The sequence below is a fragment of the Robiginitalea marina genome, assembly GCF_024006985.1.
In the GTDB taxonomy this organism is placed as follows: domain Bacteria; phylum Bacteroidota; class Bacteroidia; order Flavobacteriales; family Flavobacteriaceae; genus Robiginitalea; species Robiginitalea marina.
This window is the reverse complement of sequence record NZ_JAMXIB010000001.1, coordinates 402,483-458,076: the sequence shown is the minus strand read 5'-3', so window position 1 is coordinate 458,076 and position 55,594 is coordinate 402,483. Positions and strand designations below refer to the sequence as shown.

Annotated in this window: 57 protein-coding genes (2 of these 57 only partly in view); 37 read left to right on the top strand and 20 right to left on the bottom strand. The window is 53.3% G+C overall.

Annotation, left to right across the window (positions count from 1 at the left end; genetic code table 11):
* Positions 1-789: the 3' portion of an ABC transporter permease gene (locus NG653_RS01980; RefSeq protein ID WP_252739978.1), read on the top strand. 42 nt of this gene lie to the left of the window's left edge; 789 of the gene's 831 nt are visible here — the last part of the coding sequence; the start codon falls outside the window, past its left edge; its stop codon occupies positions 787-789.
* Positions 786-1,442, top strand: coding sequence for a hypothetical protein (locus tag NG653_RS01975; RefSeq protein ID WP_252739977.1), 657 nt, complete (start codon positions 786-788; stop codon positions 1,440-1,442). Before NG653_RS01980 ends, NG653_RS01975 begins: the two co-directional genes overlap by 4 nt.
* Before the next feature lie 29 nt (positions 1,443-1,471).
* Here NG653_RS01975 and NG653_RS01970 read toward each other — a convergent pair whose 3' ends face one another.
* The 3 genes from NG653_RS01970 to NG653_RS01960 are packed head-to-tail and all read right to left on the bottom strand — an operon-like array spanning position 1,472 to position 4,655.
* The gene (locus NG653_RS01970) at positions 1,472-2,422 is read right to left on the bottom strand and encodes a D-2-hydroxyacid dehydrogenase (RefSeq protein ID WP_252739976.1); all 951 of its coding nucleotides are present in this window, start codon (positions 2,420-2,422) and stop codon (positions 1,472-1,474) included.
* 37 nt (positions 2,423-2,459) lie between these two features.
* Positions 2,460-3,524: a 3-phosphoserine/phosphohydroxythreonine transaminase gene (gene serC / locus NG653_RS01965; protein WP_252739975.1), complete on the bottom strand. Its 1,065-nt coding sequence runs from the start codon at positions 3,522-3,524 to the stop codon at positions 2,460-2,462.
* Positions 3,525-3,572: 48 nt separating this feature from the next.
* Positions 3,573-4,655 carry an aldehyde dehydrogenase family protein gene (locus tag NG653_RS01960; protein ID WP_252739974.1) on the bottom strand — a complete coding sequence of 361 codons (1,083 nt, stop codon included), beginning with the start codon at positions 4,653-4,655 and terminating at the stop codon, positions 3,573-3,575.
* A 108-nt stretch (positions 4,656-4,763) separates the two neighbouring features.
* Here NG653_RS01960 and NG653_RS01955 point away from each other — a divergent pair, with 108 nt between their 5' ends.
* The gene (locus tag NG653_RS01955; RefSeq protein ID WP_252740145.1) at positions 4,764-5,117 is read left to right on the top strand and encodes a 4Fe-4S dicluster domain-containing protein; all 354 of its coding nucleotides are present in this window, start codon (positions 4,764-4,766) and stop codon (positions 5,115-5,117) included.
* Position 5,118: 1 nt separating this feature from the next.
* Here NG653_RS01955 and NG653_RS01950 read toward each other — a convergent pair whose 3' ends face one another.
* Entirely contained in the window at positions 5,119-6,585 is a 1,467-nt protein-coding gene (locus NG653_RS01950; RefSeq protein ID WP_252739973.1) for a carboxypeptidase-like regulatory domain-containing protein, read from the bottom strand.
* A 143-nt stretch (positions 6,586-6,728) separates the two neighbouring features.
* On the opposite strand from NG653_RS01950, the gene ychF reads away from it, so the two are divergent.
* The 3 genes from ychF (at position 6,729) to NG653_RS01935 (ending at position 12,496) form a co-directional block, all read left to right on the top strand.
* Positions 6,729-7,823, top strand: coding sequence for a redox-regulated ATPase YchF (gene ychF / locus NG653_RS01945; RefSeq protein ID WP_252739972.1), 1,095 nt, complete (start codon positions 6,729-6,731; stop codon positions 7,821-7,823).
* A 134-nt stretch (positions 7,824-7,957) separates the two neighbouring features.
* Positions 7,958-9,817: a DNA topoisomerase IV subunit B gene (locus NG653_RS01940; protein ID WP_252739971.1), complete on the top strand. Its 1,860-nt coding sequence runs from the start codon at positions 7,958-7,960 to the stop codon at positions 9,815-9,817.
* 21 nt (positions 9,818-9,838) lie between these two features.
* Positions 9,839-12,496, top strand: coding sequence for a DNA gyrase/topoisomerase IV subunit A (locus NG653_RS01935; protein ID WP_252739970.1), 2,658 nt, complete (start codon positions 9,839-9,841; stop codon positions 12,494-12,496).
* 177 nt (positions 12,497-12,673) lie between these two features.
* Here the strand turns inward: NG653_RS01935 and NG653_RS01930 are convergent, their stop codons facing one another.
* The gene (locus NG653_RS01930; protein WP_252739969.1) at positions 12,674-13,048 is read right to left on the bottom strand and encodes a DNA topoisomerase IV; all 375 of its coding nucleotides are present in this window, start codon (positions 13,046-13,048) and stop codon (positions 12,674-12,676) included.
* 24 nt (positions 13,049-13,072) lie between these two features.
* Positions 13,073-13,456 carry a helix-turn-helix domain-containing protein gene (locus NG653_RS01925; protein WP_252739968.1) on the bottom strand — a complete coding sequence of 128 codons (384 nt, stop codon included), beginning with the start codon at positions 13,454-13,456 and terminating at the stop codon, positions 13,073-13,075.
* A 246-nt stretch (positions 13,457-13,702) separates the two neighbouring features.
* On the opposite strand from NG653_RS01925, the gene NG653_RS01920 reads away from it, so the two are divergent.
* The 3 genes from NG653_RS01920 (at position 13,703) to NG653_RS01910 (ending at position 15,933) form a co-directional block, all read left to right on the top strand.
* Complete coding sequence (locus NG653_RS01920; RefSeq protein WP_252739967.1) at positions 13,703-14,809, top strand: M14 family zinc carboxypeptidase; 1,107 nt, start codon at positions 13,703-13,705, stop codon at positions 14,807-14,809.
* Positions 14,810-14,894: 85 nt separating this feature from the next.
* Positions 14,895-15,374, top strand: coding sequence for an Lrp/AsnC family transcriptional regulator (locus NG653_RS01915; protein WP_252739966.1), 480 nt, complete (start codon positions 14,895-14,897; stop codon positions 15,372-15,374).
* Positions 15,375-15,399: 25 nt separating this feature from the next.
* Complete coding sequence (locus NG653_RS01910; protein WP_252739965.1) at positions 15,400-15,933, top strand: DinB family protein; 534 nt, start codon at positions 15,400-15,402, stop codon at positions 15,931-15,933.
* Here NG653_RS01910 and NG653_RS01905 read toward each other — a convergent pair.
* On the bottom strand, positions 15,930-16,250 hold the full coding sequence (locus NG653_RS01905) for a hypothetical protein (RefSeq protein WP_252739964.1): 321 nt from the start codon (positions 16,248-16,250) through the stop codon (positions 15,930-15,932). The two genes, NG653_RS01910 and NG653_RS01905, sit on opposite strands and share 4 nt — an antisense overlap.
* Positions 16,251-16,364: 114 nt before the next feature.
* On the bottom strand, positions 16,365-17,426 hold the full coding sequence (gene aroB, locus NG653_RS01900) for a 3-dehydroquinate synthase (protein ID WP_252739963.1): 1,062 nt from the start codon (positions 17,424-17,426) through the stop codon (positions 16,365-16,367).
* Positions 17,427-17,519: 93 nt separating this feature from the next.
* Here aroB and NG653_RS01895 point away from each other — a divergent pair, with 93 nt between their 5' ends.
* Positions 17,520-18,686, top strand: a complete 1,167-nt coding sequence (locus tag NG653_RS01895; RefSeq protein ID WP_252739962.1) for a proline dehydrogenase family protein — start codon at positions 17,520-17,522, stop codon at positions 18,684-18,686.
* Between the two features lie 9 nt (positions 18,687-18,695).
* On the opposite strand, the gene NG653_RS01890 is transcribed toward NG653_RS01895, so the two are convergent.
* From NG653_RS01890 to tsaE, 5 genes are all read right to left on the bottom strand, one after another.
* Positions 18,696-19,070, bottom strand: coding sequence for a DUF4258 domain-containing protein (locus NG653_RS01890; RefSeq protein WP_252739961.1), 375 nt, complete (start codon positions 19,068-19,070; stop codon positions 18,696-18,698).
* Positions 19,071-19,072: 2 nt separating this feature from the next.
* Positions 19,073-20,269 carry an alanine dehydrogenase gene (locus NG653_RS01885; protein WP_252739960.1) on the bottom strand — a complete coding sequence of 399 codons (1,197 nt, stop codon included), beginning with the start codon at positions 20,267-20,269 and terminating at the stop codon, positions 19,073-19,075.
* Between the two features lie 97 nt (positions 20,270-20,366).
* Positions 20,367-20,717 (bottom strand): hypothetical protein, encoded by a 351-nt coding sequence (locus tag NG653_RS01880; RefSeq protein ID WP_252739959.1) that lies wholly within the window; start codon positions 20,715-20,717, stop codon positions 20,367-20,369.
* 406 nt (positions 20,718-21,123) lie between these two features.
* Entirely contained in the window at positions 21,124-21,381 is a 258-nt protein-coding gene (locus NG653_RS01875; RefSeq protein ID WP_252739958.1) for a hypothetical protein, read from the bottom strand.
* Positions 21,382-21,567: 186 nt separating this feature from the next.
* Positions 21,568-21,993 (bottom strand): tRNA (adenosine(37)-N6)-threonylcarbamoyltransferase complex ATPase subunit type 1 TsaE, encoded by a 426-nt coding sequence (gene tsaE / locus NG653_RS01870; RefSeq protein ID WP_252739957.1) that lies wholly within the window; start codon positions 21,991-21,993, stop codon positions 21,568-21,570.
* A gap of 87 nt (positions 21,994-22,080) precedes the next feature.
* Between tsaE and NG653_RS01865 the strand changes: the two genes are divergently transcribed.
* Entirely contained in the window at positions 22,081-23,223 is a 1,143-nt protein-coding gene (locus NG653_RS01865; RefSeq protein WP_252739956.1) for a hypothetical protein, read from the top strand.
* A 71-nt stretch (positions 23,224-23,294) separates the two neighbouring features.
* On the opposite strand, the gene NG653_RS01860 is transcribed toward NG653_RS01865, so the two are convergent.
* Positions 23,295-23,651: a hypothetical protein gene (locus tag NG653_RS01860; RefSeq protein ID WP_252739955.1), complete on the bottom strand. Its 357-nt coding sequence runs from the start codon at positions 23,649-23,651 to the stop codon at positions 23,295-23,297.
* A gap of 210 nt (positions 23,652-23,861) precedes the next feature.
* Here NG653_RS01860 and NG653_RS01855 point away from each other — a divergent pair, with 210 nt between their 5' ends.
* Positions 23,862-24,182 carry a DNA-binding protein gene (locus NG653_RS01855; protein WP_252739954.1) on the top strand — a complete coding sequence of 107 codons (321 nt, stop codon included), beginning with the start codon at positions 23,862-23,864 and terminating at the stop codon, positions 24,180-24,182.
* Between the two features lie 12 nt (positions 24,183-24,194).
* Here NG653_RS01855 and porX read toward each other — a convergent pair whose 3' ends face one another.
* Positions 24,195-25,739 (bottom strand): T9SS response regulator signal transducer PorX, encoded by a 1,545-nt coding sequence (gene porX / locus NG653_RS01850; protein ID WP_252739953.1) that lies wholly within the window; start codon positions 25,737-25,739, stop codon positions 24,195-24,197.
* Between the two features lie 106 nt (positions 25,740-25,845).
* Between porX and NG653_RS01845 the strand changes: the two genes are divergently transcribed.
* The 21 genes from NG653_RS01845 (at position 25,846) to NG653_RS01745 (ending at position 47,193) form a co-directional block, all read left to right on the top strand.
* On the top strand, positions 25,846-27,075 hold the full coding sequence (locus NG653_RS01845; protein ID WP_252739952.1) for an HD domain-containing protein: 1,230 nt from the start codon (positions 25,846-25,848) through the stop codon (positions 27,073-27,075).
* 48 nt (positions 27,076-27,123) lie between these two features.
* Positions 27,124-28,146 carry a UDP-3-O-(3-hydroxymyristoyl)glucosamine N-acyltransferase gene (lpxD, locus tag NG653_RS01840; protein ID WP_252739951.1) on the top strand — a complete coding sequence of 341 codons (1,023 nt, stop codon included), beginning with the start codon at positions 27,124-27,126 and terminating at the stop codon, positions 28,144-28,146.
* A gap of 6 nt (positions 28,147-28,152) precedes the next feature.
* Positions 28,153-29,547 carry a bifunctional UDP-3-O-[3-hydroxymyristoyl] N-acetylglucosamine deacetylase/3-hydroxyacyl-ACP dehydratase gene (locus NG653_RS01835; protein WP_252739950.1) on the top strand — a complete coding sequence of 465 codons (1,395 nt, stop codon included), beginning with the start codon at positions 28,153-28,155 and terminating at the stop codon, positions 29,545-29,547.
* Between the two features lies 1 nt (position 29,548).
* The gene (lpxA, locus tag NG653_RS01830) at positions 29,549-30,334 is read left to right on the top strand and encodes an acyl-ACP--UDP-N-acetylglucosamine O-acyltransferase (protein ID WP_252739949.1); all 786 of its coding nucleotides are present in this window, start codon (positions 29,549-29,551) and stop codon (positions 30,332-30,334) included.
* Positions 30,335-30,337: 3 nt separating this feature from the next.
* Positions 30,338-30,904 carry an elongation factor P gene (efp, locus tag NG653_RS01825; RefSeq protein ID WP_252739948.1) on the top strand — a complete coding sequence of 189 codons (567 nt, stop codon included), beginning with the start codon at positions 30,338-30,340 and terminating at the stop codon, positions 30,902-30,904.
* Between the two features lie 9 nt (positions 30,905-30,913).
* A complete protein-coding gene (locus NG653_RS01820; RefSeq protein ID WP_252739947.1) occupies positions 30,914-31,849 on the top strand; it encodes a UDP-3-O-(3-hydroxymyristoyl)glucosamine N-acyltransferase in 936 nt (311 codons plus the stop codon).
* 60 nt (positions 31,850-31,909) lie between these two features.
* Positions 31,910-32,782 carry a succinate--CoA ligase subunit alpha gene (gene sucD / locus NG653_RS01815; protein WP_252739946.1) on the top strand — a complete coding sequence of 291 codons (873 nt, stop codon included), beginning with the start codon at positions 31,910-31,912 and terminating at the stop codon, positions 32,780-32,782.
* Between the two features lie 105 nt (positions 32,783-32,887).
* Positions 32,888-33,634 carry a 3-oxoacyl-[acyl-carrier-protein] reductase gene (gene fabG / locus NG653_RS01810; RefSeq protein ID WP_252739945.1) on the top strand — a complete coding sequence of 249 codons (747 nt, stop codon included), beginning with the start codon at positions 32,888-32,890 and terminating at the stop codon, positions 33,632-33,634.
* A 156-nt stretch (positions 33,635-33,790) separates the two neighbouring features.
* Positions 33,791-35,818, top strand: coding sequence for a vWA domain-containing protein (locus NG653_RS01805; protein ID WP_252739944.1), 2,028 nt, complete (start codon positions 33,791-33,793; stop codon positions 35,816-35,818).
* Between the two features lie 14 nt (positions 35,819-35,832).
* Positions 35,833-36,648: a prohibitin family protein gene (locus NG653_RS01800; protein WP_252739943.1), complete on the top strand. Its 816-nt coding sequence runs from the start codon at positions 35,833-35,835 to the stop codon at positions 36,646-36,648.
* 193 nt (positions 36,649-36,841) lie between these two features.
* Positions 36,842-37,699, top strand: a complete 858-nt coding sequence (gene hisG / locus NG653_RS01795; protein WP_252739942.1) for an ATP phosphoribosyltransferase — start codon at positions 36,842-36,844, stop codon at positions 37,697-37,699.
* Positions 37,700-37,716: 17 nt separating this feature from the next.
* Positions 37,717-39,030, top strand: coding sequence for a histidinol dehydrogenase (hisD, locus tag NG653_RS01790; RefSeq protein WP_252740144.1), 1,314 nt, complete (start codon positions 37,717-37,719; stop codon positions 39,028-39,030).
* Positions 39,027-40,091 carry a histidinol-phosphate transaminase gene (gene hisC / locus NG653_RS01785; RefSeq protein ID WP_252739941.1) on the top strand — a complete coding sequence of 355 codons (1,065 nt, stop codon included), beginning with the start codon at positions 39,027-39,029 and terminating at the stop codon, positions 40,089-40,091. The genes hisD and hisC overlap by 4 nt, the downstream gene beginning before the upstream one ends.
* A complete protein-coding gene (gene hisB, locus NG653_RS01780; protein WP_252739940.1) occupies positions 40,088-41,227 on the top strand; it encodes a bifunctional histidinol-phosphatase/imidazoleglycerol-phosphate dehydratase HisB in 1,140 nt (379 codons plus the stop codon). Before hisC ends, hisB begins: the two co-directional genes overlap by 4 nt.
* Positions 41,228-41,239: 12 nt before the next feature.
* The gene (gene hisH, locus NG653_RS01775) at positions 41,240-41,821 is read left to right on the top strand and encodes an imidazole glycerol phosphate synthase subunit HisH (protein ID WP_252739939.1); all 582 of its coding nucleotides are present in this window, start codon (positions 41,240-41,242) and stop codon (positions 41,819-41,821) included.
* An 8-nt stretch (positions 41,822-41,829) separates the two neighbouring features.
* On the top strand, positions 41,830-42,606 hold the full coding sequence (locus NG653_RS01770) for a 1-(5-phosphoribosyl)-5-[(5-phosphoribosylamino)methylideneamino]imidazole-4-carboxamide isomerase (RefSeq protein ID WP_252739938.1): 777 nt from the start codon (positions 41,830-41,832) through the stop codon (positions 42,604-42,606).
* 17 nt (positions 42,607-42,623) lie between these two features.
* Positions 42,624-43,121: a DinB family protein gene (locus tag NG653_RS01765; protein WP_252739937.1), complete on the top strand. Its 498-nt coding sequence runs from the start codon at positions 42,624-42,626 to the stop codon at positions 43,119-43,121.
* Between the two features lie 3 nt (positions 43,122-43,124).
* On the top strand, positions 43,125-43,880 hold the full coding sequence (gene hisF / locus NG653_RS01760) for an imidazole glycerol phosphate synthase subunit HisF (RefSeq protein ID WP_252739936.1): 756 nt from the start codon (positions 43,125-43,127) through the stop codon (positions 43,878-43,880).
* A 12-nt stretch (positions 43,881-43,892) separates the two neighbouring features.
* Positions 43,893-44,510, top strand: coding sequence for a bifunctional phosphoribosyl-AMP cyclohydrolase/phosphoribosyl-ATP diphosphatase HisIE (gene hisIE / locus NG653_RS01755; RefSeq protein ID WP_252739935.1), 618 nt, complete (start codon positions 43,893-43,895; stop codon positions 44,508-44,510).
* Between the two features lie 52 nt (positions 44,511-44,562).
* Positions 44,563-45,699, top strand: a complete 1,137-nt coding sequence (locus NG653_RS01750; protein ID WP_252739934.1) for a vWA domain-containing protein — start codon at positions 44,563-44,565, stop codon at positions 45,697-45,699.
* Between the two features lie 15 nt (positions 45,700-45,714).
* Complete coding sequence (locus NG653_RS01745) at positions 45,715-47,193, top strand: AAA family ATPase (protein ID WP_252739933.1); 1,479 nt, start codon at positions 45,715-45,717, stop codon at positions 47,191-47,193.
* A 79-nt stretch (positions 47,194-47,272) separates the two neighbouring features.
* On the opposite strand, the gene NG653_RS01740 is transcribed toward NG653_RS01745, so the two are convergent.
* Together NG653_RS01740 and NG653_RS01735 are read right to left on the bottom strand one after the other, a co-directional pair.
* Entirely contained in the window at positions 47,273-47,773 is a 501-nt protein-coding gene (locus tag NG653_RS01740; protein ID WP_252739932.1) for a hypothetical protein, read from the bottom strand.
* Between the two features lie 138 nt (positions 47,774-47,911).
* A complete protein-coding gene (locus NG653_RS01735; protein WP_252739931.1) occupies positions 47,912-49,126 on the bottom strand; it encodes a DUF418 domain-containing protein in 1,215 nt (404 codons plus the stop codon).
* 97 nt (positions 49,127-49,223) lie between these two features.
* Between NG653_RS01735 and NG653_RS14805 the strand changes: the two genes are divergently transcribed.
* Both NG653_RS14805 and corA read left to right on the top strand, forming a co-directional pair.
* Entirely contained in the window at positions 49,224-50,033 is an 810-nt protein-coding gene (locus NG653_RS14805; protein ID WP_252739930.1) for a tRNA pseudouridine synthase A, read from the top strand.
* A gap of 1 nt (position 50,034) precedes the next feature.
* Positions 50,035-51,141: a magnesium/cobalt transporter CorA gene (gene corA, locus NG653_RS01725; RefSeq protein ID WP_252739929.1), complete on the top strand. Its 1,107-nt coding sequence runs from the start codon at positions 50,035-50,037 to the stop codon at positions 51,139-51,141.
* Between the two features lie 53 nt (positions 51,142-51,194).
* On the opposite strand, the gene cysM is transcribed toward corA, so the two are convergent.
* The 3 genes from cysM to NG653_RS01710 form a co-directional block, all read right to left on the bottom strand.
* Positions 51,195-52,079: a cysteine synthase CysM gene (gene cysM, locus NG653_RS01720; RefSeq protein ID WP_252739928.1), complete on the bottom strand. Its 885-nt coding sequence runs from the start codon at positions 52,077-52,079 to the stop codon at positions 51,195-51,197.
* Positions 52,069-52,863: a serine O-acetyltransferase EpsC gene (gene epsC, locus NG653_RS01715; protein WP_252740143.1), complete on the bottom strand. Its 795-nt coding sequence runs from the start codon at positions 52,861-52,863 to the stop codon at positions 52,069-52,071. The genes cysM and epsC overlap by 11 nt, the downstream gene beginning before the upstream one ends.
* A gap of 189 nt (positions 52,864-53,052) precedes the next feature.
* A complete protein-coding gene (locus NG653_RS01710) occupies positions 53,053-53,475 on the bottom strand; it encodes a glyoxalase (RefSeq protein ID WP_252739927.1) in 423 nt (140 codons plus the stop codon).
* A gap of 175 nt (positions 53,476-53,650) precedes the next feature.
* Here NG653_RS01710 and NG653_RS01705 point away from each other — a divergent pair, with 175 nt between their 5' ends.
* Together NG653_RS01705 and NG653_RS01700 are read left to right on the top strand one after the other, a co-directional pair.
* A complete protein-coding gene (locus NG653_RS01705; RefSeq protein WP_252739926.1) occupies positions 53,651-55,003 on the top strand; it encodes an NAD-dependent succinate-semialdehyde dehydrogenase in 1,353 nt (450 codons plus the stop codon).
* Between the two features lie 300 nt (positions 55,004-55,303).
* Positions 55,304-55,594: the 5' portion of an acyl-CoA thioesterase gene (locus NG653_RS01700; protein WP_252739925.1), read on the top strand. 111 nt of this gene lie beyond the right edge of the window; 291 of the gene's 402 nt are visible here — the first part of the coding sequence; the start codon lies at positions 55,304-55,306; its stop codon lies off the right edge, out of view.

Sequence of the window (55,594 nt, the reverse complement as noted above, 5' to 3'; positions counted from 1 at the left end):
CAGCGCCAAACCTATTATGCGGTGGGGGCAGTCCTGGTGCTGGAAGGGTTTATCCTGATGAGTGCCTTCTATCAGGGGCGCGAAATTTTGGAAGTGCTGCTTGAAAACCTCCGGGAGTCTTTCGAATTCCAGGGGGACCTTATGAATGGAAACCTGGTGATTTACCTGGTCCTTAACTCCTTTTGGTTCCATATGCCCCTTATCCTGATGATCGTTGTCTCCGGGTTCCTCACGGTGGAATACAAGGATCGTACCGTGGAAGCGACCCTGTTGCAGCCGGTTTCAAGGGGTGGGCTGATCGTCAGCAAATACCTGGCGGCCCTGGTCTTTACCGGGGCCATCCTTGTCCTGCTGGCCGGAAGCACCTTCGGGGTCAGCTATGCGTTTTTCGGCAGGGGCGACCTGGTTGTCTTTCTGGACGGGCTCAGTTTCTTTGAGCACCCCGAGGCGATTCGCCGCCTGCTGTATGCCTTTATCACAGGCAGCAATACCATGATGTTTTACGCCGTTACCAGCCTTACCCTTGCCGTCATATTCAAAGAGGCGACCGTCACCTGGATCGTGGCAGCCATTTTCCTGATCATCAATACGCTTTTGCTTCGCCTCGATATGGACTCGGTTTTTTATGACTACTTTTTCCTCCCGAAATTGACCGACAGCTGGCAATATCTTTTTTATTCGGAGATCCCCTGGGGGGTGATCCTTAAAAAAAACCTGGTCCTTTGGGGTTACACCCTTGGCACAGCTGCCCTTGGCGCCATGATTTTTGTAAAACGAGATGTAAAATGAAGCGGTTACCTGCGATTCTGGCCTTCCTGTTCATGGCCTCCGGGCTCCCTGCCCAGGAGGTCGACCCCCTTCTGGACCGGCTCAAAACCCGCCTCGATTCGGTTGAGCGGTTCGAAGCCAGGGTGCGCATGGAGGTGGATGTCAGTTTTGTAAACATGCCGGTGAAGTACGCCGATATCCGCTACGAACGCGGAAAACCCCTCACCATTGCTTCGGAAGATTTTACGATGATCCCCAAGCGCGGACTAGATTTCACCCTGGGGGAGCTCTATGAATACCCCTTCATGACCCTCAGCCTTGGGCGGGTTATGCTCGAAGGAAAGGCCTGCGAGCTGATCAAGGTTATTCCCACCACCGACCAGTCGGACTATTCCATTGCCACCCTCTGGCTCGACCCCCTTGGGCTGCAGCTCCTTAAATCTGAAATCCACACCAGGAAAAACGGGGTTTACGACATAACCTATACCTATGGGGCGGCCGGGGATGTGCTTCCCCGCCAGATCAGGGTGGGGTTCGAGGTTTCCGGCATCCGGATCCCCCTCAGGTTCCTGGGGAAGGACACCCAGGTGGACCGGGAAAAACTAAAAGCCGAGCCGGAACAGAAAGGAGCCATTTACCTGCAGTTCGACCAGTGGAAAATAACCCGAAAGTAGTCCTTACCCGGTCGGGGTGCGATGGAATGCTATTTCAAAAGGGCAATTACCTGGGCAGCCAGCTCTTTTCCAATGCGCTCCTGGGCTTCAAGGGTTGAGGCCCCTATGTGCGGGGTAAGGGAAAGCCTGGGGTGCATCAGGAGCTGTACTTCCGGACGGGGTTCAGAAGCGAACACATCGAGTCCGGCAAAACGGATCTTCCCGGCATCGAGGGCTTCCACAAGGGCCACCTCATCGATTACCCCGCCCCTGGAGGTGTTGACCAGGGCCGCCCCTTCCTTCATCATGCGCAATTCCTTTTGCCCGATGACCGGATCCTCCTGGGAGGGGACATGGAGCGTCACAAAATCGGATGTTGAAAGGAGCTGCTCCATGGAGGAGGGGTGGAGGGTAAATTCAACGGACTGCCCGTCATAGAACTCCAGGCGGATACGCTCTTCTGAGGCATTGCGGTCCGCAAAAACGACTTTCATGCCTGCCCCCAACGCGATTCGGGCCACTGCCTTCCCAATACGGCCAAAACCGATGATTCCGAGGGTTTTGCCCCTGAGCTCCGTCCCTCCCTGAAACGATTTCTTCAGGGCGTTAAAGTGCAGGTCGCCCTCCAGGGGCATATTCCGGTTGGCCTCATGCAGGAAACGGGCCCCCCCATAGAGGTGTGCGAAAACCAGTTCGGCCACCGAATCGGAGGAGGCCTCAGGGGTATTGACTACGTGGAGGCCCTTCTTGCGCGCATACCCCACATCAATATTGTCGACCCCCACCCCGGCCCGGCCAATCAGCTTCAGGCCCGGGCAGGCATCGATTACGTCCCGTCCCACCTGGGTGGCGGAGCGCACCAGCAGGGCTGATACCTCGTGCTCCTGTATAAAGGGGATTAACTGTTGTTGGGCCACACGGGTATTGATAACCCGGAAGCCTTCATTTTCAAGGGCCTCCAGGGCAGCCGTAGAAATGCCATCGTTTGCTAGTATAACCATAGGGGTGCAAATATAGGGAAGTCGACCCTTTCCGGGGTTACCCCTTTCTTTCCAGGTCGCTCATGACATCCACAAGCACCCCGACGCTTTCCATGGGGAGGGCGTTGTACAGGGAGGCGCGGTAACCGCCTACGGAACGGTGCCCGTTCAGGCCACTGATGCCGGCTTCCTTCCACATCCGGTCAAACGCCTCCTTCAGAGAGGGTTCGGTAAGGTTGAAGGTAACGTTCATCTGGGAACGGTCTTCCTCCGCAGCATAGCCCTGGAACAGGGGGTTCAGGTCGATTTCGGAATAAAGGAGCCGCGCCTTTTTCTCATTTATGGCTTCCATGGCGGAAATCCCGCCCTGGGATTTAAGCCATTCCAGGGTCAGCAGGGAAACATAGACGGCAAAAACCGCCGGGGTATTGTACATGCTTTCCTTGGCGATATGTACCTGGTAATCGAGCATGGATGGAATTTTTCGGCTTACGCCCCCCAGCAAGTCTTCCCTGACCACTACTAGGGTGGTTCCCGCCGGCCCCATGTTTTTCTGGGCCCCGGCATAAATCAGGTCAAAGCGCGAAAAATCGAGCTTCCTTGAGAAGATGTCGGAACTCATATCGGCCACCAGGGGTACGCGGGTATTGGGGAATTCCCGGAACTGGGTCCCGAAAATCGTGTTGTTGGTGGTCAGGTGGAGGTAGTCCAGGTCATTGGGCACTGAAAAGCCCTTGGGGATGTATCGGAAATTCTCGTCTTTGGAGGAGGCAATTTCCACTACACTCCCGAATAACCGCGCCTCTTTGATGGCCTTCTCGCTCCAGGTACCCGTGTTGAGATAGCCCGCCTTGTTTTCGAGCAGGTTGTAGGCGACCATCAGGAACTCCAGGCTGGCCCCGCCCTGCAGGAACAGGGCCTGGTAGCCCTTGCCCTCCAGTCCCAGCAGCTCCAGGGCAAGGCTTCGGGCGCGTTCCATAACCTCAACAAACTGGGGGCTTCGGTGGGAGATCTCCAGGAGGGAGAGCCCCATGCCATTAAATTCCAGGACGGCCTCAGCGGCCTTTTTCATCACTTCCTGGGGCAGGATTGAGGGCCCCGCACTGAAATTATGCTTTTTCATGGGTTGCTGCTTTAACAGGCCGTAAAGTTCCGAAAAATTAACGGGGATTTATGGTGCTTCCCCGGTTTGCAGGGGGGAGGTTTTCAACAAAAATTCAACAGTATCCATCCCATCGGCATATTCCCGTAATTCAGGCCATTGCGATTTTCCAAAGGCGGTGTTATGATCCGCTCCCGTGCTGCTGACCACGCACTGCAACTGCGGGCCCAGAGTGGCCAGACGGGCTTTCAGGGCCGGGTTGGAGGCATAAGTTTCGTAAAACAGGGTTCCTATGGGAGAGGCCATGGAGGGATCTTCTTTCAGCAGCAGAAAACCGTTGTCGCGCATTTCGCCCCCCTGCATCAGGTAAACGGCCTTGTTATAGTCGTAGTTGTTGGCGTATTTGGGGTGTTCCAGGAGGTATTTATAGGGGTAAAAGGCCTGGAAAAGCGGGGTGAAGTCGTAGCCTTGCGGGACGAAGAGCTTGGAAACGCTCCGGCAGCCCAACCCAAAATACCGGAATACATCCCCGGCAAGGCCGGAAAGTTCCTCTTCGGTTTCCCGCCCGGTGAGCACTGCTGCCCCATTGCGGTTTTTCCTGATGATGTGGGGTTTTCTTGAAAAGTAATATTCGAAGTAGCGCCCGGTATTGTTGCTGCCCGTGGCGACAACCGCGTCGAAGCCGTGCAGTTTGCCGTCGGTAAAGTTGACCCTGCCCCGCAACCCCGGCTCAAACCCAAAGAGGAATTCACAGAAAAACGGGAGTAAGAGGCGGTCGTTGGAAGCGCATTTGACCAGTGCCCTGTTGCCCGTCAGCAGCACGCACAACACATCGTGGAACCCCACCAGGGGGATGTTCCCGGCCAGCACCAGGGCAACCGTCAAAGGGGTTTCCTTTGGCCCGGGATAAGGCGCCAGCCAGTCTTCAAGGGATTCCTTTCGCAGCATTTCCCCCCAATAGGAAAAGGCGTACAAACACGATTCCCGCGTGAACCAGGCATTCTCCAGGTACACCCTGTCGAGAAGGGCGTCCAGCTGGCGGTGTTCTTCGGACCACTGCCGCGGGTGCCCGGCCCCGCCATCTTCGCAAAAACTGCGAAGCATGTTTCCCAGGGTGACCAATGCGCCGAAAGAAGGATCCAAAGCGTTCATAAGATTTGTCCGGAACAGGAACAGCCATTAACTTTGTGCAAAAATAGAGATCCCTCCGCCAGCGGACAAGCCGGGGAGGGCGAATATTCCCAAACCATCTCAGAAGCCATGGCTATCATCATAACAGACGAGTGTATCAATTGCGGGGCCTGCGAACCCGAATGCCCGAATACCGCGATTTACGAGGGTGCCGATGAATGGCGCTACAGCGACGGCACTTCCCTTAAGGGCCGGGTGGTACTCCCCGATGGTCGGGAGGTAGACGCCGATGCCGTACAGGAACCGGTCAGCGATGAGGTCTATTACATCGCCCCCGACAAATGCACGGAGTGTATGGGCTTCCATGAAGAACCCCAATGTGCCGCCGTTTGCCCCGTAGATTGTTGTGTTCCGGATACCAACCACGTGGAAACCGAAGCGCAGTTACTGGCCAAACAGCGCTTTATGCACCCCGAAGACTAGTTCAGTTCGCCACCCTGAAATTTTTCATCTCCTCCAGGGGCGCAATGATTTCGGTATTTTGCCAGATCGTGGGTTCGTAGCTGTCGAGTTTCTGAACCCATACCTTCCTGGGTAAGTCGGCGAGGGACTCCGGCGTATCCTGAGGGTCCTGCGGAGTCAGCAAAAGGCTTTGCTTTTGCCGTACCCCCCCTTCCAACAGGAAATCAAAACGCACCTTTTTCCGGGAGGGACTGTTCTCGATAAAGGTAAAGTCTCGGTGCAGATAGATGTAGTTACCGTATTCTTTTTGAACGTAATAAGGAAGATAAAACCCGTTTTCGGATTTCCTGAAGATCACTGTGCCCCGGTCGAGGTTTTCCACGTATTTTATGCCCAGCAACAGCTTTAAGTTCACCTTTTCACCTTCCCGCCCGCGTGCGAACTGATAGTCGGTTTTCAGGATGGCGAACGTAGTGGCATCCACGTAGAGGGTGCCGGCATAACGGGCCTTCCTCTTTTTCGGGGCGAATCGGACGGCAAAGATGTAGTTCCCGTCAAAGTAAGTGGCTTTCAGGAAGTCGTATTTATACAAACCGGGGTCCAAAAACCCGAACAGCCGCCCTCCTTCTTCCAGCCCCGCCACCGAAAGCAGGTCGACGAGCTCGCCTTTAAGGTGGGAGGTTTCCGTGCTGTCCGATTTGGGGGAGTCTTCCATATCCAGTTCAGGGGAGAGGTCTTTTTCAATGGTGAACATCCCCGTTTTTACCTTGTAGGTCTTTGAACTGTCGAGGTGGGTGAGGATGATCCGGCGCCCCCTTTCCTGGATTTCCTCCAGGGAGAAGTCCCTTTTGGAGTCGACCAGTTCGGTGGCCCTCCCGACCCGCAGGCGGCTGCTGTCGCCGTCCCGCAGATAGGTCCCGTTGAAGTCCAGGAATTTGACGGCCTGGCTTTCCTCGATATCGGTACTGAGCTCCCGCAGTTCTTCCCGGGCCGATTCAAGCTGCCGGCGGTCGAGGTCTGAGGCTTTTTCCAACTCCATCTCCAGGGTTTCGAAATCCATGTACTCCGACTCCCTGAAAAAGATGCTGAAGGGCGTGCTCCCGGCTGCATAGTTTACGGGCAGGTTTTCGCGTACTTTTCGGATGATTTCGTCCGCGGTGGGCACCCGGTCGCTTAGCAAGACCTCGTTGAGCTGGATGGCTGCCGGGACCAGGCGGAATGTCCTTTCCCCGGCCAACTGCCCTTCGGAAAGTTTCATGGACTGGTAGCCCATGCAGGAGAGCTGGATGCCCTTTCCGTTAAGGGTCTGGGGATCGAGGGTAAAATACCCCTCCTCATTGGTGATGGTCCCCCGTCCTGCCCCGGTGACAATGGTGGCATAGGGTATGGGTTCTTCGGTTTGCGCGTCGAGGACCCGGAAGGTGGGCGTTTGCGAAAGCGCAGTGCTAATGCAAAAGATTGTCAGGAGTTGAAAAACCAGGGTTTTCATGGATGGGTTTGCCTTTGGGGGTAGGACGAAGCTGTTGCCTTTTTGTTACAGGCGGGGTAGGGAGAACAGGGAATTAGGGCTATATTTGCGGCCAATTGAAACACGGGTGCACCCCGCTGTGTGAAATTACTATAAAAACCGCTATGAAAGCAGGTATTGTCGGCTTGCCCAATGTAGGCAAATCCACTTTGTTCAATTGCCTATCCAACGCCAAGGCCCAGAGCGCCAATTTCCCGTTCTGCACCATTGAACCGAATATCGGCGTGGTGAATGTGCCCGACCCCCGCCTGGAAGCCCTGGAAAAACTCGTGAAACCACAACGGGTCGTGCCAGCCACGGTGGAAATCGTAGACATCGCCGGGCTGGTGAAGGGGGCCAGCAAGGGGGAAGGCCTCGGGAACCAGTTTCTCGGGAACATCAGGGAAACCGATGCCATTTTGCACGTGCTGCGGTGCTTTGACAATGACAATGTGGTACATGTGGACGGCTCCGTCGACCCCATTCGCGACAAGGAGACCATAGATATGGAATTGCAGCTCAAAGACCTCGAAACCGTCGAAAAACGGCTTGAAAAAGCCTCAAGGGCTGCTAAGACCGGCAACAAGGACGCCATAAAAGAGGCTGCGGTGTTGGGAGCCCTCAAAAGCGGGTTGGAAAGCGGCCGCTCGGTTCGTGCTATAGGGGTGGACGAAGAGGGGTATCGGGACTTTGTCAGGCCCCTGCAACTGCTTACAGACAAACCCGTCCTTTATGTCTGCAACGTCGATGAGCAATCGGCCCTTACCGGCAATGCCCATGTGGAGCGGGTCAGGGAGGCGGTCGCCGGGGAAAAAGCAGGCATCCTCGTGCTGGCGGTGGCCACGGAGGCCGACATCAATGAACTGGAATCGTATGAGGAGCGCCAGCTCTTCCTCGAAGACATCGGGCTGGACGAAGCCGGTTCCTCCAAGCTGATCCGTGCCGCCTATACCCTGCTGAACCTGCAAACCTACTTTACGGCAGGGGAGAAGGAGGTCAGGGCATGGACCATCCCGGTAGGGGCCACCGCGCCTCAGGCCGCAGGGGTGATCCATACCGATTTTGAAAAGGGGTTTATCCGGGCTGAGGTCATTTCCTACGACGACTACGTAGCCTACGGCAGCGAGGCCAGGGTGCGGGAAGCGGGCAAGATGCGGGTCGAAGGCAAGGAGTATATAGTAAAGGACGGGGATGTGATGCATTTCCGCTTCAACGTATAGACCCTTTAAGGGATTGTACCGCGCGGGAGAACGCAACGGGGTCCTTGCCGTATAGCATTGTTAATTACTTTAACAGCGCCTGATTTTGATTTCTTCCCCTAAATTTTATATTAGCAGGGGTAAACCCCCAATTTATGGCTGAAACGCAGTATACTGAAGACAATATCCGGTCCCTGGACTGGAAGGAGCACATCCGCATGCGTCCCGGGATGTATATCGGGAAACTCGGGGATGGTTCCTCCCATGACGATGGCATATATATCCTGCTGAAAGAGGTAATCGACAACTGTATCGACGAATTCGTGATGGGGGCCGGCAAGACCATCGAGATCGCCATCAAGGACGATAGGGTCAGCGTGCGCGACTTTGGCCGCGGTATCCCGCTGGGCAAGGTGGTGGACGTGGTTTCCAAAATGAACACGGGGGGGAAATACGATACCCGGGCTTTCAAGAAGTCGGTGGGCCTCAACGGGGTGGGGACCAAGGCGGTCAATGCCCTGTCTTCCTATTTCCGGGTGGAATCGAACCGGGATGGACAATCGAAGTCTGCTGAATTTGAAAGGGGGGAGTTGCAGACGGAGGAGCTCCTCGAAGAATCTTCCAGGCGAAGGGGCACCAAGATCAGTTTTACCCCCGACGACCGGATTTTTAAAAAATACCGCTTCCGCAACGAATACGTGGAGCGGATGCTACGCAATTACGTCTACCTCAACCCGGGGCTGAGCATCCTTTTCAACGGGGAACGGTTCTTTTCCGAAAACGGGTTGCTGGACCTTTTGGAAGACTATAACAACACCGACGATTTCCTCTACCCGATCATCCACCTGAAAGGGGTCGATATTGAAGTGGCCATCACCCACAGCAAAACCCAGTACAGCGAGGAATACCACTCCTTTGTCAACGGACAGTACACCACCCAGGGGGGAACCCACCAGTCCGCCTTTCGAGAAGCCCTCGTAAAGACGATAAGGGATTTTTACGGGAAGAACTACGACCCTTCGGATATCCGGAAATCCGTGATTTCCGCAATTTCCATCAAGGTCATGGAGCCGGTTTTCGAAAGCCAGACCAAGACCAAGCTGGGGTCCACCGATATGGGGGATGGGCTGCCAACGGTCCGCACCTACATCAACGATTTCGTCGGGCGGGAACTGGATAACTACCTCCATAAAAACCCCGATACGGCCGAAAAAATCCAGCGTAAGATCGTGCAGGCGGAAAGGGAGCGGAAAGAGTTGTCCGGGATTCGCAAACTGGCCCGGGAGCGGGCCAAAAAGGCCAGCCTCCACAACAAGAAACTCCGCGACTGCCGCATACACCTGGACGATATGAAAAGCGATCGCCGGCTGGAAACCACCCTGTTCATCACAGAAGGGGATTCGGCCTCAGGGTCCATTACCAAATCGCGGGACGTCAACACCCAGGCGGTATTCAGCCTCAGGGGGAAACCCCTGAATTCCTATGGGATGAGCAAGAAGATCGTCTATGAAAACGAAGAGTTCAATTTGCTGCAGGCGGCCCTGAACATTGAGGAATCCATCGAAGGCCTGCGGTACAACAATATCGTCATCGCCACCGATGCCGATGTCGACGGTATGCACATCCGGTTGTTGCTGATCACCTTCTTTTTGCAGTTCTTTCCCGAACTCATCAAGGAAAACCACCTCTATATCCTGCAAACCCCCCTGTTCAGGGTCCGCAACAAGAAGGAGACCATTTATTGCTACAGCGAGGAAGAAAAGCGGGCAGCTGTGGTAAAATTGTCCGGGAAACCTGAGATTACCCGTTTTAAAGGGTTGGGGGAGATTTCCCCGGAGGAATTCAAGAATTTTATCGGGGAAGATATCCGATTGGAGCCCATAATGCTCGACAAGGCAATGTCCATCGAGGAATTGCTGAAGTTTTATATGGGTAAAAACACCCCCGACCGGCAGGATTTCATCATTGAAAACCTCCGGGTGGAACTTGACCTGGTAGCCGGGGATCAACACTAACGCCTATTAGCGTCTTTCTTTATGGAAGAAAACGGATCTGTTAACGAGTCGCATCAGGAAGACGAGCAGCAGGAAGCACTGACCCGGGTAACGGGAATGTATAAAGACTGGTTCCTCGATTACGCCTCCTATGTTATCCTGGAGCGGGCTGTGCCCGCCATCGAAGACGGTTTCAAGCCCGTCCAGCGCAGGATCATGCATGCGATGAAGGAAATGGATGATGGCCGCTACAACAAGGTGGCCAATGTGGTGGGGCAAACCATGCAGTACCACCCCCATGGCGATGCCAGTATTGCCGATGCCATGGTGCAGATGGGGCAAAAGGACTTGCTGATCGACACCCAGGGAAACTGGGGGAACATCTTAACCGGGGATGGGGCTGCCGCCTCGCGTTACATCGAGGCGCGGCTCTCCAAATTTGCCCTGGAGGTGGTCTTTTCGCCCAAGATCACCGATTGGCAACTCTCTTACGACGGACGCAAAAAGGAGCCGGTGCACCTTCCGGTGAAATTTCCCCTCCTGCTGGCCCAGGGGGCCGAGGGCATCGCGGTGGGCCTTTCGACAAAAATCCTGCCCCATAACTTCAACGAACTCATCGATGCCTCCATTAAGCACCTCAAAGGGCAGCGCTTTAAATTATACCCCGATTTCCCTACGGGGGGCATCATCGATATTGCCAATTACAACGACGGGGAACGGGGCGGTAGGATCCGTGTAAGGGCCCGGATCTCCCAGTTGGACAAGAATACCCTGGTCATAAACGAGATCCCTTTTGGAACGAACACCTCTTCGCTAATCGATTCCATTTTAAAGGCGAACGAAAAGGGCAAGATCAAAATCAAAAAGATCGAAGACAATACGGCAGCCGAGGTGGAGATCCTGGTACACCTGCCCGGAGGCATTTCTCCTGACAAAACGATCGATGCCCTTTACGCCTTTACGGCTTGTGAATCTTCCTTAGCGCCCCTGGGCTGCGTCATTGAAGACAACAAGCCGCTATTCCTGGGTGTAAGCGAAATGCTGACGCGGTCCACCGACCATACGGTGGACCTGCTGAAGGCAGAGTTGGAGATCCAATTGGGGGAACTGGAAGAACAATGGCATTTTTCTTCCCTCGAACGCATTTTTATCGAAAAGCGGGTTTACCGAGAAATCGAGGAGGAAGAGACCTGGGAGGGCGTGATACAGGCCATCGACAAGGGGCTAAAACCCCATATCGGGCATTTAAAGCGGGCGGTTACCGAAGAAGACATCATTCGCCTTACGGAAATCCGCATCAAGAGGATTTCCCGCTTCGACCTCGAAAAGGCCCAGCAATACATCGAAAGCCTGGAGGATAAAATCCGGGAAACCCGACACCACCTCGAGAACCTGGTGGCGTATGCCATCGCGTATTTCCAGGAATTAAAGCAGAAATACGGGAAAGGGCGGGAGCGGAAGTCGGAAATCCGGGTCTTTGACGAGATCGAGGCCACCAAGGTGGTCATCCGCAATACCAAGCTCTATGTGAACCGTGAAGAAGGTTTTGTGGGAACTGCCCTGCGCAAGGATGAATATGTGACCGATTGCAGCGATATCGACGACATCATTGTGTTTACCGCCGCGGGAGAAATGATGGTCACTAAAGTCGACAGCAAGATTTTTGTCGGCAAAAACATCATCCACGTGGCTGTCTTCAGGAAAAAGGATAAGCGCACCATCTACAATATGGTGTATAAGGATGGCCGGGGAGGGGCGAGCTACGTTAAACGCTTCAATGTCACGGCCATTACCCGCGACAAGATGTATGACCTGACCGCGGGCAAGCCCAATTCCGAAGTGCTCTATTTCAGTGCCAACCCCAATGGGGAGGCCGAAATCGTTACGGTAAACCTCCGCCAGAAAGGGAATATAAAGAAACTGAAATGGGACCTGGATTTTGCCGACGTGGCCATAAAAGCGCGCACGGCAAAAGGGAATATCGTGACCAAATACGCCGTAAAGCGCATTGAACTGAAAGAAAAGGGGCTTTCCACCCTGAAACCCCGCAAAATCTGGTTCGATGACACGGTGCAGCGCCTGAATGTGGATGAACGCGGGGAATTGCTCGGGGAATTCACTTCAGAGGACCGGTTGCTGACCATCAACCAAAAAGGGGTGGTGCGCACCATGATCCCTGAGCTCAGCATGCACTTTGACGATGATATGATTGTGCTGGAAAAATGGAAACCCCTTAAGCCCATCACCGCCATTTACTGGGAAGGGGAAAAGGAATTGTTCTATGTCAAGCGGTTCCTCATCGAAAACCCCGACAGGGAAGAGAACATCCTTACGAGCCATCCCAAATCGTACCTTGAGAAAATCTTTACCGACTACCGACCCATGGCAGAGGTGGTGTTTGCCAAGAAAAGGGGAGTGGATCGGAAACCAAACCTGGAAGTAAACCTGGAGGAATTCATCTCCGTTAAGGGAATTACCGCCATGGGGAACCAGCTGACCCGGGAGAAGGTCCTCGAAATCAACAGCCTGGAACCCCTGCCCTTTGAAGAGCCCGAAAAAAAGGACGCCAGGGACATGGAGGTGGTGGACCAGGAGGATATAACCGTTGCCGGACCAGGGACCCAGGGGTCACCCGAAAAAGGCGAGGAGCCCCCGACAGGGGAAGCCGGGGAAGAGAACGGGCAAACCAGGCTTTTCTAAGGGCTTTCAGCCAATCTGGCTTCACGTTGGAACTACGGCAGGAACTCTCTATGGGCAGTGGGAGGGAAGTGCATCCCTTGCAACGGAAACGGATGCCCCGGGGATCGGGTAAGCTGCCCGGACGGGAACCTAAGGGGCATAAGCGAGCCTTCGTGCAACTAATTATCTTTTCCCGGGCTACTCCACCTTGTAAGCCGTACCCCGCGAACCGTTGGAGGTTCCCACGAGCTTGTATTCGAAGGTGTATGAATCCTCAGAAGTGGATAGGATCTTCATGTGGATGGGTTTTTCCTCACCCCTGTTCTTGGGGTTGAGGTTGGTCACGATATATTCGCAGTCGTTGATCCAACGGACAGAGGCAGAGTCCTTCTGGCCTTTGTATTCAGAGATTTCCAGGTTTTGGGTGCGGGTAAACACCGTGGTTTCTTCCTGGCCGTCCACCGTGGCCGTAAAGCGGAAGGTGCCCTGTTGAAAGCGCCCGCATTCGCGGGAGGGGGGCTCCTGACATGACAGGGCCAGGGTAAGAAGGCCGGTAAGCAGAACGTTTCTCATGATGCAAAGATACGATACAGGAGGTTATTTCCTGGTCGCAGGGCCCGAGGGAAAGTATTCCCGGAACCGCCCGTTTTTGTAGAAAACCACAATCTTTTCGATTTCACTTTTGTCCGGGCCCGGGCCCGGGGCAGCAGGGGGTTGTTCGGCAGCACTTCTTTCCCCGGCCTGGGAATCCCCTTCGTGGGGGAAATGGCCCACTCCTTCCAGGAGCCAGTTAAGGGTTACTTCCGGAAACCGTTCCACGACCTTTAAAACGAAGTCCAGGCTCGGCTTGTTTCGGCCACTGAGCAGATGGGATATACTGGACCGTTGTACCCCGATGGCATCTGCCAGGGCCGCCGCGCTGAGGTCGTAATGGGAGCGGATTTGCTCGAGCCGTTGCTTGAATTCCTCAATGTTTACCATAATAACAATTCGGCGCGGGGCTTACCAGGAAATTCCAGGGCCTCACTCCCTGGTTTTGAGTATTAAAATGAAATGTATTATTTATATAAGAAATATTAAATATTTGAAAAACAAATGTTTAAAACATAAATAACACATTCTGTATACAATTGTAAAATTAACCAAAATACAGTGGGAATACAAGTTACATATGTAATATTATTTGATACATCTGTAACGCCAAAGCGCCTTACCTTTGTGTGGATTATGGAAGGTTTGCACCCATACCAGAAGATTAAAGTACAGGAGATCACCGGTAGGTACCTGCCCTACCGGACGGTCCTGGAATTCCTCTCGGCCGGTTTCCCCGGCCCGCAAAAAGTGCACTTGGGCGCTTCGGTAAACGGACAACCGCTGTATGGTGTCCGCCTGGGCAGGGGGGCTATCCGGGTCTTATTATGGTCCCAAATGCACGGGAATGAAACAACGACCACCCGGGCCGTGCTGGACCTTTTGCGTTGGTTGGGCAAAGGGGAGGAAGAAGGCGCTTCCCTGCTGGATGCCCTGCAACTGTTCTTTATCCCGGTTTTGAATCCGGATGGGGCTGGGGCCTACACCCGTTTTAACGCCAATCAGGTCGACCTAAACCGGGATGCCCAATCCCAAAGCCAGCCCGAAAGCCGGATCCTCAGGCAGGTGTATGAGGATTTTACCCCTCATTATTGCTTCAATCTCCACGACCAGCGCACCATCTTTGGGGTGGGGCAGAACCCTGTGCCGGCCACCCTTTCCTTTTTGGCCCCTGCGGCCAGTGAGCAGCGCGATTTTACCCCGGGCCGCCATAAGGCAGCCCGGCTTATTGGCCGGATTGCCGGAGCGCTGGGCCATGGGATAGGGGTTGGCCGGTATGACGATACGTTTAATCCAAATTGCGTAGGGGATTATTTCCAGGCCCGGGGGACCCCGACCCTGCTATTTGAGGCAGGGCATTTCCCCGGCGACTACGAGCGTGAAATTACCCGATACCATGTCTTCCGCGCCCTTCAGATTGCCCTTTTGGCTATCCGCGACAAAACGCATGAGGGGCTATCCCTGGAGCCCTATCTCGGGATCCCGGAAAACCGGGAGTGCTTTGTGGATGTGCTGGTCCGCAACGCACATGCCCTGGGCAAGGGGCAGCCAAAGGGTTCCCTTCTTGGGGTTCAATACGAAGAGGTCTTGCAGGACAATCGTATCCGTTTTGTCCCGCGATGCCTGCCCCCCGGGCAACTGGCTTCCAAATGGGGCCATCGCCAGTTCGATGCGGAAAACCCGGAGGACTTCAGCGCCCTGAAAGCGGATGCGGCCTTGTATGCCATACTGCAGGGGAAATGAGGCCTTGTTGCGAATTATTCAAAAATTTTAGGATTTCGTTACACAATATTTCTTAATAGTTTATTTTTGTCTAAAAAATATGGAAATGGCCAAAGTAAAGCTGGACGAAATCGATCACCAGATCCTCGACATGCTTATCGATAACACCAGGACGCCCTTCACGGATATCGCCAAGAAACTCCTGATATCTGCGGGAACGGTCCATGTTCGCGTAAAGAAAATGGAGGAAGCGGGAATCATCAAGGGCAGCTCCCTGACGCTTGACTATGTAAAACTGGGATATTCCTTCATCGCTTATGTCGGCATATTCCTGGAAAAGACCCACCAGACTAAATTTGTCCTGGAGCGGCTTGCGGAAATCCCCTATGTTACAGTGGCCCATATTACCACGGGCAAGTTTAATATCTTTTGTAAGATACGGGCCAAGGATACCACCCATGCCAAGAACATCATCTTCCAGATTGATGACATCGACGGCATTAGCCGTACGGAAACCATGATTTCCCTGGAAGAAAGCATCAACGACAAAAAGCGGTTGATGCACACAATATTTAACGAACTCTGAGGGTGGCCCCGGCCCCTGATCTTTTATGACCCGATTCGACCTGCAGCCTGAAGACTGCCCGCCGTACTACCGACCCTACATCGACCTGTTGGGCGAAGAGGAACTAACCGTGCTTTTGGAGCGTCAGATGGGGAATTTTCCCGAATTCATCAGGAGCATCCCCGAAGATTTGTGGCATTACCGGTATGCGGAAGGGAAATGGACGGTTTCGGAAGTCCTGGTGCATGTGCTGGATACCGAAAGGGTGTTCCAGTACAGGGCGCTGCGGTTTGGCAGGCACGATGCTACCCCGCTGCCCGGATTTGACCAGGATGCCTATGTTCCCATGAGCCTGGCTATGGAACGGACGCCCGACGATTTGGTGGAGGAGTATCTGGCGATAAGGAAGTCAACCCTGCTGCTCTTCAGGTCGATGCCGGAAGAACGAATGTTCTGGAAAGGTACAGCCAGTGGGAACCCCATGAGCCTGGGCGCCCTGGGCTTTATCCTCTGCGGCCACCAGAAGCACCACAGGAATATCCTACGCGAACGCTACCTGGGTAGGCAGGGCAAGGGCTAATCTTCCCAGTTAAATTCGCTTTCCAGCGACCCGTTGTACTCTTCTTCGATGTCTTCCAGGGAGGCAACCGGTTTTTCGGTATCTTCCTCCTCTTCCCCCAGGTCTTCGAATGACGCCAGGAAATTGGAAAGGCTCTTGCTGATTTTAACCAGGTAAAGGGCTTCCATGGTTTGCAGTTCCACAGCTTCCACCCATTCCCCCCGGGCATTTTTAAAGGCGATGATATCCTCATCTCCATAACCTTCCGGATACTTTGCCAAAAGGAGTTCAGCCAGTTCAGGGGTCAGCTTTTTGTGGTCGATGATGATTCTTTTCATAACGGTTTGGTTTGGCGGGGACAGGAATTCCCAAATCCCTATCCGAATCTAAAAATTTTCCCAAACCGCTGGGCAAAAGAGTTGTGAAGGCGTAACTTCTTGTGGGTGAATCCCCTAATCGGCGTAGTATTCGAAGGCTCCCCTGAGGGACTCCCGGGTCACCTCCTGGTGGGTACAGGCCTTGCCAATGCGCTGTAACAGGGCAAAGCGCACGGAGCCCGCGGAATTCTTTTTATCAAACCGGAGCAGCTCCAAAATGGCTTCCCTATCGGCCTCAGGAAAGGGTACCCTTGGGAAAAAGCGGAGCATTACCGATTTTATTTCATCGCATTCGGATGTGGAAAGCCCTGCGTGCTGTACCGACAGGTACGATTCCATAACCATCCCCGCGGCTATGGCTTCCCCGTGAAGCAGGGAAAGCCCTTCGCCTTTTCCCAGGTAAAAGGATTCTATGGCGTGCCCGAGGGTGTGGCCGAAGTTCAGGATTTTCCTCAGGCCGCTTTCCCTGGGATCTTCGAGGACCACGTTGTTTTTCAGGATCACGCTGGTATGGATGTGCTCCTGCAGGCTTCGGAAATTTGTGGTGTTTTTCAGGGCATCCCAATAGGGCTTCTCAAGGATTAACCCGTGTTTGAGCATTTCGGCAAACCCGCTGCGCAGTTGCCGCTCTTCCAGGGTGTTCAGATAGCCGCTGTCAATCAGTACAAGTTCGGGGTCCTGGATAACCCCTATCTGGTTTTTCAGAAGGCCCAGGTCGACCCCGGTTTTGCCCCCTACGGAGGCGTCAACCATAGACAGGAGGGTTGTTGGGATATTTACAAAGGCAATTCCCCGCTGGTAGGTCGAGGCTACAAAGCCCCCGAGGTCAGTAACCACCCCGCCTCCCAGGTTGACCAGGAGGCTTTGCCGGTCGGCCCCCTTCCCGGAGAGCTGTTGCCAAAGGGTAAGGCAGGTAGTGATATTCTTGTGGGCTTCCCCCGCGGGAATTTCCAGGATTGTCCACTTTCCGGCCTCGGGGAATTGCGCACCAAATACCGGCAGGCAGTGGACCCGGGTATTGGAATCGGTAAGGACAAAGATGCTTGAAAACCGCTGCCCGGCAAGGAAGTCGCGAAAAAGCAGACGACCGTTTTCCCCGAAAGCGATACGGCTTGAGCCGCTGAGTATAGATTCCATTTTCCCGTTTTTCCTTAGGCAAAGTAACCGAAAATTTTTCTTTCAGGATTTTTCGCCCAGCAACTATCTTTGTGCATACTTTACCTAACCTGGATGGAACGGATTTTCGAAGATACGGCAACGGCTTTTGCATTAAAGTCTGATGCCGAACTGGAACGGGCGTATTTCCTGTTTAAGCTTATCTCTATTGAACCCCTTGTAAAAATCGGTACCAGCGTCACCAATTTTGCAATCAAGGCAAGGCTGCCCGTGGAAGGCATTATCCGTACCACGGTATTCGACCATTTCTGCGGAGGGGTAAGCGAGAAAGATTGCATGCCAGTGGTGGAGCGGATGTGGGAAAAGGGGGTAAGCACCATCCTGGATTATTCGGTGGAAGGAAAAGAAACGGAAGACCCCCTGGACGATGCCCTGGCAAAAACCCTTGAGATTCTGGAATTCGTCAAAAAAAAGGAGGCCATCCCGTTTGCCGTATTCAAGCCCACCGGATACGGGAGGTTGGCCTTATACGAAAAAAAGGGAAGCGGTTCCCCGCTGACTCCTGCCGAGGAAGCCGAATGGCAACGGGTGGTCGGAAGGTTTGAAAAGACCTGCCAGAAGGCCTATGACCTGAATGTACCCCTGCTTATCGATGCGGAGGAAAGCTGGATGCAGGATGCCGCCGATGCCCTTGTGGAAGAAATGATGCGGGCCTATAACAAAAAGTCCCCCATCGTGTTCAATACCCTCCAAATGTACCGATGGGACCGGATGGATTACCTCAAAGGGCTCCATGAGCGGGCTGCGAGGGACTCCTTTAAAATCGGGATCAAATTTGTTCGGGGCGCCTATCTGGAAAAAGAGAATGAAAGGGCGGTGGAAAAGGGTTACCCGACCCCCATGTGTGGTTCCAAAAGGGAAACAGACGACCAGTTTGATGCGGCAGTGACATACAGCCTCGACCACCTCGACGATATTGCCGTTTATGCGGGTACACACAATGAACAGAGCTGTTACCGCCTGATGGAACAAATGGAACAAAGGCAAATTCCAAGGAATGATCCGCGGGTATGGTTTGGCCAACTCTACGGTATGAGCGACCACATCAGTTTCAACCTGGGCATTGCCGGATACAATGTGTCGAAGTACCTGCCCTTTGGGCCCGTTCGCGATGTAATGCCCTATCTGATCCGCAGGGCGGAGGAAAATACCTCTGTGGCAGGGCAAACCAACCGGGAACTTGAGCTGCTCAAAAGGGAAAGGGAACGCAGGCGCCTTTGAATAAAAGGCTTACTTCTGTCCTTCCCGGTAATCGGTAAGCACGGTTTGTGATTCGCAATTCTTAAGGGTTACCACCAGGGTCTTTCCACCCCTGCTGGCCGAAACCCGGTATATTTTGCAAGGGGTTGCCCGGGTATCGCTTTGGCCGAAATCCACTTTCCCTTCCTTTAAAAGGTATTGCAAAAACAGGCTGTCCGTCGCTACGGACAGGGTTGAATCGACCAGGAGGGGTTTGGATCGCAGTTCTTTCAATACCCGGCAATTGGGGAGGTAACAGAATTCAGTACCGGTTTCCTCGGTTTTTTTCCTAAGGAATATCGCCAGGAAGATGAGTCCGAGGGAAAGCCCGATAAGGAAATAGCCAAGGCGCTTTAAAAAGGGCATACTCAGAAAATCAGGAAATTGATGTCGCTGTATTTCATGGAGAACCATTCTCCAACTGTGCGGTTGGTCAGGATCCCGTGATACATATAAAGCCCGTTCCTAAGGCCTTTGTCGAAACGCAGGGAATTTTCCAACCCCCCGTCTTCCCCGATTTTGAGCAGGTAGGGGGTAAACATATTGCTTATTGAAATAGTGGAGGTTTTCGGATACCTCGCAGGGATATTCGGCACGGCGTAATGGATAACCCCGTATTTCTCGTATGTGGGATGGTCGTGCGTGGTGACCTCGCTGGTTTCGAAGCACCCGCCGATATCGATACTGACATCGATGATGACCGAACCTTTCTTCATCTGTTCCACCATAGTCCGCGATACCAGAACCGGAGCCCTGTCTTTGCCCCTGACGGCTGCAATGGCAACATCACACCGCTTCAGGGCTTTCAGCAGGTTTTTGGGCTGGAGGGTGGAGGTGTACAGCGTCCGGTTCACGTTTCGCTGCAAGTTCCGTAGCTTGGTCAGGGAATTGTCGAAGAGTTTTACATTGGCACCCAACCCGAGGGCAGACCGGGTGGCAAATTCCCCCACGGTGCCCGCCCCAAGGATGACCACCTCCACCGGGGGCACCCCGCTGATATTTCCGAACATCAGGCCGTTCCCTTCCCTGGCCGCCATGATTTCCGCTGCGATAAGCACCGAAGAAATGCCGGCGATCTCACTAAGGGCCCTTACGGCAGGGTATTTGCCCTCATCATCACGGATGTATTCAAAGGCGATAGCGGTAATCCGTTTTTTTGCCAGGCTTTCGAAATAGGCCTTGTTTTGCATTTTTATCTGCAGGGCCGAAATGAGGATGCTTTGAGGGTTCATCATCTCGATTTCCGCCAGGGTAGGGGGCTCCACCTTCAGCAGGATAGGGCAGCCAAAGACTTTTTTGGGGTCGCGGGTAATCGTGGCCCCCGCCTGGGTATATTCGAGGTCTGTAAAGCTGGCCTCGTTTCCGGCCCCGGCCTCCATGAGTACTTTATGCCCATGGGCCGTAATGGCATTTACGGCATCCGGGGTCAGGCAGATCCGCCGCTCCTGGTAAAGGCTTTCTTTGGGAATCCCGATAAAGAGCTCCCCTTTTTGCTTCAGGACTTCTAGTTTTTCTTCCTGGGGGATCAGTTGCTGTTTGCTGAACGGGGAGGAGGGTGAGTTCATGGGCGTATTTCGAAATCAGGGTAAGCCATTGAACTCAAAAGTACAACAAAATCCAAAAACCAAACACCGGTTGCGGATATCGCAGAGCCCCTTTAAATCAGAAGCTCAGGATGCTTTTCATGGCGTGCTGCAGGTTCTGGAAGATTTCGTTCAGGGTCCGTTTGGGGGTTTCGTTGGAAAGGTCCGTTTCCGCATCCGGGATCGGGGTTTCTGCCACCCGAATCCCTATTTTATTCAATTGCTCGCGCTCCTTGTTCTTATAGTATTGAAGCTCCGCGTCCATAGCCTCCAGGTCGATGCCGTGCACGTACTTGTCAAACAATTTCAACCGGATAAAGTACACGAAGGGGATCACCACCATACACACCGGCAATAACCACAACACGTTTTCTGTGTCAATAAATTTATCATCTGAGTAAACCACCTCGAAGATTTGGAAGGCGTACATACAAATCGGAATTAGCAGGATATGGTACCACCAGTGTTTGCAAGTCAGGAACCAAATGATCAGAAGGTATAGAGGAATTATTTTCCCGAGAAGGAACCAAATGTAAATGCTTACATTGGCAAAACCATTGTTTGTGATTTCAAATCCAATGAAACCAATAGATGATTCTTCCGGAATGTATTCGTGAGCTTTAAAAATAAAGGGCGTTACGATTATGAGTAAAATCGCAAGTGATTCCAGGAAGAATCTTCGCTTTGTTTTTTTCTGTTGCTGCCTTTCCATCTGGTATATAAAGGAATAGTTTAATTCTAATAAAGGCAGAACGAAAAAGGGGTCACCTTATTGGATGACCCCTTTAAAAATCGATAAAAATCTGAAAACCTCGATAAATAGTCCTTAAATGAGGTTAATTAGATTTTCTTTTTCCATCAGTTCCCTTAGATATTTTAGTTCTATCTACGGCATCTGTGCCTTTGGTTATTTTAGTTCTATCTACGGCATCTGTGCCTTTGGTTATTTTAGTTCTATCTACGGCATCTGTCCCTTTTGTTATTTTTGTTCTATCCACTCCATTCTCATAAAGGTCTGAATTGTCAGTGGTACAAGACGCAATAAGTAAAACCCCAAAGGTCAGTATACCAAAAAAAACTTTTCTCGTGTTCATCGTATCGGAGGATTAGGATTTGATTATCATTTTCATTCTCAAAAGTAGGAAAATTTAACTCCCACCTCAGGTTATGAAAGTCAAAAATATGGCATTTTGTCGATAAAACCAAACCTTTGATCGAAAAACATGCATTTCATCGATAAAACTGCAATAAAAATTCAGTCTTAACGATACAGTTTTCCCTTACATCCCCAGGTTGACCAGGCGCAGTTTCCGGGATTCGGTCGACAGGGGCTCCAGGAAGATTTCGGTACGCTGCCCGGGCAGCAGGGAGGCGATTCTTTCGGGCCATTCCACGAAAACCCAGCAGTCGGCACCCAGGTATTCTTCTATGCCAAAATCAAGGGCTTCCTCTTCCCCTTCCAGGCGGTAGCAATCGAGGTGGTAGGCCAGTAATCCCCCATCAGGGCCCCGGTATTCGTTCACCAGGCCAAAACTGGGGCTGTTTCCTGTTTCAGCAGCCCCCAGTTTTTTTAGCAGGGCCTTCACCAGGGTGGTTTTACCCGCCCCCATGGGCCCGTGGAGGCAGAGCAAACGGGAAAGGGAATGCGCTAAAATGTAATCTGAAGCCTCAAAAATTTTACTCAGATTATAGATTATATTCGACATTTATTGTATATTAACAATTGATTTATAAACAACTGCAAGTTGTAAAAGCCAATTCGATTTAAAAACCAGTTTTAATAAATGACATAAATGAAAGGGGGTGAGAAAAATAAAGTAAGATCCTGGAAAGAAATATTTTTGATTGATGCCACAATCGCCCTAATTGTTTTAACCTTGCCTTTCCTAATTTTTATTCATTTGCTTTTTGATCCCTTGAGCAAAGAATATATAATCTTAGGTCAAACAATAAATCATGGATTTCCTGACAATCAAGTCTTTATTTGGTATATATTAAATTCCATAATTGCGTTTGCTTACTTGATTTTGCTGTTCATTACTTCTTATGGCAAATGGAGATTTTTGCTGTTGCCATGCGCGTGTTATTTTCCTTGCAATCTCATTTCGATGTATGCTGTTCTTGATTCAAATAGTTATTGGGATTACATGTTTTCAATTCCGGGAATTTTTTCAATGCTCATGGTTGTAAGTATCATTCTTCTTTTTGATAATCTTTTCAAAAAGCATATTCTTACTTATTACATCGAAATAACATTCTACCAAATGATTAGGGAAATTGTGTTCTCATGGAATACAAAGCTCAATTACCAAATTAAAAGCTTTATTAAAAAAAAACCTACATTCTCCTTAAGGGAATATTTGATTAGAGCATACTATCTACAAGAAATGGCTGAACAACTAAAAAATGAAGGAAGGGAAGATACTTCAGATTTAAATGTTGTTAAAACTTTAAAAAAGAAAAGTTCAATTTTTTTTACAGTAGTCATTGTTATGACTACCGTATTCTTTTTTCTTGAAGGGTTTCTGCCCAGAAACTCGAAAACGTTAAATATAGGTGGTCTAGTTATTGAAAGCTACGGTTTTGAGGATGTTACGACATTAGTATGGTATACTTCACAAAAAGCTTTTCTTGTAAGTGCTTTAATCATCTGGTTTATAACCTCCCCCTATTGGTGGCGATGGGCCATCCTGTCGCCCCTGATTTTTTACACGTATCAGTTTTGGGAAGCCTTCCAGCCGGAAACTCAAATTGAGAGTGCCGGGACGCTGAACGTTTTTCCTTTGGTATTTGCCACGATCACCCTGGTCTTGCTTATTTCAAGGATTGTGCGTACCCACTCCATAACCATGGACTACAAAGCCCTGCTGGAGAGGGAATTGGATCATGGAATAACGGAATTGAGTAACCTGAAGAACCTTTCGCTTAAAAAATAAGGGGTTGAGACACTCTTGCGGTATGCGCACGATACTTTTTGGATGGAAACTGTTTGGGAGAATCGGGGAGGTTAGCCTTCCAGGCTTTTTCCCAGTTCGTGCCTGATCTCGATCAGGAGTTCTTGCCTTTGTTCCTCCTGTCGCTCCCTGATCTTCGCATCTATGATGCGGTCTATTTCCATCCGCTTCCCGTAAGGCAATTTATCAAAATCTGCAAGGTCCTGATTATGCTGTGATTTAAGCATGGGGCCCTCTCCCGTTAGCAGCCAGACCACGTTGAGGTCGGGGTAGGTTTTGAGGATATTTTCAATAACATCACTCCCCACAGAGGCCTTGTTTTTGCTCATCCTCAGGGTATACCCGTTGCTGGCGCCTATGGAGATGTCGAACTGACGGGCACTGAGCCCGGCATGTTTTATGAACTGCATTAGCCGGTCTATTGTTTTTACCATGATATGCTGCTAAGAAGTTGCACAAATATACATTCTTTTTGTGTTCTTAGAAAATATTCTAATTATTTCGCCTGCTAAAAATTAAATATTTCTCTATCATCGCAGTAATATAGAAAAAATACTATATATTGATAACGCAATTTTTGGTCACCTCACTGTTTGCATTAACCACTAAAAATTGTTTTTATGAAAACCATTAAACATGTAGAGCGGCTGCAACAGCTGCACAACCTCATTCAGATGGAATGCACCGGGTCTCCGGGGCAAATTGCCAATCGGTTGCGGATTAGTGAAAGGACGGTTTATTACCTGATCGAGCAACTAAAGGACTACGAAGCTCAGATTGGTTACGATCGCAGCAGGAGGACCTATTTTTATAAGGATGACTTTATCCTCGAAGTAAACTTCTCCATCTGTATCGGCACCCACGACCAGGTTACAGAAATCCTCGAGGGCAGTTACTTCAAGAACAGCACGGGCCGCGTCTTTGACCGGAATTCCTTCTGACCGGGTAAGGCTTCAACGGGGGCTGAGCACTACAAAGGGCACGATCATTTCTTCCATGGAAACTCCGCCGTGCTGGTAGGTGTTTCGGTAGTAGCTCGCGTAGTAGTTATAGTTGTTGGGGTAGGCGAAGAACAGGTCGTTTTTGGCAAATATAAAGGAGCTGCTGACGTGGATGCTCGGCAGGCGAAAAAGCGCCGGCTTTTTGCACTCCAGCACTTCTTTTGCCTCATAGGTGAGGCTTTTGCCGGTTTTGTACCTTAAATTGAGGCTGGTCTCCCGGTCGCCGATCACTTTGGAGGGCTGTTTTACATTAATGGTGCCGTGGTCGGTGGTAATGATCAGTTGAAACCCCATGCCCTGTGCCTCCTGTATGAGGTCGAGCAGGGGGGAATTCCGGAACCAGCTCAGGGTCAGCGACCGGTAAGCCTTGTCATTGGAGGCCAGCTCGCGAATGACTTCCATTTCGGTCTTAGCATGGGAAAGCATATCGACAAAGTTATAGACGACCACCAGCAGGTCATTATCCTTATGGCTTTTGAGTTGCTGTACGAGTTGCCGGCCTTGTTTAAGGCTGCTTATTTTGTGATAGGCCCATTGGATCTTCTTACCCAGGCGCTGGAGTTGTGCCGAAAGGAATTCGGCCTCAAACAGGTTTTTACCCCCTTCATCTGTGTCGTTTTTCCACCATTTCGGGAATTGCTTTTCCATTTCGAGGGGCATCAACCCTGAGAAAATGGCATTGCGGGCATATTGGGTGGCGGTAGGGAGGATACTGAAATAGGCCGATTCTTCCTCTTTTTTGTAAAAGGGGCCCAAAACGTCTTCCAAAGCCATCCACTGGTCGTACCGCAGGTTGTCGATAACCACCAGGAGGGTCTGTTTCTTCTCAAGTACCGGAAGGATTTTTTCGCGAAAGAGGGTATGCGACAAAACCGGGGCGTCCGAAGTCCCAAACCAATCAGGATAATGCTGCTCCACAAATTTTGCAAATTGCTGGTTCGCCTCCGCCTTTTGCGATTCCAGGATCTCGAACATGCTGCTGTCTTCTATGGCTTCCAGTTCCAGTTCCCAGTAAATCAGCTTCCGGTATAGTTCAGCCCAGCCCTGGTGGGTATTCACGGTAGCCAGTTCGAGGGCAATTTTCCTGAACTCCTGCTGGTAATTTGCCGTGGTTTTTTCAGAAACCAGGCGCGAATGATCCAGGTTTTTTTTCAGGCATAGCAGGATCTGGTTCGGATTTACGGGTTTGATCAGGTAATCGGCGATTTTGGAGCCGATGGCCTGCTCCATCAGGGACTCCTCTTCATTCTTGGTGATCATCACCACCGGGAGGGCGGCATTCAGTTGCTTGATTTCGGTCAGGGTTTCCAGCCCGGAAAGGCCGGGCATGTTTTCATCCAGGAAAACAATATCGAAGGATTGCTGCCGCACGGCTTCCAGGGCATCCTGGCCGCTGGGGCAGGTAACAACACTGTAATGGCGTTCTTCAAGGAACATCAGATGCGACCGGAGCAGGTCGATCTCGTCGTCGACCCATAGTATTTGTATGTTCTTCATGGTGTATTTTCAGATTTGGGTACAGGGCAGAAGATCCGCCCGTGGGGGGATATTTGAGGGAATCTGCTCCTAATTTTCTACCTTTGGACGTGCAAATATCATTCCGTTGAAGCGATCTCCCAAGCTTAAGATCTTCAATGATCCAATTTACGGATTTATCAGGATACCCGACAACCTCCTTTTTGACCTGATCGCCCATCCCTATTTTCAGAGGCTTCGGCGGATCTCCCAGATGGGCCTGAGTTACCTGGTATATCCCGGGGCCCACCACACCCGGTTCCACCACGCCCTTGGGGCCATGCACCTGATGCAGATGGCGGTATCCCTTTTGCGACAAAAGCAAATTGAAATAACCCCTGGGGAGGAACAGGGGCTTTTGTGTGCCATCCTGCTTCACGACATAGGCCACGGCCCATTCTCTCATGCCCTTGAAAATGAACTGGTGCAGGGGGTTTCGCATGAGGAGCTGTCCCTGCGGTTTATGGAACAACTCAATACAGAATTCGACGGGGCCCTGGAGGTGGCCATGGAGATCTTCAGGGGTACTTATCCAAAGGCATTCCTGAACCAGCTGGTATCGAGCCAGCTCGACATGGACCGCCTGGATTACCTGAAACGCGACAGCTTTTACACCGGGGTGGCTGAAGGGAACATCAATGCCGAGCGCCTTATCACGATGTTGTCGGTCTACAGGGGAAACCTGGTGGTAGAAGCAAAGGGGATCTACTCAGTCGAAAAGTTTCTGATGGCCCGACGGTTTATGTACTGGCAGGTCTACCTGCACAAAACCGGTCTGGCCGCAGAGCAGTTGCTTATCCGGGTTATCCGCAGGGCCCGCGAGCTCCTCGGTGAGGGACGGCTGGAATGCCAATCGCAGGCCCTGGAGTATTTCCTCAAGCGGAAAGTGCGGGATGAGGCGTTCCCGGCAGGGGACTTACAGCTGTTTGCCAGCCTGGACGACGTGGATATCCTGGCGGCCCTCAAAGGCTGGAGAACAGCCTCCGACCCGGTGCTGGGCAAGCTCTGCGACATGATCCTCGACCGGAGGCTGCCAACTATCAAAATGACGGATGAACCGGTTGGAGAAGAGGTCCTGGCCCGGAAAGTTGAGAAATTCTGCGCGCGAACCGGGATGACCCCCGGGGAGGCTTCGTATTTTGTCTTCGACGGCGAGATCAGCAACAGGGCCTACAACCGTCAGCGCCAGAATATCCTGATCCTGGAACGGAACGGGAAGACGGTGGATGTGGCCGGCAGGTCGGATCCTTTAAGCCTGCAAACCCTTTCGGAACCAGTGACCAGGTTTTATATCTGTTATCCCAAAAAGGGGGTATGACAATTTTTCTTACTTTTGCCCAATCTCAAACCAATTGTAAGCAGCCCCTTGGAATTTACGGCCAGTCAGATCGCGGGTATCCTTGAAGGAGTGGTGGAGGGCAACCCAGAGGTTGCGGTCCACAAATTGTCCAAAATAGAGGAGGGACAGGCCGGGTCGCTTACGTTCCTGGCGAACCCGAAATACACGCATTATATCTATAGCACCGAGGCTTCCATCATCCTGGTGAACCGCGATTTTGTTCCTGAACAACAACTCAGCTCCACCCTGATTAAGGTGGACGACGCGTACAAGGCTTTTTCCAAACTGCTTTCCTATTACAATCAGGTCAAAAACAACAAATCGGGCCTGGAAAACCCCATTTATATTTCTGAAACGGCTACCTATGGGGACAATTTTTACCTCGGCGCCTTTTCGTACCTCGGCAGCAATGTGGAGATCGGCAGCAATGTAAAGATCTATCCGAACGTGTTTATCGGCGACAACGTGAAGATCGGGGATGATACCACTATTTTTGCCGGTGCAAAAATCTATTCAGAGACGGTCATCGGCAAGCACTGCACCATCCACAGCGGGGTAATCCTCGGGGCGGATGGCTTTGGGTTCACCCCTGATGAAAACGGGGAATTCTCCAAGGTACCCCAGACCGGGAACGTAATCCTGGAGGACCACGTGGATGTGGGTGCCGGCACCACCATCGACAGGGCCACCCTGGGTTCCACCATCCTCAGGCGTGGTGTAAAGCTCGATAACCAGATTCAAATCGCACATAATGTGGAAATTGGCGAGCACACGGTTATTGCGGCCCAGACCGGCATCGCGGGCTCAGCGAAAATAGGACGCAATTGTATGATAGGTGGGCAGGTCGGCATTGTAGGACATATCGTCATAGGGGACCGGGTCAAAATCCAGGCCCAGTCTGGCATAGGAAGGAATGTGAAGGACGATGAAGTCCTTCAGGGGTCCCCGGCCCTTGCCTATGGGGACTACAACAAATCATACGTCCATTTTAAAAACCTCCCCAAGTTAGTACAGCGCATAGAAGACCTCGAAAAACCTAAAGGCAACTAAGTTCTGATGACCAAGCAAAAGACCATTGCAAATGAGGTTACCCTGAAGGGGGTAGGGTTGCACACCGGTGAGAACGTGACCATGAAATTCCTCCCGGCACCTGAAAACCATGGATTTGCATTCAAAAGGGTGGACCTGGAAGGGGAACCCATCATCGAGGCCGACGCCAATTATGTGGTCAATACCCAGCGGGGGACCAACCTGGAAAAAAGGGGGGTCAAAATCCAGACTTCCGAGCACGTACTGGCAGCCCTGATCGGGATGGACCTCGACAATGTGATGATTGAACTGGATGCCCCGGAGCCCCCGATCATGGATGGTTCCTCGAAGTTTTTTGTCAGGGCACTGGAGCAGGCTGGCATTGTGGAACAGGAGGCGGAACGCGAGGTTTTCGAGGTCATGGATGTGATTACCTACCGCGATGAGGCCACGGGAAGCGATATTACCGTGATCCCATCGGACGAATACCAGATCACCACCATGGTCGATTTCGGGACCAAGGTCCTCGGCACCCAAAATGCCACCCTGGAGCATATTTCCGACTTCAAGACCGAAATAGCAGATGCCCGGACGTTTAGTTTCCTCCATGAACTGGAAATGTTGCTCGAACACGGCCTGATCAAGGGGGGCGACCTTAACAATGCCATTGTTTATGTGGACAAGGAGATCTCCGAAGCCACGATGAAGAAGCTGGAGAAGGCCTTCAACAAGAAGAAGCTCTCAGTGAAACCCAACGGGATCCTCGACAACCTCACCCTGCATTACCCCAATGAGGCAGCCCGCCACAAATTGCTCGATGTTATCGGCGACCTCGCCCTGATCGGCACCCGTATCCGCGGCAAGGTAATTGCCAATAAGCCCGGACACTACGTAAACACACAGTTTGCAAAGAAACTTTCCAAAATCATCAAACTCGAAAAGCGCAACAAGGTCCCGAAATACGATTTGAACCGGGAACCGCTGATGGATGTGACCCAGATCATGACCCGGCTGCCACACCGGCCGCCGTTCCTGCTGGTGGATAAAATTTTGGAATTGTCGGACACCCATGTGGTGGGGGTCAAGAATGTCACCATGAACGAGCCCTTTTTTATCGGGCATTTTCCCGGGGCCCCGGTTATGCCGGGGGTCCTCCAGATTGAAGCCATGGCCCAGACGGGGGGTATTTTGGTCCTCAGCACTGTTCCGGATCCGGAAAACTACCTAACCTACTTTATGAAGATTGACAATGTGAAGTTCAAGCAACAGGTAGTGCCCGGGGATACCCTAATTTTCAAGTGCGATCTGATCTCCCCCATACGCAGGGGGATATGCCATATGCAGGCCTATGCCTATGCCAACGGGAAGTTGGTATCGGAAGCGGAATTGATGGCCCAGATCGTAAAAACCAAAAACCAGTAACATGAATCAACCCCTGGCCTATGTCCACCCCGGTGCCAAGATCGCCAAAAACGTGGTCATAGAACCGTTTGCGACCATCCATAACAACGTCACTATTGGCGAGGGTACCTGGATTGGCTCCAACGTATCCATAATGGAAGGTGCCCGGATTGGCAAAAACTGCAACATCTTTCCCGGGGCGGTCATTTCGGCCCCACCCCAGGATTTAAAATACCAGGGGGAGGAAACCACCGTGATTATCGGGGACAACACCACCATTAGGGAGTGTGCTACCATCAATAAAGGCACGGCCGATCGCATGAAAACGGTCATTGGCAACAACTGCCTCATTATGGCCTACTGCCATGTCGCCCACGATTGCATTGTAGGGGACCACTGCGTCTTTTCCAATAATTCCACCCTTGCGGGGCATGTGACCATAGGGGACTACGTCGTGCTTGCCGGGATGGTGGCCGTCCACCAGTTTGTATCGGTAGGATCCCATGCTTTTGTAACGGGCGGGTCCCTGGTTCGCAAGGACGTCCCTCCCTTTGTAAAGGGGGCGCGGGAGCCGATGTCGTATGTCGGGATCAATTCTGTGGGCCTTCGACGCAGGGGGTTCTCAACCGAGAAAATCAGGGAGATCCAGAATATATACAGGATACTGTATCAGAAAAACTACAACAACAGCCAGGCTGTGCAGATCATAGAAGCGGAAATGGAGGCTACCCCTGAACGGGATGAAATCCTTCAATTCATAAGGGATTCACAGCGGGGCATCATGAAAGGGTACTTTAGCAATAACTAATTTATGGCCACTACATCAGATATCAGAAAGGGACTTTGCATCCGCTACAACCACGACATTTTTAAAATTATTGAATTCCTGCATGTAAAGCCCGGGAAAGGGCCTGCCTTTGTGCGCACCAAACTGAAGAGCGTTACCACGGGGAAGGTCATCGACAACACGTTTTCCGCAGGGCATAAAATCGAGGATGTCCGGGTCGAAACCCGTACCTATCAGTTCCTGTACCCGGAAGGGGATACCTTCCATTTCATGAATACCGAGGATTATAACCAGATTTCCCTGCCCAAGAGTGCCCTGGATGCCCCGGACCTCCTGAAGGAAGGAGAAATCGTCACCATCCTTTTCAATACAGAAGACAACATGCCCCTTTCGGTGGACATGCCGGCCAGCGTGGTCCTGGAGGTTACCCATACGGAACCCGGGGTCAGGGGAAATACCGCGACAAATGCCACCAAACCGGCCACGGTGGAAACCGGGGCCCGGATTAACGTGCCCCTGTTTATCAATGAAGGGGACCGGATCAAGATTGACACTGAAAAAGGGTCGTATCTGGAACGCGCCAAGGAATAGCCCCAGCGCATGAAATTCAACAGACCCCATACCCTGGCCGAAATCGCCGCCCTTATCGGGGCCGGCACTGAAGGCGATCCCGATTTCCCTGTGCTCGGGATGAACGAGATTCACGTGGTGGAACCGGGTGACATCGTTTTCGTGGATCACCCGAAATACTACGACAAGGCCCTTGGTTCGAGGGCAACGGTAATCCTGATCAACAAAAAGGTGTCCTGTCCGCCGGGCAAGGCCCTGCTCCTCTCTGACGATCCGTTCAGGGATTTTAACCGGCTTACGGAGCATTTCCGGCCATTCCGGCCCGCCCCTTCCCAAATCGACCCGTCGGCTGTTATAGGTGAAGGGACGGTGATTCAGCCCAACGTATTTGTGGGCCGGGAAGTCACCATTGGGAAACATTGCGTGATCCAGCCCAACGTAATTATCCACGACCATTGTGTTTTGGGCGACCACGTGGTGGTGCAGTCCGGAACCGTAGTCGGCTCAGATGCTTTTTACTACAAAAAAAGGCCTGAAGGGTATGACCGCCTCAGGTCCGGGGGGAGGGTTATCCTCGAAGATTATGTGGAGCTGGGAGCCCTTTGTACCATTGACCGCGGGGTAAGCGGGGATACCACCATTGGGAGGGGAAGCAAACTCGACAACCAGGTTCATGTGGGCCACGATACGGTAATCGGGCAGAAGTGCCTTATCGCCTCCCAAACCGGGATTGCCGGCTGCGTCGTCATCGAAGACGAAGTGACCCTTTGGGGGCAGGTCGGGGTAACCAGTGCCATACGGATCGGGAAAGGGGCCGTGGTTTTGGCCCAGACAGGTGTTTCCAAGTCGCTTGAAGGGGGCAGGACCTATTTTGGGAGCCCTGCGGAAGAAGCCAGGGAACGCCTCAAGCAGCTGGCTGCCCTCAGGCAGTTGTCATCCATGGCCACACGGAACAAAAAACTATGACAAATCGCTGGGCAGGTTTTCTGCTATGGCCTATTTTTGTCGCAACCAAAAACCACGCGCATGAGTGTTTTAGTAAATAAGAACTCTAAAATCATCGTCCAGGGCTTTACAGGGAGCGAAGGTACTTTCCATGCCGGACAAATGATTGAATACGGGACTGATGTAGTCGGTGGGGTAACCCCTGGTAAAGGCGGGCAGGAGCACCTGGGCAAACCGGTCTTCGATACGGTTTCCGAGGCCGTTTTGCAGACAGGCGCCGATACTTCCATCATCTTTGTACCCCCTGCATTTGCTGCGGATGCCATCATGGAAGCCGCTGAAGCGGGAATTGGGGTCATTATCACCATTACCGAAGGGATCCCGGTGGCGGACATGATTAAAGCCTATGATTACGTAAAGCGCAAAGGGGCCCGGCTTGTTGGCCCCAATTGCCCGGGGGTCATTACCCCGGAAGAAGCCAAGGTCGGGATTATGCCCGGCTTTGTCTTCCGCAAGGGTACCGTTGGGCTGGTTTCCAAATCCGGTACGCTGACCTACGAAGCTGCGGACCAGGTAGTTCGGCAGGGCCTGGGGATCTCAACGGCCATTGGCATCGGGGGCGACCCCATCATTGGGACCACTACCCGGGAGGCGCTGGAGCTGTTGATCCGGGATCCGGAAACCGATTGCGTGGTGATGATCGGGGAAATCGGTGGCCAGCTTGAAGCCGAAGCCGCCAGGTGGTACCGCGACCATGGCTCCAACAAGCCGGTGGTCGGCTTTATTGCAGGGGAGACTGCCCCTGCCGGGCGAACCATGGGCCATGCAGGTGCCATTGTTGGGGGGTCCGACGATACCGCCCAGGCCAAAAAACGCATCATGAGGGAATGCGGGATCCACGTGGTGGACTCGCCGGCCCAGATAGGGATAAAAGTAAAGGAGGTCCTTGCCTGAAAACCGTTAAGGCACTCATAAAATCCCGCCCAGGCGGGTTTTTTTATGGCAGGATTTGTACCTTCAGAAAACCATTTGAAGTCAATCCAACCAAAACCGTTACCTATGAAAATTCTGGATGGTAAAAAAGTGATCGTAACCGGGGCCAGCCGGGGAATCGGAAGGGGAATTGCCCTGGTCCTGGCCGCGCATGGGGCCGATGTGGCATTCACCTACAGCAGCAGTGAAGCCCCTGCCCTGGAACTGGAGAAGGAACTCGCAGGCCTTGGGGTAAAGGGCAAGGCCTATAAAAGTGATGCGTCGATTTACGGGGAGGCCGAGAAACTGGTAGCCAGTGTGCTGGAAGACTTTGGGGGGATCGATGTATTGATCAACAATGCCGGGATTACCAGGGATAACCTCCTGATGCGGATGAGCGAGGAAGATTTCGACCAGGTCATTGCCACGAACCTAAAGTCAGTTTTCAATATGACCAAAGCCGTGCAACGGACCCTTTTAAAGCAGCGCAATGGTTCCATCATCAATATCAGCAGCGTGGTGGGCGTAAAAGGAAATGCCGGGCAGGCGAATTACGCCGCCTCCAAGGCCGGTATGATCGGGTTCACCAAAAGCATCGCCCTGGAGCTGGGCTCGCGCAATATTCGTTGCAACGCCATCGCGCCCGGATTTATAGAAACCGAGATGACCCAAAAGCTGGACGAAAAGACTGTCCAGGGTTGGAGGGATGCCATTCCCCTGAAACGGGGCGGGACCCCGGATGATGTGGCGAATGCCTGCCTCTTTTTCGCCTCCGACCTGTCTTCCTATATCACGGGGCAGGTGCTCAATGTGGACGGAGGCATGTTGACCTGATCCCCGATCTGGTAGTACCCGGGGCCACTGATTTGCATGCCGGCCTGCCGGGTAGTTAAAAACAGCGGCCTTTTGCTTCCCGGGCAATGTCGCCTTCCGGTATAGCCGGGGCTTGGGCCTGCAGGGGAGCAATTTAAAATGGAAAAGAAATAACGGATGGGCCACAAGGAGGTTCTATGGATCGCGCTGGGCATCGCCCTGGCATTTCTTGGGGCAGGCCTGCAGTACTTTTACAGGGCAGGCGCCATGCCGAACCGCTGGCTGCTGGCTTTCCTTCGTTTTCTGGCGCTCTTCGGGGTATTCCTGTTGTTGTTTCCCCTGCAACTGGAGCAAACGGATGCCTATGCTGAAAAACAGCAGCTATTGCTTCTTTTCGACAACAGCCGTTCGGCCGGGAGGGAACCGGCCCGATCTCAGGTTTTGGAAGCAGCCCGCGCATTTTCCGATGATCGCGACCTAAAGGATCGTTTCCAGGTGCAGGCGTTCTCCTTCGGGACTGGCCTGCAGCCCGGGGATAGCCTTGATTTCTCCGAAAAGGGCACGGATATTTCCGGAGCCCTGGAAGCCCTGGCAGGATTGGAGGCCGATCGGAAGGCAACTATTGTGCTGGTCACCGACGGGGTGGAAAACCTTGGAAAGAGCCTGGCAGTCAACCCGGGGTCAGGAGTGCCGGTGTTTCCGGTGATAGTGGGTGATACGGCTACCTATTCCGACCTGCGTATAGACCGTATCAACCTGAACCGTTATGCTTTCCTGGGAAATCAGTTCCCGATTGAGGTCCTGGTCTCGTTCAGGGGGCAGGGTTCCGCGAGCACAGTCCTGCAAATTTTCGACAACGGCGCTCAGATCCACAGGGAAACACTCACCTTCGGGGAAGGTAAAACCTCCCTGCGCACTGCGATCCAGGCCCGGGCAGGGGAAACGGGCCTGCATACCATCCGCGTGGTGCTTTCCCCCCTTGAGGGCGAAAGGAACACCGGGAACAATTCCAAAATGGCAGGGCTCGAAGTGGTGGACGAGACCACGCGGATCAGTCTGGTATCGAGCCACCCCCATCCCGATATTGGGGCCCTTACCCGAACCATTGAGGAGAATAAACAGCGGCAGGTACGTGTGGTAAGCCCCAGGGAGGCCCTTGAAATTGCGGGGGAAACAGACCTGTGGATCCTCTACCAGCCTGATGCCTCTTTTCGCGGGGTTTACTCAGAGCTGGCCCGGGCAAAGGCGCCATTGATAACCATAGCGGGAGACCTGACCGACTGGGGCTTTCTAAACAGGGCGCAGGCTACCGTTCAGTTAGAGGAGCAGGGGCCTTCCGAGGACTTGCTCCCGGCCCCCAACCCTTCTTTCTCCTTATTTGACGTCTCCGAATGGGAGGTCAGCGGATATCCACCCCTTAACGGTTTTTTGGGCGAATACCGGATTGGCCCCGCCCATGAATGGCTCCTGGGGCAACGCGTCAGGGGCGTCAGCCTCGATCAGCCTTTGCTGGCATTGGTAAATGGAAGCGAACCCCGGGAAGCTTTTTTGGCGGGAAGCGGCCTGTGGCGGTGGCGTATGCACGTATTTGCCCGGGACGGAAACTTTCGCGACTTCGATGCCCTCTGGGGCAAGGTATTCCTTTTCCTTACGGCCGGCGCCCAGAATGACCGGTTACGGCTGGAATACCAAAACGTCTACGATGGATTGCAACCTGCAGTGATCCGGGCCCGGTATTTTGATGAAGCCTTCCGGTTCGATCCTGAGGCGACCCTGAACCTGACCCTGAGGGATAGTGCCAACTCCGGGCAACGCACCTACCCGATGTCTTTGGGAAAGGGGTATTTTGAAGCCGACCTCAGCGATCTGCCTACCGGCGCTTATGCGTTCAGCGTTGAAGAAGCGAAAACGGGCGCCCTTAAATCCGGGCAATTCCGCCTGCAGGATTTCGATCTGGAAGGGCAACTGGTAAGCAGCGACCTTCGGGGACTTTCCCGGTTGGCGCAGGGGAGCGGGGGGGCGGTGTACTTTCCTGCTGAACTTAATAGCCTGAAAGATTCCCTCCTGGAATCGGAGCGGTTCCGCCCCGTACAGCGAACCCGTCGAAATATCGTATCTTTGATCGACTTCCGGTGGCTCCTTGCCGCAATTGTTGCCGCATTAAGCGCCGAATGGTTTATCAGGAAATACAACGGACTACTTTAAACGACACTTGACTTATGGACAGATTACCTAAAATTGCGCTTCCAGCAATCATCTTCATCATTTTTGCGGTTATATTGATCAGCAAATCGGCTATTACAATCGGGGCAGGCCAGGCCGGCGTGCTTTACAAGACGTTCGGGGAAGGGGTAGTTACCGATGAACCCCCGATGGGTGAGGGCTTCCACCTGGTAGCCCCATGGAACAAGGTCTATATCTACGAGGTACGCCAACAGGAGGTATATGAAAAAATGAAGGTGCTTTCCAGCAACGGCCTCGACATTTTAATCGACGCCTCGGCCTGGTTCCAACCCAAGTACAGCGACCTGGGCAGGCTGCACCAAGAAAAGAGCGAGCAGTACCAGGAGCGGATCCTGCTCCCGGCCATCCGTTCAGCAGCCCGGTCGGTGGTTGGGCGATATACCCCGGAACAACTGTATTCCAGCAAAAGGGACGCGATCCAGCAGGAAATTTTTGAGGAAACCCGCCGCATCGTCGATGACCAGTATATCCAGCTCAATGAAGTGCTGGTGCGCGATGTTACCCTTCCGGAAACCATCAAGGAGGCCATCGAGCGCAAATTGAAGCAGGAACAGGAATCCCTGGAATACGAATTCCGCCTGGTCAGCGCCGACAAGGAGGCACAACGCCAGCGGATCGAGGCCCAGGGGAAGGCCGATGCAAACCGCATCCTGAGCGCCTCGCTTACTGACAAAATCCTCCAGGACAAGGGGATCGACGCAACCCTGAAACTTTCGCAGTCTCCCAACACCAAAGTGGTTATTGTAGGGGGTGGCGAGTCCGGATTGCCGATTATTTTGGGAAATAATTAAAACCCGCCTGTTTTTGCGGTTACAGATTATTGCCTTAATTTTACGCCTGTCATGAAACAAAACCATTCACACCATCATTTTGCTCCCGACGCTCAGGCGCGGTAGGAATGCTTGTTGTGAACCCACAATACTTCTGAACCCGTTTGAGCGATCAAGCGGGTTTTTTTTATGTCTGAAACACATGATCCAGCGTATGCAAAACATTAAAATTGCCATTCAGAAAAGTGGCCGGCTCAACGAAGATTCCCTAAATATCCTTAAGGACTGCGGGATTTCCATCGATAACGGGACGGACCAGCTAAAAGCTTCTGCCAGGAATTTCCCTATGGAGGTTTTCTACCTTCGCAACGGGGATATCCCGCAATACCTCCGCGACGGGGTGGTCGATATCGCCATAATCGGTGAGAATGTACTGGTCGAAAAGGGAGAAGATATCGAAATGGCCGAAAAGTTGGGCTTTTCCAAATGCCGGGTTTCCCTTGCCGTGCCAAAATCGGCCAGCTACACCTGCATCGAAGACCTGCAGGGGAAGCGCATCGCCACCTCCTATCCCAGGACGGTTCAGCAGTACCTCGATGAAAGGGGAGTCCGGGCCGACCTGCACATCATTACCGGCTCGGTGGAAATCGCGCCCAATATAGGCCTGGCAGACGCCATTTGCGATATCGTTTCCAGCGGTAGCACCCTGTTTAAGAACAACCTCAGGGAGGTGGAGGTCATGCTTCACAGCGAGGCCGTGCTGGCGGTCTCCCCGAAAATTGGGCCCGAACAGCAGGAAATCCTCACCAAACTCCAGTTCCGTTTGCGATCGGTCTTAAAGGCCCGGCAGCATAAGTATGTGCTGATGAACGCCCCCAACGAACGGTTGGATGCCATTATCGAGCTGCTGCCGGGGATGCGCAGCCCAACGGTGCTTCCCCTTGCCGAGCAGGGGTGGAGCTCCATCCACACCGTAATCCCGGGGGATCGTTTCTGGGAAATCCTCGACGAGGTTAAACGGGAGGGGGCCGAGGGCATCCTGGTGTGCCCCATAGAAAAAATGATCTTATGACAAAGGCGAAACGACAAATGGATTGGATCAGGTATCCGGGACGGGATTCCTGGCGGGATTTGCTAAAGCGCCCTGAAAAGGACCTTCCTTCCCTGGAAGCGGTGGTTAGCGACGTCTTTAATCGGGTTGCATCGGAAGGCGATGCCGCCCTTAAAGCGTTTACCGAACGTTTTGACGGGGTTGTGGTGGAAGACCTCCGGCTGACCCCGGAAGAAATTGAACGGGCCGGGGGCCAGGTACCCCAGGACCTGAAGGATGCCATTGACCTGGCGTACGAGAATATTTACGCCTTCCATGCCGCCCAAAAGACGGGCAGGGTAGAGGTGTTTCCAAGGCCCGGGGTACATTGCTGGCAGGAGAAACACCCCATAGAGCGGGTGGGCCTTTACATCCCCGGCGGGACTGCACCCCTGTTTTCCACGGTGCTCATGCTGGCGATCCCGGCCCGGTTGGCCGGTTGCCAGGAAGTGGTGTTATGCTCCCCTCCGGGGCGGGATGGGAACCTCCACCCGGCTATTGTCTATGCCGCATCCCGATGCGGGGTTTCCACCATCTGCAAAGTGGGCGGGATACAGGCCATTGCAGCCCTGACGCTCGGGACGGAAAGCGTACCCCCGGTGTACAAGTTGTTTGGCCCCGGGAACCAGTACGTAACCCAGGCCAAGCAATGGGCGGGCCGGTGGGGCGTTTCCATGGATATGCCGGCCGGCCCCAGTGAAGTCCTTGTTGTAGCCGACCATACCGCGGTTCCCCAATTTGTGGCTGCGGACCTGCTGAGCCAGGCAGAACACGGGGCAGACAGCCAGGTGGTCCTGCTTACCGACAGGGAGGAAATCATGGAAGCGGTAAACCAGGCCCTCGAAGCCCAGCTCGATGACCTCCCCAGGCAGGAAATCGCCCGGCAGGCCATAACCCACAGCAGGGGGATTGTACTTAAAAACTGGGAGGAAATTGCTGATATGGTTAACCTGTACGCCCCGGAACACCTGATTATCTGCCACCGGGAAGAACGGTTCCTCCTCGAACAGGTCCACAATGCGGGTTCGGTATTCCTCGGGAACTATACCCCCGAGAGCGCGGGGGACTATGCCTCGGGGACCAACCATACCCTTCCCACCAATGGATATGCCCGGCAATACAGCGGGGTAAACCTCGACAGCTTCCTGAAAAGTATTACCTACCAGCGCCTCGATGCAGAGGGACTCCGCGAAATAGGTCCTTCCATTGAAGTGATGGCCGAAGCCGAAGGATTGCGAGGCCATGCGCGGGCCGTAGGGATCCGGCGGGAGTATCTGGAACGGGGGCTTACCAATGCCATCACCAAACCATGAGAGCGGCCAAAACCATAGCCCAGTTAGCGCGACCCTTGATTCACGACCTGAAGCCCTATTCCTCCGCAAGGGATGAGTACAGCGGCCCGGGGTCGGGAATGGTGTTCCTGGACGCCAATGAAAATCCTTTTGAAAGTGGGGTCAACCGGTACCCGGATCCCCATCAGAAAGCGCTCAAGGAAAAGGTTGCCCGCCTTCGGGGGGTATCTGTCGGACAGGTATTGCTGGGCAACGGCAGCGATGAAGTCCTCGACCTATTGTTCCGGGTGTTTTGCGAACCCTACCGGGATGCCGTGATTACCCTGCCGCCCACCTACGGCATGTACGGGGTGCTGGCCGGGATCAATGGGGTCCGTAATCTTGAAATCCCCCTCAATGGCGACTTCCAGCCCGATAACCCCGCAATTATGGAACAGGCCGGGGAAGGGGTAAAGATGCTTTTCCTCTGTTCCCCGAACAACCCCTCGGGCAATGCCCTGGAACGGGAAAGGGTTTTGGAACTGCTCGATACCTTTCCCGGACTTGTGGTCATCGACGAGGCCTACATCGATTTTGCCGAAGATGCGGGTTATGCCCCCTTACTTGAAAACTACCCCGGGTTGGTGGTGGTGCAGACCCTTTCCAAGGCGTATGGCATGGCGGGGATCCGGTTGGGGATTTGCCTGGCCGGGGAGGAGGTGATCTCCCTGCTGAAACGGGTCAAACCGCCTTACAATGTCAATGTGCTCAGCCAGCAACGCGCCCTGGCTGCCCTTTCGGATCCATCCGCGATCGCCGCGCAGATCAGGCGGCTCAAAGGGGAGCGAAGCCGCCTGGCAGGGGCTTTTGCAGACCTTCGGATGGTGGAGAAGGTCTTTCCCAGCCAGGCGAATTTTATCCTGGCCCGGGTAGACGATGCCCCTGCCAGGTACCTGGAATTGCTGCAGGCCGGGATCGTGGTACGCGACCGTTCCTCCCAGTACCTTTGCGAAAACACCCTGAGGTTTACGGTGGGCACCCCGGAGGAAAACGACCGGCTGATTGCCGTATTGAAACAAATGGATCAAATTCAGAAAGCATGAAGGCGAAAAAAGTACTATTTATCGACCGGGATGGGACCCTGATCCGGGAACCAGCGGACCAGCAGATCGACGCCTTTGAAAAACTCGAATTCTGCCCCGGGGTGTTTACCTGGCTCGGCCGCATAGCCCGTGAACTGGATTACGAACTGGTTATGGTTACCAACCAGGACGGCCTGGGGACCAGCGCCTTCCCGGAGGCCGATTTCTGGCCGGTACAGGAGTTGATCCTCAGGTGCTTTGAAAGCGAAGGTGTGGCCTTCAGCGAGGTGCTGATCGACCGTACCTTCCCGGCGGATAACGCCCCAACCCGAAAGCCCGGGACAGGGTTGCTGACAGCGTATTTCAGCGAGTCCTATGACCTTGCGGGCAGTTACGTGATCGGCGACCGGCTTACCGACATGGAACTGGCTAAAAACCTGGGGGGCCGGGGGATCTTCCTCGACCAACAAACCCAGCTGGGCCTGGATGAGCTGACCGCCTCCGAAAAAGACCTTGAAGCGGTAATGGCCTGGAAGGGCACGAGTTGGAAGGGCATCTATGAATTCCTGGCCCTTCCCGGACGGGAGGTCTCCCTAACGCGAAAAACGGCGGAAACGGATATTGAAGTCCGCCTGAACCTCGATGGGCGCGGTACGGCTGATATCCAGACAGGCCTGGCGTTTTTCGACCATATGCTCGACCAACTGGCCCGGCACGGGCAGCTCGACCTGTACCTGCGTACCCGGGGTGACCTGCACGTGGATGAGCACCATACCATCGAAGATACCGCCATAGCCCTCGGGGAGGCCTTCCACAGGGCCCTGCGCGACAAACTGGGCATGGAACGCTACGGGTTCTGCCTGCCCATGGATGATTGCCTGGCCCGTGTAAGCCTCGATTTCGGGGGCAGGAACTGGCTGGTTTGGGAGGCGGAATTCCGAAGGGAGAAAATAGGGGACATGCCCACGGAGATGTTTTTCCACTTTTTTAAGTCCTTTTCCGACAGTGCCCGCGCAAACCTCAACATCAGCGCAGAAGGGCAGAATGAACACCACAAGATAGAAGCCATTTTCAAGGCTTTTGCCAAAGCGATAAAAATGGCGGTGCGGCGGGATCCGGAAAAGCGGATTCTGCCGTCTACCAAAGGGATGCTTTAAAAAACAAAAACAATGGATCTGGTTATCATAAATTATGGGGCAGGCAATATTCAGAGCATCCGTTTTGCCTTTGAGCGGCTGGGTTTTTCCCCGGAACTCAGCGCTGACCCGGACCGGATCAGCCGGGCCGATAAAATCATCTTCCCCGGGGTGGGGGAGGCTTCCAGCGCTATGGCGAAGTTGAAGCAGAGCGGCCTCGACCGCCTGATCCCGGAATTGAAACAACCCGTGCTGGGCATTTGCCTTGGCATGCAGCTGATGTGCCGCCGATCGGAGGAAGGCGGCACCCCGGGGCTCGGTATTTTTGACGTGGATGTGGTCCGCTTCACAGGGGTTCCCAAAGTGCCGCAGATCGGGTGGAATAGCATCCGTAATTTGGCTTCCCCCCTCTTTCAGGGGGTCGGGGAGGATGAGTATATTTATTTGGTCCACAGTTATTTTGCCCCATTGGGGGCACAAACCATCGCCACCAGTGAGTATGGGGGCCCCTACAGTGCTGCCCTGGCTGAAGGCAATTTTTTCGGGGTGCAGTTCCATCCCGAAAAGAGCGGGAAAACAGGGGCCCGAATATTGAAAAATTTTCTTGAAATCTGAACAAAACAATGAGAATCATTCCAGCCATCGACCTGATTGACGGCAAATGCGTAAGGCTCACCCGGGGCGATTACGCCACCCAAAAGGTGTATAGCGAAGACCCCCTGGAAGTGGCCAGGGCTTTCGAAGATGCCGGCATCCGCTACCTGCACCTGGTGGACCTCGACGGGGCGCGCCAGTCCCATATTGTCAACCATGGGGTGCTGGAAGCCATTGCCGGCAAAACGGGCCTCCAAATCGATTTTGGCGGGGGGCTGAAATCGGATGAGGATGTACGGATTGCTTTTGACAGCGGGGCAGCCCAGGTTACCGGGGGGAGCATTGCGGCGACCAACCCCGGCCTGTTCCTGTCGTGGCTGGAAGCCTACGGGCCTGAAAAAATTATCCTTGGGGCTGATGCCAGGGAAGGCAGGATTGCCGTGAGCGGATGGCAGGAGGATACCGGGCAGAAACTGCTCCCGTTTGTCTCCGGATATCAGAAAAAAGGGGTCAAATATGTGGTTTGCACCGACATAAGCCGCGATGGGATGCTAGGGGGTCCATCCCTGGACCTGTACCGGGAGTTACTCCGCAAGACGGCCATAATCGAAACGCGCGTGGGCATGAGCGGGGTGGAGGATATTGAAATCCCCGGGATCCGCCTGGTGGCCAGTGGCGGGGTCAGCAGCCTCGACGACTTGCTGGCGCTGCGGGACGTGGGATGTGATGGGGCCATAGTGGGAAAGGCTTTCTACGAAGGGCGCATAACCCTAAAAGAACTTGAACGCTTTAACCTGGAGTCGTGAAGGCAAATGAAACAGCAATGGCACAGGTATTCCGGAGTGAGGCCATCTACCGGATGGAAGAGTCTGTACGGATGATCCGCATTTGCCTCGGCACCCTGGATGATGCCGGTTTCTGGCATCGCCCAAACGAGGCTTCCAACGCGGTAGGCCAATTGCTGTCGCACCTCAGCGGCAATATCCGCCAGTACCTCCTCAGCGGCCTGGGTGGCTTGCCGGATACCCGGGTGCGGCAACGCGAATTCGATTTTCCCGCCCCGGAGGGGCGCCAGCAGGTAGAGGAGCGATTTTTCGGGGTGGCCCGGGAGGCCATTGCGCTTATCAGTATTGTGCCTGAGGCTGATTTGTTGCAAAAAAGACGCGTTCAGGGATTCGAGCTAACGGGTCTCGGTATGGTCCTCCATGTGGTGGAACACCTCAGTTACCATACCGGCCAGATCGCTTACCTTACCAAAGTCCTCAAAAACCGGGACCTCGGCTTTTATGATGGGATAGACCTGAATATCCATAACGACTAGCCTATGCTGACCAAACGAATCATCCCCTGCCTCGATATCAAAGACGGACGCACGGTAAAAGGGATCAACTTTGTGGATCTCCGGGACGCGGGAGACCCGGTGGCCCTGGCGGCCGCCTATGCCAGCCAGGGTGCGGATGAACTCGTATTCCTGGATATCTCGGCCACGGAGGAGAACCGGAAGACCCTGGCCCAACTGGTTAGGCGGGTAGCCGAACGCATCGATATCCCGTTCACCGTGGGGGGCGGCATCAGCTCCGTGGCGGATGTTGACCTGTTGCTGCACAACGGGGCCGATAAGGTTTCCGTAAATTCCGCAGCCGTTCGCAATCCTGGCCTTATCGATGACCTGGTGGCCAAATTTGGTTCGCAGTGCATTGTGGTGGCCCTGGATGCCCGAAGGGTAGGGGGGGAATGGAAGATCCACCTGGTGGGCGGCAAAGTCCCTACGGAGGTGGAACTGTTCACCTGGGCCCGGGAGGTGGCAGACCGGGGTGCCGGGGAACTCCTGTTCACCAGTATGGAACACGATGGCACCAAAGGCGGGTTTGCCAATGAAGCCCTGAAGACCCTGGCCGGGCAGGTCAGCATCCCTGTGATCGCCTCCGGCGGGGCAGGGACCATGGCGCATTTTGCGGATGCCTTCCTCCTGGGGGAGGCCGATGCAGCCCTTGCGGCCAGCGTATTCCATTTTAATGAGATACCCATCCCTGAATTGAAGGAATACTTAAAGGATCGCGGGATCCCGGTGCGGATTTAAAAAAACGAGATTATGGAACATATCGATTTTCAGAAAGGAAACGGCCTGGTGCCGGCCGTGGTACAGGATGCCGATTCCGGGGTGGTACTCATGTTGGGATACATGGATGAGCAGGCCCTGGGAAGGACCCTGGAAACGGGGCTGGTCACGTTTTACAGCAGAAGCAGGGAGCGGTTATGGACCAAAGGGGAGGAGAGCGGGAATACCCTGAGCCTGGTAAGCCTGGCCGCAGACTGCGACAGGGACACCCTCCTGGTTAAGGCGCGGCCGGCCGGACCGGTATGCCATACCGGGGCCGATACCTGCTGGGCGGAGGATAACCGGGGCAACCTGGCCTTCCTGGGGCATTTGCAGGCAGTAATCGCCAGCAGGAAGCAGGAGGCCATGGCCGGCACGGGGGGTGACAGCTATGTGGCATCCCTCTTCCAAAAGGGATTGAATAAAATAGCGCAAAAAGTAGGGGAGGAGGCTGTGGAAACCGTTATTGAAGCCAAGGATTCGGATGATGTACGCTTCCTGGAAGAATCTGCAGACCTGCTGTTTCACCACATGGTCCTGCTCGAAGCCAAAGGGTTTGGTTTGCAGGACGTGGTAAAGGTCCTCCAGGCCCGGCACCAGCCCCCCCGTTAAGATTTCTTAAAAATTCGGCCCCCTTTCCCAAATGTTGTAATTTTAGGCAGCTATGGAAAGAAGAAAAGGATTCCGGTTTACCTCCTACCAGCCCGGGGAGGTTTCCCCTTTCGAAAAGCTTTTTGACATCTTCCAGGAACTTATCACCCATACCTCCGGCGATGTGGACGAGGCGCTCGACTGGCTCCGGGAACTCGATAAAGAATACGGGTTGACCGATGAGGACTACACCCTGGAAGACTTTATTGAGGACCTGAAGGCCCGCGGATACCTAAGGGAAGAGATCGTTCAGGGTTCCGGGGGGGAAGGCCAGGACGGGGAGGCTTCCCTTTCGATGACTTCAAAGTTGGAGCGCATGCTTCGCAGGAGGGCCCTCGACCAGATCTTTGGCAAGCTCAAGCGACGGGGCAGCGGGAGCCACCAGGCAAAAAAATCGGGCAAGGGGGATGAACATACCGGGGATTTCCGGTCGTACCGCTTTGGGGATGGCCTGGAACAGATTTCGATGACCGAAAGCCTGCGCAATGCCCAGATCAACCATGGGATGGATGACTTCCGGCTCGAAGAAAACGACTTGGTGGTGGAAGACACCCACCACAAAGCCCAGATGAGTACGGTGCTGATGATCGATATCAGCCACAGCATGATCCTGTACGGGGAAGACCGGATTACCCCGGCAAAAAAAGTCGCCATGGCCCTGGCGGAACTCATCACCACACGCTACCCGAAAGATACCCTGGATATCCTGGTTTTCGGCAACGACGCCTGGCCCATCAGCCTGAAGGAACTCCCGTACCTCCAGGTGGGTCCTTACCATACCAATACCGTGGCCGGCCTGCAACTCGCCATGGATATGCTGAGGCGAAAACGACACACGAACAAGCAGATTTTCATGATCACCGACGGCAAGCCTTCCTGCCTGCGCATGCCCGACGGGACGTATTACAAAAACAGCGTCGGCCTTGACGATTATATCGTTGAACAGTGCTATACCATGGCTGCACAGGCCCGAAAATTGCATATCCCCATTACCACCTTCATGATTGCCCAGGATCCTTACCTGATGCAGTTTGTAAGGCATTTTACGGAAGCCAACAAAGGCAAGGCCTTCTTTACCGGCCTGCAGGGCCTTGGGGAAATGATCTTTGAAGACTATGAACAAAACAGAAAGAGGAGAATAAAAGGATAATTCCGAAACATTAGCATGACAGCACCTACTGCCACCCCCCCATCGATAAGCACTTTCGGGGAACTCAAAGCTTCCGGATACACCACCCGGTCCATAAAAGATGAATTAAGGGCCAACCTCATAGAACGGATCAGGGCAAAAAAACCCTCATTCGAAGGGGTTTGGGGGTATGAAAACACGGTTATCCCGGAACTGGAGCACGCCCTTCTTTCCAGGCACCACATCAATTTACTCGGCCTAAGGGGGCAGGCAAAAACCCGTCTGGCCCGCCTGATGGTAGGGCTTCTTGACGAGTGGATCCCGGAAGTGGCTGGCAGTGAGATCCACGACGACCCTTTCGACCCGATCTCCCGTTATGCCAGGGAGCAACTGGCTAAAAATGGAGATGCTACCGAAATCTCGTGGGTCCACCGTTCCGAGCGTTTCTACGAAAAGCTGGCGACCCCCGATGTTACGGTGGCCGACCTGATCGGGGATGTAGACCCTATCAAGGCTGCCAACCTTAAACTGTCCTATGCGGATGACAGGGTATTGCATTTCGGGATGATTCCCCGTGCAAACCGTTGTATTTTCGTCATCAATGAATTGCCCGATTTGCAATCGCGCATACAGGTGGCCCTCTTTAACATCCTTGAGGAAGGGGATGTGCAAATCCGCGGTTTCAAAGTACGCCTTCCGCTCGACGTACACTTCGTATTTACAGCAAACCCCGAGGATTATACCAACCGGGGAAGCATAGTTACCCCGCTAAAGGACCGCCTGGGGTCGCAAATCCTTACGCACTACCCGGAGGACATCGCTACGGCCCGGCGTATTACCAGGCAGGAAGCGGCCCTTGACCCGGCCCAGCAAAAGGGGGTCATGGTCCCGGACATTGCCAGGGATTTGCTGGAACAGATCAGCTTTGAGGCGAGGAAAAGCGACTATGTCGACCGAAAAAGCGGCGTAAGCGCCCGGTTGAGCATCACCGCTTACGAAAACCTGATCAGCACCGCGGAAAGGCGGATGCTTCGTTCGGGAGAGTCAAAAACCACTGTTCGGCTCAGCGATTTCATGGGGGTCATCCCGGCCATTACCGGCAAGATTGAGCTGGTTTACGAAGGGGAGCAGGAAGGGGCCGACGGGGTGGCGCGGATCCTTATTGAAGAAGCCGTGAACACCCTGTTTTCATCCTATTTCCCGGAGATCAAAAAACTGGAGCGCAAGGATGCGGAAACCCCGTATGATGCCATTGTCCAATGGTTTTTCGAGGGAGAAGGGCTGGAACTCCCCGATGACCTGTCCGATGTACGGTACCGCAAAGCCCTGGAACAGGTCGGGCCGCTGGGCGCCCTGGTGCAAAAATACATGCCCGATTTGGACAGGGATTCGGAACCTTTTGTGAAGGAACTCGTTTTATGGGGGTTGGAAGCGAACAAGAAACTCAGCAAAAGCCGGTTTACGGAAGGTTTTCGTTTCAAGGATCCCTATGGGAGTTATATCAGCGGGTTATAGGATCCTAAACCCCAAACACCAAAAAGAAAGCCCGGTTTTTAAACCGGGCTTTCTTTTTGCCACAACACAAGAATTCCGGCTACTGCCATGAATTCATATTTTCATCGATTTGTTCGAAATCATAAACCCCGACCAGGGCCTTGCGGTACCAGAAACTCAGTAAGGTCAGCACCACGAGGAATACCTGGAGGCCCAGGGTCAAAAACCCAACAGGGAGGAAGGTCTCGGGAATGATATAAGCCTGGTAATTGTTGTAACTCATCAGGATATAGAGGGTATCGAAGCATTTAAACAGGTAAATCATGAGGACGGCATACATCCCGTATTCCACGTTCCGCATTACCGGGTCCGGATATTCACCTTCCCTGATCTTGAAGCGCATCACGTACAGGAAAACGAAATGAAGCAAGCTGAATATCGGGAAGATATAATTGTCGATTTTAAGGAAGTAGAACCGATTGCTGTAAAGCCCGTAAAAATTCAGTACGATCAATACGGGTAGGATGCCCAGGGAAAGGAAGTAGCAGGTTTTCCAGGAAAGGGCGCGCTGGCTTTGGGGGAAATTTCTAGGTGCCGTCACAAAATCAAAGGTATTGTTTCGATAGGTAGAACGCGGTGGGTTTTCGGATATTTCAGGAAAATCGACCAACGGCGTCGAATGTTGTCAAGGGGTCTTTTCCCGTGGTGAATGAGGTGTTGAGTATCGCTCGTGGCACCTCTAATAAGACCGCAGAAGGGGCATCCGCTTCCAGTGGGTAAGACACCGCCAGGCCCATTCCAGGGGGCCATAATGGCATCGCTTCAGCCACCAGGCGCTGGCCAGAGCCTGTAGCATGATGATCAGCAGGGCCAGCAGGAAGACATAGCTGTTCCGCACGGTCCCTATAAACCCCAGGCCCCATCCATAAAAGAAAAAGGTCCCGATAATACTCTGCATCACATAATTGGTCAGCGCCATGCGCCCATATGGGGCCAGGGCATCAAGGATGGTTGTATTCCTTTTTCGCGAATAAAGCAGTATAAACCCGGAGAACAAAAAGGCAGTCATTCCCAGGTTGCTGATATCCCAGGCGGTAAGCCCGACCATAGCCTGCAAGGAATTGAAATCGCCCTCTTCCCCGAGTTGTGAGAATGCCAACCCTGCCACCACCAGCCCCAGGATAAAAACCACCAGCCCAAGCCAAAGGCCCCGTCGGGTTTGCCTGCGGTACGCCATAAAATCGCGGAAATACCCCAGTCGACCCATATAGAGCCCCAGCAGGAAAAAGGCAAAGGTCAGGTAGGCCCGGCTGCCTGTGCCCAACTGGAATTCCATTTTCATCAGGTGGCCAAAACCCCCGTTCTGGCGAAAGACATCCATCAGGCTTCCATGCTGCAGCGTGTTAAAATAGGAGTTTGCCAGGGCGCTGTTGGGGACCATCAGGCCTTCGATCAAGAGGCCTGAGCCCTGGCCAAGGGCGAAGAGGATGAAACGCGGCAGGCCGGAAAGGAGCAGGGCGGCAAGGCCAAGGACCCAGGCATCCTTTACCCTGATAAACGGGATAAGCAGGAACCCAAGGAGGGCATAGATAGTAAGGATATCCCCGCCATAAAAGAAATGGTGGCAAACCCCAATGATCAGCAACAGGAAGACCCGCCAGGCGAAGCGCCCTGAAAAATTAACGCTTCGTTTTGATGCAGAATCCATTTGGATAAAAAAACTCAACCCGAAGAGGAACGAAAAAAGGGCAAAAAATTTCCCCCGGATAAACAACAGGGAAAAGATTTCGGCGGCCTGGTCTGCAAACCCCTGGTTGACCTGGGCCATTGCACCCTCCGGGACCGGGCCTCCCACATAATTTTCGAGCATGTGTACAATTACGATCCCGGCCAGGGAAAACCCCCGTAGGGAATCCACGACGGTTAATCTGGATGAAATTCCTGCTTGTGACATACCTTTCCTGGCTTTCAGTTTTGACAATATAGACCTTTCCCTATACCCATTTGTTACAGTGTTGCGTAACTTTACGTGGAATCAGAAAATCTTTCAAGTGCCTGAACGGGAAAAACACCAATACCTTCTGAAGCTTCAGTTCCTTGGCTTTCGCTATAGCGGATGGCAGCAGCAGCCCGGGGAACGCACCATAGAGGGAATGTTGAGAAAAACCCTCCGGTTTGTGCTTCCGGGCAGGAAAGTCGGGCTCCTCGGGGCCGGGCGCACCGATGCCCGGGTCTCCGCAACTGATTTTGCCGTGCAGCTCAACCTCCCTGGACCCGCCCTGGCGTCATTGGAAGAGGTCCGGGTTGCCCTGGACGCAAACCTGCCCCCTGATATTGTGGTCCGTTCCCTCCAGGAAGTACCGGAAGGATTCAATGCGATCCGGGATGCAACCTACAAGGTTTACCGCTATTACTTCACTTTTGGCGAAAAACCCCATCCGTTCTGTGCCCCTCTGTTGGGCTATTTCCCCGATTCCCTCGATATAGGCGCTATGAAACAGGCGGCTCTGGCTTTCGTGGGGCGGCATGATTTTTCGGCTTTTATCACGCGCCCTTCCGCGGCCACCCTCACCCACAGGGAGGTAAGTGCCGCCCGAATTGAGCGCAACAATGACCTAACTGCCAGTTTTTTCCCTGAGGACTCTTATTTTTTTCAGGTGGAGGGGCAGGGTTTCGGCAGGTACCAGGTCCGTAACATGATGGCTGCCCTGGTTGCCCTTGGCAGGGGTGTGCTAACCATTGGGGAACTGGTAAAATCCCTGCAAACGGGAACCCCCTCGGGAATTGCCGAAATTGCCCCGTCTTCGGGGCTGCAGCTTCTTGAAACCCGATTTTCCGGAACCGTTCTTAATCCAGTATGATATGATGAAAAAAGCGTCGGACATCGTTTCACAGTTCAAACGGTTGCACAGCCACAAGCCGGTAAAAAGGGACCTGAAACTGGGGAAAGCCCCGGGCACCGTCACCTATCTGGGGCGGAGGGCCGGGGGCAAATCGATTATCGATTCCCTTTTGTATGACCCTACGGTCTACAAGAAGTCTGAGGTGACCGATATTTCAGCCCTGGCATCCCCGCCAGGTGGGCAACAGACGCAATGGGTCAATATCGTAGGCCTCAGCGAAGAGGCCCTGATGGACGAACTCGGCAAGTCCATCGGGTTGAATACCCTGGTGGTGGAGGATATCGTAAATACGGAACAACGGCCCAAGATGGATGAATACGAGGACTACCTGTTCCTGGTCCTGAAAATGCTCTATCCCGATGGCAAGGGTAAAATCGTAAAAGAACATGTTGCCCTGGTCCTTAAGGAAAGGCAGGTGTTTGTATACCAGGAGGTTAAAGCCGACGTCTTCAATGGGGTGAGGTCACGGATCGAGGAACATTCCGGGCGCATTCGCAGCAGGGGGGCAGATTACCTCCTTTTCGCCCTCGTCGATGCCCTGATCGACAATTATTTCCTGGTCCTGGATATCATTCAGGGACAGATGGACGAGCTGGAAAAGGAGGTGTATACCCGCCCGAAAACCGAAACTGCATTGAAGATTCAGCAACTGCGGAAGGATGTGATAACCCTCAGGGGGTGGATGTCGCCTGCAAAGGAACTGGTCGCTCGGCTGATCAGCACTGAATCACCCCTGATCTCCAAAGATACCAGGGTGTTCCTCAGGGATGCCCTGGACCACGCTACGGAAATCCAGGAAACCCTCCATATTCAAAGGGAATTGGCGTTCAGCATTATGGAATTGTACATGAGCAATGTCAGCAATAAAATGAACGAGGTCATGAAGGTGCTTACCATCATGGCTTCCATTTTTATCCCGCTCACCTTTATCGCCGGGATTTATGGGATGAATTTCAGGAACATGCCCGAACTGGAATGGGAATACGGGTATTTTATAGTCCTGGGGATCATGTTTTTGCTACTGGTTGGGATGCTGGTATTCTTTAGAAGGAAAGACTGGCTTTAACCCGGCCTGCCCGGGAACCAAAGCATGGCTCCTATGCATTCCCCGGTGTCACTTCAACCGAAGAGGTCTGAGGAAAGGTAACGGTCGCCCCGGTCGCAAACAATGGATACGATTACCCCTTCCTCCAGTTCTGCAGCAAGCCTGAGGGCAGCTGCAGTAGCCCCCCCGCTGCTCATCCCTGCAAAGATGCCTTCTTCAGAAGCCAGGGCCCGCGCCATGGTCCGGGCTTCCGCCTCGCTCACCTCCATGATACGGTCAACCTGCCCGGGATCATAGATTCGGGGTAGGTAGGCCTCCGGCCATTTCCTGATGCCCGGGATGCTGGCCTGGGAATCGGGTTGCACCCCCACGATGCATACCCCCGGGTACTGTTCCTTCAGGTAGCGCGAGGTGCCCATAATGGTCCCGGTTGTACCCATGGAGGACACAAAGTGGGTGACCGTTCCGTGCGTATCCTTCCAGATTTCAGGCCCTGTGGTCAGGTAGTGGGCCTTCCAGTTGTCGGGGTTGGAGAATTGGTCGAGCATCACATAGCCCCTGGAGCGGACCATTTTTTCGGTATAGTCCCGGGCGCCCTCAATGCCTTCCCCGGCCGGGGTCAGGGTAACCCTGGCCCCGTACGCCCTCATGGTTTGTACCCGCTCCCGCGTCGCGTTCTCGGGCATCACCAGCTCTATTTCCAGGCCATACAACCTGGCTATCATGGCCAGGGCAATCCCGGTGTTCCCGCTGGTGGCCTCGATGAGTTTGGTACTTTGGTCGATATCCCCGCGCTCCAGGGCTGCCCGGATCATATTCAGGGCCGGCCGGTCTTTAACGCTTCCCCCCGGGTTTTGTCCTTCCAGCTTGAAATAGAGGGCAACCCCCGGGGTTACCCAAAGCTTCCGTGAGGCGACCAATGGGGTGTTTCCGATAAGGTGGAGGAGGTCATAAGGCATTTCCCTCGGTTTTTATGTGGATTTCGGGATTATGGTAGACTTTGGAGTTTGGGGGAACCGACTGGGTCACCCAGGCATTTCCCCCAATCACCGAATTTGCCCCGATTACGGTATTGCCGCCCAATATGGTGGCATTGGCATAAATGGTCACATTGTTTTCGATGGTCGGGTGCCTCTTGGTTTGCTGCAGGTCTTTGGACACGTAAAGGGCACCCAGGGTAACCCCCTGGTAGATTTTAACACGGTCGCGGATTACCGCCGTTTCCCCAATGACAACCCCTGTGGCGTGGTCGATAAAAAAAGAAAGGCCTATCTGGGCACCGGGGTTGATATCCACCCCCGTTTTACCATGGGCATATTCGGTCATCAGCCTGGGGACCAGCGGCACCCCGTACAAATGGAGCGGGTGTGCCAGGCGGTAGATGGCTATGGCGTAGAAGCCCGGGTAGGCCAGGTATACTTCTTCCACGGACACAGAAGCCGGGTCCCCTTCTGCGATGGCATTTGCATCCAGTTTTAGTTTCCTGAGGATCCCGGGCAACTCTTTCAGGTAGGTGCGCCACAGTTTGCGGCAGGGGGGAGATGCTTTCCATCCGGCCAACTGAAGGATTTCCTCAAACTCGTCTTCAAGGCTTTCCAGGTTTTCGGCCACCGGGGTCCCGCTGTCAAAAAGGGTGAGGAACAGGCGGTCGGTAAAGTCCTCTGTAAGGGACTTTAACCGGTATTTCAGGCTTAGCCAGGCTTTGCATGACTCTATTTCACTGATGGTTTGGCGCACATCCATGATTGGGAAATTAGGCTGGTCAAAGGTATTTAATTCCGGCATGGGATGCGTCCTGCGGGGCGTTAACTTTGGCTTAAAGCCGCAGTTTTTGGGACCCCTGTGGCAGCAGGTCTCAGCAGCCGACAGGCCCTTTGGGCTTTAAAGACAATGCCTGCGGTTTCCCGGGGGCACCCCGGGCATTCCCCTCGGTCAGGCAGGCAAACCATGCCCTGCCGGGAGGTGTTCCAGCAATTGTAACTGGTCCTTCAGGCGCTCCACAACCATATTCATCATCCTTTTGTTCAGGGAGGATGAACTTCGGATATAACGCTCATATTCTTCCAGGGTAAATTGGCCGATAATCATGCCCTTGAGCGAATTCCTGAACTTGATGTCTTTCTGGATCGCATTTTCAATATACCTGAGTTTTTTTTCCTGGCCCAGTTCGAAGAAATACCCCTTATGCTTTATCGCATAATTGCGGAAAGCCGCCAGCAACAGGTCATTCTGAAGTTTAAGGACGGGACGCAGGGTGCGGTTTTGGAAAAATTCTTCGGAAGCTTCCCCGGCCTGCAGGGGTTTGATGGAAAGCTCTGGCCGGATCCTGATCAGGTCTGTGGATCGGGAGTTCATGGCGGGATCGTTTGTTTAAAATTACCCAAAACCCCTGCCGGGCCCCGAAACGGGAAGAGAAGTTGTTAACGGCTTTATGAACAGTCAGGGCTTTTTTGCAGCCGCCGGCCCGGATTTTTCTGCGGGCGGGAAATCCGTATCTTTAGGAACCGCAGCAATCTTCCAAGTGTAAACTATGAGTACTTCCATCAATCCCTACACCGGGGAAGCCCTATGCCATTTTACTGCTATTACCGATGAGACCCTATATCAAAAAGTTGCGGATTCAGGGCAGGCTTTCAAAGCGTGGAGGCTTCAAAAAACAGAAGAACGGGCTGTTTTGTTGCGAAGGGTCGGGGAAAAGCTGCGGTCGGGCAAGCACCACTACGCCCGAACCATAACAGTTGAAATGGGCAAGCCCATTACACAGGCCCTGGCAGAGGTCGAGAAATGTGCCTGGGTGTGTGATTATTATGCTGCAAACGCAGCCCGCTTCCTGGAAGATCGGACTGAATCCACCGAAGCGGCCCGCTCTTATGTGCGCTTTGAACCCCTGGGTCCGGTCCTGGCCATCATGCCCTGGAATTACCCATTCTGGCAGGTCATCCGGTTTGCCGCCCCCTCCCTGAGCGCGGGCAATACCTGTCTGCTCAAGCATGCCCCCAACGTATGGCAATGTGCCGGGGAGCTCCAGCAACTCTTTGAGGAATCGGGTTATCCGCCGGGGGTCTTCCAAACGCTTTATATCGGGGAACCACAAGTCGAGGGGGTGCTGGCCGACCCAAGGGTAAGGGCGCTCACCCTTACGGGCAGCACCCGGGCCGGGGCTGCAGTGGCAGCCCTCTGCGGGAAATACCTCAAAAAAACGGTCCTGGAGCTGGGAGGCAGCAATGCCATGATCGTCTTTCCCGATGCAGACCTGGATAAAGCCGTGGAAACCTGTATTGAATCGCGCTTCCAGAACACCGGCCAAAGTTGTATCGCCACCAAGCGCCTGCTGCTTCACCAGTCGATTTCGGCTGAATTTACGGATAAGCTTCTCAAACAGGTCAGGGCCCTTAAGGCAGGAGACCCGATGGATCCCGAAACCTACATCGGGGTCATGGCCCGGGAAGACCTGGCCGGGCAGCTGGAAGCCCAAATGAAAAACTCCCTGGATATGGGGGCTGTGCTCGCCTGTGGCGGAAAGCGGGAAGGGACCTTTTTTGAACCCACCATACTGCTGGGGGTGACGGAATCCATGCCCGTATTCCGGGAGGAAACCTTTGGCCCCTTGCTGGCTGTGTCTACCTTTGAAGATGAGGGAGCGGCCCTGCGCCTGGCCGGGAAATCCCGGTTTGGGCTGGGAGTCTCCCTTTTTACCCGGGACCCTGCCCGGGTGCAGCGGATGATCCCGCTGCTGGAAGAAGGGGCTGTATTTGTAAACAGCATGGTCAAAAGCGATCCGCGGCTACCTTTTGGCGGGGTAAAGGATTCCGGGTACGGCAGGGAACTGTCCGTTGAGGGCATCAGGGAATTTGTCAATGTAAAAACGGTTTATATCCCTTAGCCAAAGGAACTGGCCAAAGGGAATGGGGCATTTATAACCCCTGCCTCTGGAAGCCTCCTTCAGAACAAGTGCTGCAGCAGGGTGAGGGTAAGGATCAGGATGATTTTTACCAGGATTTGCATGGGTGTTTACCTTAGCTTCTTAAAAATAAGGGATTAGGAAAAAAGGCGGGCAGTGTGTTGGCAAAAATTTATTCTTTGCTTAACAAATTTTAAGATTTGGAAAAAGTGAGGGCAATTAGGTGCCACAAAGCGGACCCAAACCGGGAAGGCCCTATCTTTACGGGTAATCCTGGTACCTATGAGATTTCATACCCGAAAATGGATCAAACCCGAAGACCTTAACGCCAACTGCACCTTGTTCGGGGGGCGATTGCTGGCTTGGATCACGGAGGAGGCAGCCCTGTACAGCATCATTCAACTCGAGAATCCCAAGATTGTCCTCAAATACATGTCGGAGATCAATTTCATCAGTGCCCCGGCACAGGGAGACATCGTGGAAATAGGGATTGAAGCCGTCCGCTTTGGAAAGTCCTCCATCACCCTGAAATGCGAAGCCCGCAATAAAATGTCGCACGAGACCATCGCTACG

What these genes read in the sequence shown, in the direction of transcription:
- NG653_RS01975 (WP_252739977.1), top strand. Translation starts at nt 786, where the DNA reads ATGAAGCGGTTACCTGCGATTCTGGCCTTCCTGTTCATGGCCTCCGGG.
- NG653_RS01970 (WP_252739976.1), bottom strand. Translation starts at nt 2,422, where the DNA reads ATGGTTATACTAGCAAACGATGGCATTTCTACGGCTGCCCTGGAGGCC.
- serC (WP_252739975.1), bottom strand. Translation starts at nt 3,524, where the DNA reads ATGAAAAAGCATAATTTCAGTGCGGGGCCCTCAATCCTGCCCCAGGAA.
- NG653_RS01960 (WP_252739974.1), bottom strand. Translation starts at nt 4,655, where the DNA reads ATGAACGCTTTGGATCCTTCTTTCGGCGCATTGGTCACCCTGGGAAAC.
- NG653_RS01955 (WP_252740145.1), top strand. Translation starts at nt 4,764, where the DNA reads ATGGCTATCATCATAACAGACGAGTGTATCAATTGCGGGGCCTGCGAA.
- NG653_RS01950 (WP_252739973.1), bottom strand. Translation starts at nt 6,585, where the DNA reads ATGAAAACCCTGGTTTTTCAACTCCTGACAATCTTTTGCATTAGCACT.
- ychF (WP_252739972.1), top strand. Translation starts at nt 6,729, where the DNA reads ATGAAAGCAGGTATTGTCGGCTTGCCCAATGTAGGCAAATCCACTTTG.
- NG653_RS01940 (WP_252739971.1), top strand. Translation starts at nt 7,958, where the DNA reads ATGGCTGAAACGCAGTATACTGAAGACAATATCCGGTCCCTGGACTGG.
- NG653_RS01935 (WP_252739970.1), top strand. Translation starts at nt 9,839, where the DNA reads ATGGAAGAAAACGGATCTGTTAACGAGTCGCATCAGGAAGACGAGCAG.
- NG653_RS01930 (WP_252739969.1), bottom strand. Translation starts at nt 13,048, where the DNA reads ATGAGAAACGTTCTGCTTACCGGCCTTCTTACCCTGGCCCTGTCATGT.
- NG653_RS01925 (WP_252739968.1), bottom strand. Translation starts at nt 13,456, where the DNA reads ATGGTAAACATTGAGGAATTCAAGCAACGGCTCGAGCAAATCCGCTCC.
- NG653_RS01920 (WP_252739967.1), top strand. Translation starts at nt 13,703, where the DNA reads ATGGAAGGTTTGCACCCATACCAGAAGATTAAAGTACAGGAGATCACC.
- NG653_RS01915 (WP_252739966.1), top strand. Translation starts at nt 14,895, where the DNA reads ATGGCCAAAGTAAAGCTGGACGAAATCGATCACCAGATCCTCGACATG.
- NG653_RS01910 (WP_252739965.1), top strand. Translation starts at nt 15,400, where the DNA reads ATGACCCGATTCGACCTGCAGCCTGAAGACTGCCCGCCGTACTACCGA.
- NG653_RS01905 (WP_252739964.1), bottom strand. Translation starts at nt 16,250, where the DNA reads ATGAAAAGAATCATCATCGACCACAAAAAGCTGACCCCTGAACTGGCT.
- aroB (WP_252739963.1), bottom strand. Translation starts at nt 17,426, where the DNA reads ATGGAATCTATACTCAGCGGCTCAAGCCGTATCGCTTTCGGGGAAAAC.
- NG653_RS01895 (WP_252739962.1), top strand. Translation starts at nt 17,520, where the DNA reads ATGGAACGGATTTTCGAAGATACGGCAACGGCTTTTGCATTAAAGTCT.
- NG653_RS01890 (WP_252739961.1), bottom strand. Translation starts at nt 19,070, where the DNA reads ATGCCCTTTTTAAAGCGCCTTGGCTATTTCCTTATCGGGCTTTCCCTC.
- NG653_RS01885 (WP_252739960.1), bottom strand. Translation starts at nt 20,269, where the DNA reads ATGAACTCACCCTCCTCCCCGTTCAGCAAACAGCAACTGATCCCCCAG.
- NG653_RS01880 (WP_252739959.1), bottom strand. Translation starts at nt 20,717, where the DNA reads ATGTACGCCTTCCAAATCTTCGAGGTGGTTTACTCAGATGATAAATTT.
- NG653_RS01875 (WP_252739958.1), bottom strand. Translation starts at nt 21,381, where the DNA reads ATGAACACGAGAAAAGTTTTTTTTGGTATACTGACCTTTGGGGTTTTA.
- tsaE (WP_252739957.1), bottom strand. Translation starts at nt 21,993, where the DNA reads ATGTCGAATATAATCTATAATCTGAGTAAAATTTTTGAGGCTTCAGAT.
- NG653_RS01865 (WP_252739956.1), top strand. Translation starts at nt 22,081, where the DNA reads ATGAAAGGGGGTGAGAAAAATAAAGTAAGATCCTGGAAAGAAATATTT.
- NG653_RS01860 (WP_252739955.1), bottom strand. Translation starts at nt 23,651, where the DNA reads ATGCAGTTCATAAAACATGCCGGGCTCAGTGCCCGTCAGTTCGACATC.
- NG653_RS01855 (WP_252739954.1), top strand. Translation starts at nt 23,862, where the DNA reads ATGAAAACCATTAAACATGTAGAGCGGCTGCAACAGCTGCACAACCTC.
- porX (WP_252739953.1), bottom strand. Translation starts at nt 25,739, where the DNA reads ATGAAGAACATACAAATACTATGGGTCGACGACGAGATCGACCTGCTC.
- NG653_RS01835 (WP_252739950.1), top strand. Translation starts at nt 28,153, where the DNA reads ATGACCAAGCAAAAGACCATTGCAAATGAGGTTACCCTGAAGGGGGTA.
- lpxA (WP_252739949.1), top strand. Translation starts at nt 29,549, where the DNA reads ATGAATCAACCCCTGGCCTATGTCCACCCCGGTGCCAAGATCGCCAAA.
- efp (WP_252739948.1), top strand. Translation starts at nt 30,338, where the DNA reads ATGGCCACTACATCAGATATCAGAAAGGGACTTTGCATCCGCTACAAC.
- NG653_RS01820 (WP_252739947.1), top strand. Translation starts at nt 30,914, where the DNA reads ATGAAATTCAACAGACCCCATACCCTGGCCGAAATCGCCGCCCTTATC.
- sucD (WP_252739946.1), top strand. Translation starts at nt 31,910, where the DNA reads ATGAGTGTTTTAGTAAATAAGAACTCTAAAATCATCGTCCAGGGCTTT.
- fabG (WP_252739945.1), top strand. Translation starts at nt 32,888, where the DNA reads ATGAAAATTCTGGATGGTAAAAAAGTGATCGTAACCGGGGCCAGCCGG.
- NG653_RS01805 (WP_252739944.1), top strand. Translation starts at nt 33,791, where the DNA reads ATGGGCCACAAGGAGGTTCTATGGATCGCGCTGGGCATCGCCCTGGCA.
- NG653_RS01800 (WP_252739943.1), top strand. Translation starts at nt 35,833, where the DNA reads ATGGACAGATTACCTAAAATTGCGCTTCCAGCAATCATCTTCATCATT.
- hisG (WP_252739942.1), top strand. Translation starts at nt 36,842, where the DNA reads ATGCAAAACATTAAAATTGCCATTCAGAAAAGTGGCCGGCTCAACGAA.
- hisD (WP_252740144.1), top strand. Translation starts at nt 37,717, where the DNA reads ATGGATTGGATCAGGTATCCGGGACGGGATTCCTGGCGGGATTTGCTA.
- hisC (WP_252739941.1), top strand. Translation starts at nt 39,027, where the DNA reads ATGAGAGCGGCCAAAACCATAGCCCAGTTAGCGCGACCCTTGATTCAC.
- hisB (WP_252739940.1), top strand. Translation starts at nt 40,088, where the DNA reads ATGAAGGCGAAAAAAGTACTATTTATCGACCGGGATGGGACCCTGATC.
- hisH (WP_252739939.1), top strand. Translation starts at nt 41,240, where the DNA reads ATGGATCTGGTTATCATAAATTATGGGGCAGGCAATATTCAGAGCATC.
- NG653_RS01770 (WP_252739938.1), top strand. Translation starts at nt 41,830, where the DNA reads ATGAGAATCATTCCAGCCATCGACCTGATTGACGGCAAATGCGTAAGG.
- NG653_RS01765 (WP_252739937.1), top strand. Translation starts at nt 42,624, where the DNA reads ATGGCACAGGTATTCCGGAGTGAGGCCATCTACCGGATGGAAGAGTCT.
- hisF (WP_252739936.1), top strand. Translation starts at nt 43,125, where the DNA reads ATGCTGACCAAACGAATCATCCCCTGCCTCGATATCAAAGACGGACGC.
- hisIE (WP_252739935.1), top strand. Translation starts at nt 43,893, where the DNA reads ATGGAACATATCGATTTTCAGAAAGGAAACGGCCTGGTGCCGGCCGTG.
- NG653_RS01750 (WP_252739934.1), top strand. Translation starts at nt 44,563, where the DNA reads ATGGAAAGAAGAAAAGGATTCCGGTTTACCTCCTACCAGCCCGGGGAG.
- NG653_RS01745 (WP_252739933.1), top strand. Translation starts at nt 45,715, where the DNA reads ATGACAGCACCTACTGCCACCCCCCCATCGATAAGCACTTTCGGGGAA.
- NG653_RS01735 (WP_252739931.1), bottom strand. Translation starts at nt 49,126, where the DNA reads ATGTCACAAGCAGGAATTTCATCCAGATTAACCGTCGTGGATTCCCTA.
- corA (WP_252739929.1), top strand. Translation starts at nt 50,035, where the DNA reads ATGATGAAAAAAGCGTCGGACATCGTTTCACAGTTCAAACGGTTGCAC.
- cysM (WP_252739928.1), bottom strand. Translation starts at nt 52,079, where the DNA reads ATGCCTTATGACCTCCTCCACCTTATCGGAAACACCCCATTGGTCGCC.
- epsC (WP_252740143.1), bottom strand. Translation starts at nt 52,863, where the DNA reads ATGGATGTGCGCCAAACCATCAGTGAAATAGAGTCATGCAAAGCCTGG.
- NG653_RS01710 (WP_252739927.1), bottom strand. Translation starts at nt 53,475, where the DNA reads ATGAACTCCCGATCCACAGACCTGATCAGGATCCGGCCAGAGCTTTCC.
- NG653_RS01705 (WP_252739926.1), top strand. Translation starts at nt 53,651, where the DNA reads ATGAGTACTTCCATCAATCCCTACACCGGGGAAGCCCTATGCCATTTT.